The organism is Spirosoma koreense, from assembly GCF_054777875.1.
Map to the genome: position 1 here is coordinate 1 of NZ_BAAHAC010000011.1, position 57,671 is coordinate 57,671.

Below are 57,671 nucleotides of genomic sequence, written 5' to 3' on the forward strand. Positions count from 1 at the left end.
CCGGCTGGCAAAATGGAGGAGTTCTTTGTCAGGATGGCGGGGTTGGCCAAAGAGCCCTCTACGGAAGAAATCGCTCAACTATTTGCCGACCATGACATGCAGGTTGTGGGCCCTCCGCTGAAGGTGGATTGATGTAGGATGTTGATTGCTGCTGAGCTACGTTCAAGTGGCTAATCGACTTTTGCAACAGCCACTTCCTTCATGTAAAGGGAACAAAACTAGAATTCAGGTGAGCCCTGTATGATAAGCTATCTTGAAATCGTCTTACTGCACCGAGAGCATATCATGGAAGCCTCATCTTAACGATTCACCTAAGGCAGTAGAAAGTATTGCATACCTTAACGTTGGAACCGGCCTGGCCATCCTCAGACAGCTCTCTGTGCGTTATGTACATTCTCAAAAAAGGCTCATACTTGGGACAAGGGCGTGTCTATAATTTGGGGCGTTTCTTGAGGCATGAATTGAAAAGCATAGACTGCCCGACTAGTAGATAAAATCGACCGATTGACACCTAACTCCTTTAAGGTGGCTTAAACTCTTAAAGACGACTGTTCGACCAACGTAATGATTTCTATCTTTTCGGATTGGGTCATGTGGTGGTATCGATTAGTCGTCGGCTTTAAGCCGTGGTGGCGGACCACCTTTTTTTAGTACCCTGTTTTCCAGACTTAACTCGGCCACTAGTTGTTTGTGGGCCTCATTTTCGAATTTGAGCGACTGTACTTCCGGGGCAGTGGCTTCGCGAGTGGTATCGCCGGCCAATCGATTTTTCCCCGCTTCCAAGAATTCTTTACTGCTTCGGCAGCCGATCCAGCGGTAATAGATATTGGTGCCTGCCGCTGAATGTCTTTGATAATGGATCGAACTAGCTTAGGCTCGGAGGCAGATGGAGGTGTTTGGTTCGTTTTAGGCCGATTAGGCAGAGCTTTTTGGTTGAATTAGACATTACTAAGGTGATTTAGGTGAAATAAGCTATCTCTTCCCATCCCCACCCTATTTATCCACTTTTACTTGACGACGTATACTTCGGCACAAAACGTGTTTGCAAGCGGCATCGATTTATTTCGATAAATAACTACAAACTAATTCAGGCATACCGCTAAACGTACACGCTAAGGTACGTACTAAACATTCTATATACTTGATAATCAAAGTACTATTTACATTCAAGAGAATAGTATCTACGTTTGAGTCCTGAAAGTAACAAAGGGTGATCAAGACACAACTATCTTAAAATTAAGCGATTAGGTAGTGCTACTACTTATACTATAAAGCTCAATTTAAAGACATACTTCTTTTTCAATCCTATTTTAATTTACTTATATTACATATTTAGTTACATGACCATTCCGTATTCATTTCAGTTGACCCAAGAAAGTTACCCTGAAAAAGGCTGTTCGTTTACCAATTCCTTACCGCTACTGACTTGGTGTGCGCTTGCTCACAGCTTACTCCCATTGCTTATTTCTATAATGCTGATTGCCTGTAGGGCTGACTTAATCCCAAATGGCTCCTGTATGCTCAGGAGTCACTTCTATGTATAAGGTTCTTTCAGCGCGTATTCCGCACGATCATTCACCAGCCAATCACCAGGCCAGCCCATTGGTCAAATCCGGCAGTTCGCTGCTTTTAACGAAGTGGATTAGCCCAGGGTAAGCCCGGGAAGCGCCGACTGCGGTCGGATACAATTTTTCCGAGAACAACATTAAATCAACGATAATTATGTACCATCAAGTCCCCCAGAAGCCGATTCGCCGAGCCTACAGAACACCCCGGTTAATCTCCTTAGGCTCAGTTAGACAATTAACCTTAAAGATCGGCTCGGTCAGCGACGGCTCGTCGCTGCATGTGGGTTAAACCGTTTTTCAAAATACGACCGGAATGAGTCAGCCTACTCTACGCCAGTAGACCTAGATGGCAGACGGCTGTATTACCTCCAAATCGATGGAAACCAAGAAGAAACGCAATCGGGTGCAGACTTACCAGCGGATACTCCTCGCCCTGCAGACGGTCATGGCCCGCCATGGCTGGCACGAAGTCACCGTTCATATGGTGGCTCAGGAAGCCCAGCTCAGTAAAGTGCTCATCTATCGCTATTTCGGCAGTCTGGACGGACTGCTGCAGGCTTACGCCCAACAGGGATCTGTGTTTGCCCCACTCCCCCTAAACCAGTTTCCGCTTTCCCCGCTCGGGCCCGAGCGGGGAAAGGCCATGGCCTGGACAGCGCAGACCAGACACTTATTCCGGCAGTTGCGAACCAGTAAGGCAAAGCGGGAATTGCTCAAGCTCAGTTTGAGGGGTAATGATGACTTCGCCAAACAAGTGGCTCAATCCCAGGATAGCCAGCTCCAGGAGTTTGTCCGGCATTTGCCAGGGCTGGCCGAGCTGGCGGGTGAAGACCCACCAGCGGTATTGAGTATCGTTCTGGGTGGGTTATCCTATCTGACTCTGCTGGCTCATCTAGATCGTCCGATGCTGGGCATTGAGCTGCGCAGCGAAGCAGGCTGGGGCCGGGTGGAAGCCGCCGTCCAGACCCTCTACCAATCGCTGGACACTTCGCCTACCCATCGGGTACAACACCGGCCGTCTGAGTTGGTCTTCCGGGAGTAATCGGTTGCCTTGCTTTCTACCTGGCTATCCGTTCCGTGCCCTGGGCCTGTACCGTTTTGTAGAATCTGACTGGCTATAACCAGAGTCAGCTCAACCCAGTCGTTGGTAACCGAGACTTAGGCTACCAGCCCTTAATAGTGTACCTTTTTTAACAACTCATCTTTTTCAACCGCTTACCTAACGCTTACTTCTTACGATGAAACAACTTTTCCTGTTGACCTATGCTTTTCTTTGGATGGTCCTGGGGGCTACGTTGAGCTGGGCTCAGTGCCCGGCCACCGAGTCCTACGTCACCTCTACCACCGTGGCCAGTTGCCCGTCCAACGGCGTCATCCAACTGACTAATCCAGCCGACGTCCCTGTCAACGGCGGGCAGGGCGTAGCCGGGGCCATCTACACCATCACTGCCGGCCCCGCCAGTGGCGGTTATCAGACCACCGGCCAGAGTGCCAACCGCTTCGAAGGCTTACCACCGGGTACCTATTCGGTGACCATTTCTAAACCCGGTTGCACCAATGTGGTCAAGTCTACTATTGTGATCGCTTCGACCTACACCCCCATCAGTTTAACCGCAACGGTGACCGATCAATGCACCGGAGGACAGCCAGGGGGTACCATCACGGCCAGTTCCACGGGCGGAACGGCGCCCATCGAGTACGCCTTCATCCAGGCTCCCTCGGCCAATGTCGACGAAGCGCTGCTTACGTATGGCCCTGCCTCGACAACGACTACGACCAGTTTCGGTACCTTTCAAGTCCGGGCCCGCGATGCCTGTGGCGTGTTTACCACCCAGACCGTCAACATACAACCCAACACCGTCAAGGCCTATTTTAACCCGACCGGTTCGGCTAAGGACTGCGACACCTATGCCATCAGTGGTAGCCTCAACCCCGTTGCGGGAGGAGCCAGTCTGACCCCCAATCCAGCCAATCCCTATACCATCGAGTTGTTCGATGTGGCCACCACCAATCCCTGTGGCATTCCGTCCGGTGCAGCTCCGTTCCAGACCATCACGGCCAGTTCCCCGGCCGACCTGCGCTTCGATCTGGACAAAACGCATGGCTTGCTGGCTATTCGCACCACCAGCCCCTGTGGCGAAGTCGAGGTGCGGTGCTATAACCTGAGCAGTACTTTCGGCCCTACCCTAAGCCGGATAGTGTCCCCTTCCTGTGAGATCACGAACGGGACCAATGGGGTGGACATGCTGCTGCAGCCAGGCCGCTTTACGGCCCCGCTGCAGGTGACCATTACCAGTCAGGGGCCGGGTAACCCGGTGCTGACTACCGATCAGTTACCCAATAACAATGCCAAGTTATATGCGCTGCCGTACGTGGCCGAAGGCTACGCCGTCTCGGTCGAAGATGCCTGTGGCCAGGTGCGCTCGTTTACCCTGGCCACGCCCCCCACGGGAGCTTCTCCGGTGGGCGTGAGTGTGAGCACCAGCCTGGGCTGCGCCGATGCGCTGGGGTCGAAACGAACCACTATCACCCTCTCGGGCGGGGCCACCGGGCTACTGGAAGCCGGATCCAGCGTTGTGCTCACGGCAGGCCCAGAGGGGTCCATCGCACCGGCCCGTCCAGCCGACGGCTCCAGTAATTCAGGCACCGCCTATTACTGGAATAACCTAGCGCCGGGCGTGTATACGGGCCAGCTTGAACCCAAAGACAACACCTGCGGCCCTACCAGCTTTACCTTTACAGTCCCCCAGAACTCCCCTACTTCGCCAGGTTTAAACTACAGCCTGACGGGTTCGGTCGCTACGCTTTGCAGTGGCAACGCCAGTCTGTCAACCTCCTTCAACTACAATGGGGGCACCCCGGTTACCTATCAACTGCGTAATGCAGCCAATCAACTCATTGCCACCAACACCACCGGCTTTTTTACCGAGCTGGCTCCCGATGTCTATACCGTGACGGCCTCGGCCTCAACGGGCTGCGGGGTGAGTTTGAGCCAGACGCAGTCGTTCACCCTACCGGTAAGCGATACCACGCCCCGCATCACCAAGAAAGTCGGCATTGTCTGCGAATCGGGAGGAACCCCCGCTTCCAGCGGTCAGGCCTTCTTCGCCTTCAGTGGGCTAGCTCCCTACCGGCTGGAGGTGAGCCCGGCGGGCGGAGCCAACTGGTCGACCATCGCTACAGGCATCAGCTCGAACACGTTTGCCGTGAGTAACCTGGCCGCCAACGGCACCTACGATTTTCGGTTGAGTGATAACTGCGGTAAGTCTACGGTAACCACCGTCTCGATCAAGTCGCTGGAGGCCCAGCAGGTGGAGAACCGGGACGAACCCTGCGCGGGCCAGCCCTATACGCTGAGTGCCCCGGAGTATCCGGGTGCCAGCTACCGCTGGACCAAAGACGGTAGCCTGATTTCAACCGATCGCCAGGTGGTGTTTAATCCCTTTCAGGCCAGTGACAATGGGGTCTACGAAGTGACCATCACCCTGGGGGGCGGCTGCGTAGTCCGTACCGCGCGCGTGACCCTGAACAGTAGCAATTGTGGGCAGGAGCTGCCCGTGCACCTGGTTTCGTTTCAGGCTAAGGTGCTGGCCGGTCAGTCGGTGCAGCTCGACTGGGTAACGGCCTGGGAGAAAGACAATGCTTTCTTTCAGGTGCAACGGAGTAAAGATCTGGCCGGCTTCGAAACCATCGGTCAGGTAGCCGCCGGGGAAGGCAAAAGCCAGGGCACCACTTACCAGTACGTCGACCACCAGCCGTATGGGGGTACGAGTTACTATCGGCTGGTGCAGGTAGATCAGGGGGGCATGTTGACGACCTACCCAGCGGTGGCAGTTGTGCTGCGCACAGAAACCTACGGTGTCTATCCTAACCCGGTGATCGACGCCCGTTTCACGCTGAGTCTGGATGAACCCGAATCAGCCCGGATTCAGCTATACAGCGGGGATGGCCGTCGGTTGGCCGTCGAGCGACGGGTGCTTAGTACCTCTCAGGTAGAATTAACGGTAAGCCAGAAGCTGGCCGTCGGCACCTACTTGCTGGTGGTAGAAGAGCGCGCTCAGAAGCGGACCTACCATCTGATCGTTCAGAAATAAATCCGCGATGGGGGCCTGCGGGCTTGCTTAATGAAACCTCAGCCTGCACCGGATCATAAGGTCAATCCTATGCGTCCGGTGCAGGCTGAGGTTCTAATTGTTTACCTACGAATGGTCTTTAGGCAGATTCGCCTTGGCTATGAGGAGCTATTTTCCGTTGAACGCCAACTCCGGCAACAGGACAATGCCTGACTCATCTGCTGAACTGAACACACTGTTTCCTGCCGGAATCGATGGGAAGCATTCGTCAGGAAACGGTTATCGCACTCAGCTTCTGTTTAGTTAAGCGTCAGTATGGATCATGCCTTTTATCGGGGATGGGCGAGTAGGACACTTTCTTTAGGTTCTGGCAACAGAATGCTTTCTTCGTTAATCAAGGCTTTCAGCGGTTCATTGGCCAGCGTATCCAATAGTCGATAGCGCAGCTGAAAGGTCTTTACCCGATTCGCCGGCCGAATCCACTTCATAATCTTGCAGTGGCAGTTCGCATTTTCAGGTGTGTTGGTAACTTCTTCGAGCGAACCGCCTTTTCCCTGCTTTATAAATACATTCCGAATACCGATCATCTCATTGGCATCCCCCGTGTCGAAACTCCAGGTTGTGGCAATACTCGTGAGATACCCTTTACGTTTATCGAGCCGCAGCAAGGCATGAATGGGCGACTCTACGTTTCCCGTAGTATTCTTCACTCGTGAATAAATCGATACCAACCCTGGCGATTCAAATTGCATATACCCCACATGGTCGATATTCGCTCCGTGTCGGTAGTAGATAAAATAGCCATCTTTGTAGGTGATTTCCACCAGGTTATTGGCTACCTGATGATACCGGTTAGGATCGTTGACCCGCGCCTGAGGTGCCCCCGTATAATACAGCCAGATACCCGACAAACTGTCGATTTCGGCCTGAGTTGGTCGATAGGGAAGAATGTTTAGATCGTGCCGTAGGGTTGCCCACTGGTTTCGTTCCGTCACCCAACGGGCACTAACGAAGACCAGTAAGGCGATACAAAAGAGTAAACCAACCAGCCAGGCCACCGTCTTTTTCCCGCCTGAAACCCGTAGTCGACGAGCCAGCAGTTCGTTTTCCTGTCGACACGCTGCCAGTTGCTCTTGAAGCGCCTTCTGCTCGTCTAGTCGTACTCTAACCGACGCATCTACGCCCTCGATGAGGTTATCATCCAGTGGATTCTGCTCGAACCCTTTGCGGCCCACGCCGTACAAATAAATATAGCAGGCATCAAGCAGAAACGGACGTGGATTCGCGACGAGTCCGTTATACGCATCTTTAACCTGAACGCCCGTAATGTCATACTTCCGGTGCGGATACTCTACCTGCCTGGGGTTCGGATCGGGGGGATAAAGAACATGGTTGAGCCGATGCGCCGTATTGGGCAGCTCCTGACTTATGGCACTAAGCCGTTTGGCGATGTCCTCGTAATTTTTGGGATTCGTATTCCGTATGACTGGCTGGCCCGTTTCCAGTTGATACGAGTCAATCACTTTCCCAAGCAAGTAGCTGATCTCCTCTTTACCCGTTTTGATTTTCATTCAACACGTAAGCGCCTATTTTTTAGACGTTTATAAAAATAAATTAAGGCCTGATAAATTTCCATAAAAATACGATTCATTTCGTAAGCTCAGCAGATACTTATAAGCCGGCCTGGCAGGAAGATTAATAGGTAGTCAGGCCTATATTTGTCGACCTCACCGTTTTATCCAAACTAATATGGATAAATCAACAGGAAATTATCCTCGCTATTCATTTCACCATTTCATAAGCTGGCCGCTTTGCATAGGCATGCATACGTTGAAACAACCTCGAACCCTGTTCTTACAACTCGTATTTCTCGCCTGTCTTCTGCTGACGATCCCCGTGTATGCGGCCCGGGTCGATTCGCTGGACATTCCCAGCGCGGTCATGAAGAAAACGATGCGGGCGGTTGTCGTTTTGCCCAATTCGTACCAGTCAGGCGAGAAAAGTAAAACGACGTATCCGGTGCTTTATCTACTCCACGGTGGTTACGGCCATTTCAATGACTGGATTACCAAAACGCCCGACAAATCGCTGCTGCACCGGCTCGCCGACCAATACAACCTCCTGATCGTGTTACCGGAAGGAGAAGTTTTCAGTTATTACCTGGACAGTCCCGTTGTAAAAGATAGCCAGTTTGAGACCTATCTGACCAAAGAAGTTACTGACAAAATTGACAACACCTACCGGACCATTCGGACGGGCAAAGGACGGGTGATCACGGGTCTTTCTATGGGTGGGTATGGCGCATTATACCTGGCTACGCGCCATCCTGAGCTTTATTGTGCGGCTGGCAGTATGAGCGGGGCCCTGAATGTGGACATGAATGCCTGGAAACTACCCGCCGATGCCGCTAAGAACATTCGGACCGAGTTTGAAAAGATTTTAGGACCTTTCACTCAGTCTCCGGATGGCTGGGCCGCTTACTCGGTCGTAGGCATGGCCGATAAAATGAAAACCAATGGACTAAAACTGGTATTTGATTGTGGCGTCGATGACTTTCTGATTGAGCCCAACCGGGAATTGCACCGTCGGCTGGTATTCAATAATACGCCACACGATTATAGCGAACGGCCGGGTGGGCATAGCTGGGAATACTGGCAAAATTCACTGCCGTATCAGGTGCTGTTTTTTAGTAAGGTTTTGACCGAAAATGGCGTCATGATCCGCTAAAGCAGTCCGCTTCTTTGGGCTTCCAATGCTTATAAACCAAATTACCAACCTATCATCTCTATGAAAATCAAACCAATTTTCTTTTCCCTGTTTGTTCTCGCGGTGCCCCTGTTGTCTGTTGGGCAACCCAAAGATCCAATTGTTGCCGGCAAAGGTATCGCCACGGTTTCGACCGCATCCGGTAACGTTCGGGGCTACATCCACAATGGTACGTTTACCTTCAAAGGAATTCCTTACGCTAAGGCCGAGCGGTTTATGGCCCCCTCGAAACCCGATTCGTGGACGGGAGTCCGATCTTCGATGACGTACGGACCCGTTTGCCCGATGGACCCAACCACGAGCACCTATGACGAGGTTGAATTTCCGTTTCAGCACAATTGGGGCTATACCAACGAAAACTGCCTAAGCCTGAACGTCTGGACGCCCGAAATCAGCAAAGCCAAAAAGCGCCCCGTTATGGTCTGGTTGCACGGTGGCGGGTTTACGGCCGGTTCGTCGGTAGAGTTACCGTCGTACGATGGGGAAAACCTGACCAAAAAGGGCGACGTAGTGGTGGTGACGCTAAATCATCGGCTGAATATCCTGGGTTTCCTGGATTTGTCGGGCTACGGCGAGAAATACAAAAATTCGGCGAATGCGGGGCTTATGGATCTAATCTCGGCCTTGCAGTGGGTGAAACAGAACATTGATCAGTTTGGTGGTGATCCGGGCAACGTAACCATTTTTGGCCAGTCGGGCGGGGGTGGTAAAGTAACCAGTCTGATGAATGCGCCTTCGGCAAAAGGCTTGTTCCAGAAGGCCATCGTACAAAGTGGTAGCTACATCACCAGTTTTGCGGAAAGCGATGTGATGAAGAAAGTCAGTGCGGCCCTGCTCGAAGAGCTGAAGCTGCAACCTAACCAGGTCGATTCCCTCCAGAAAATATCTTACGAGCGGTTGAATGCGGCCGGCAAAAAGGCGCTGCGGAAAGTGTCGGATGCGATGAAAGCCGAAGGAAAGCCCGCTTTTGGATTAGGTTGGGGACCGGTTCATGACGGTAACGTGCTGCCCTACCAACCGACCGAACCGGCGGCCATCGCCCTGGCTAAAGATATTCCGCTGCTGGTGGGTTCGACAAAAAATGAGTTCACACCCTTCAATCCGGCTACCCGCAACATGTCGATGGAAGATGCCAAAGCCAGCTTACAAAAAAAGTATGGCGATAAAACCGATGCTTACCTGGCTGCCGTGAAAAAAGCCTATCCAGAAACCGTAAAACCATCCGACTACATCGATATCGACTTCAATTTCCGGCCACTCACCGTTCGGCAGGCGAATGCGAAAGCGATTCCGGGAGCGGCTCCGGTCTATATGTACCTGTTCACCTGGCAGTCGCCGGTAATGGATGGCATGTATAAAGCCATGCACTGCATGGAAATTCCGTTCGTGTTCGACAACATCAGCCGCTGTGAAGAAATGACCGGCGGTGGTAAAGAAGCCCATACCCTGGCCGATCAGATGAGTCGGGCGTGGATTGCCTTCGCCCGAACCGGCAACCCGAACCACAAAGGCCTACCCACCTGGCCGCAATACTCCGCCGAAAACGGGGCCACCATGATTTTCGATACGATGAATCAGGTGAAAAGCAACCCCGATAAGGAGCTGTTGCAGATTGCGGCCAGCAAACAGATGTAAACGAGTTCAGACAGGCTTAACCGGATAAGATAGAAAATCTGATAACCTTTTGGAGAAACGTTGCAAATGAGTTTTTGTCATTCTGACGCAGGAAGAATCTTACTATTTCCACATTGGAGAGTGAGGATAGTTTAAGATTCTTCCTGCGTCAGAATGACAAAAACAGCTTTAGAATAGAAGCTTGAGCAGGTTTATAAAATCCTGTCTGTAACTAATTTTTATTCGCTATGGCCTTTCGTCGACGCAGTTGTTTGTTCGTTTTTTTGAGCGTTGTCCTGTTGCTTTCGGGCTTTGCGGTACAGGCCAGAATTGTGAAACTCGTCGTCACAAAAACCGAACCTTACGCAGGAGGACAAACATTTGGCCGGGCCGGCACGTACGAACGGGTGTATGGACAGGCGTATGGCGAAGTCGATCCCAACCTGGTCTCGAATAAAATCATTCAGGATCTGCAGCTGGCTCCCCGCAATAAGCGGGGCATGGTCGAATACGTCTCGGAGTTTATTCTGCTGCGGCCCACCGAACTGGCTAAGAGCAATGGGTTGCTGTTTCTTAGCCTGCCTAACCGCGGGAACGTATTTCCGGCGGATACGGCGCTGCTCAAACGTGGCTACGTATACCTCTGGAGTGCCTGGCAGGGCGATGTTTTGGCGGGCAATTCCCGGCTGACGATCAAGGTACCGGTTGCAACGGAGAACGGCCGCGAAATCACAGGGAAGGTGCGCGCGGAATTTCAGGTTTTTACCCCTGCGAAAACGCAACTGTTGAGCAGTGGGCCCTTCAGTGGCGCAACGCATCACAGCTACGAAACCGTCAGCCTGGACAACACCGGGCTCCAGCTTACCAAACGCGTTCACGAAGCCGACCCGCCCACTCCCATTCCGACCAGTGAATGGGCTTTTTCGGATTGCAGTACAAGCCCTTTTCCCGGTACGCCCAGCACAACCCACCTTTCGATTAAAGACGGCTTCGATCCAAACTACATTTATGAGTTGGTATACACGGCCAAAAATCCGCTGGTCATGGGCCTGGGGTTTGCCGCCATCCGGGATATCGCGTCGTTTCTGCGAAACACTATCACCGACGAAGCCAGTAACCGAAATCCATTACTATCCACAAATACCCAAACGATTCCCATTCGGGCGGCTATTCTACAGGGCGTATCGCAGTGCAGTAATTTCTGCCGGACGTTCCTGCAACTGGGCTTCAACCAGGATGAAAGCGGCAAGCGGGTATTCGACGGTATCAACGCGCACATTGCCACCCGGCGTAATTCGCTGAACGTGCGCTTCGGCAGACCGGGCGGAGGTGGCCTTCAACGCGAAGATCATTTGTTTCCCAGTAACGAGGCTCCGTTTACCTGGCAGATCACGAAAGACCCTGTTTCGGGCATTACCGGGGGTATTCTGGAAGCCTGCTCGCCGATGGGTAACTGCCCGAAAATTATGCAAACCCTTAGCTCGTCGGAATACCGGCAGATACGGGCGTCGTTACCTACCACCGATCCGGCGGGTAAAAAAGACCTGACTATTCCCGACAATGTGCGTATTTACTTCATCGCCGGAACCCAGCATTCCCCCAATGGTGCGCAGGACCCGCTGAGTGGCTTTCGGATGAACGACAACCCTACCCAACCGACGCTACGGGCCTTACTGATTGCGCTGGAACAGTGGGTGATGGCGGATAAACTACCGCCCGCCAGCGCTTACCCAACTATAAAGACCAGAACGCTCGTGCTGCCCGACGCGCAGCATGTTGGTTGGCCGTCGATTCCGGGTGTGGTGTACAACGGCCGGTTCAACAACGTCCCATTGCTCGATTTTGGCCCACAGTACAACAGCCATTCCATCACGGGTATTGTGACTAACGAGCCACCGAAAGTAATTAAGGAGAATGCTTACGCCGTTTTAGTGCCGAAAGTCGATCAGGATGGCAATGAAGTAGCGGGAATCCGAAATACAACCCTGCGGGTCCCCCTCGGCACGTATACAGGCTGGGCATTACGGCGAGCCGGTTATGGCGAAGGGGATTTAGCCTCGCTCAATGGCATGTTCATTCCGTTCAAAAAAACGAAGGCCGAACGGTTGGCCGCCGGTGACCCGCGCCTGTCGCTGGAGGAGCGCTACGGAACGCACAACGCCTACGTAACGGCTGTCCGTAAAGCGGCCGACGAGTTGGTCAAAGAAGGCTTTCTGTCGCCAGAAGATGCGCAGAATGAGGTGAGTCGGGCCGAGAAAAGTAATGTATTGAACTAGAAATCTTTAGCTATACGATGCTCTCTCTTTTTGGATTTGCCACCATTGGCCTGTTTCTGGCGCTTATCATTAGCAAACGGCTATCGGTCGTTACGGCGCTGGTCGTAGTACCTTTGGTCATGGGCCTGTTGGCCGGATTCGGCCCAAAGGAGCTGGGTGAGATGATTCTGGCTGGGATCAAACAGGTAGCGCCAACGGGTATTCTGCTCATGTTTGCGGTCCTCTATTTTGCGACCATGCTCGATGCGGGTCTGTTCGATCCGATCATTGCCGGCATTATCCGGTATGTCAAAGGCGACCCACTCAAGGTAATTGTCGGAACGGCTATCCTGACCATGATTGTTCACCTGGATGGCGACGGTACGGCTACCTTCATGATTGTGATGTCGGCCTTTTTACCTATTTACAAACGGCTAAAAATCAACCCGCTGATCTTGTCGGGCATTGTCGCGCTAAGCGTCGGTCCCCTGCACCTGGTTCCCTGGTCGGGCACGTCGGCGCGGGCGATTTCTACCCTGAAGACCGATGCCACGCAGTTGTTTAACCCCAATATACCAGCCATCGTCGCTGGCATCAGCTGGGTACTTTTTGTGGCTTACTGGTTTGGCAAGAAAGAACGAAAGCGATTAGGGATTACCGATCTGGCTTATGCGCATCACGAGAACCTGACCGAACAGCAGCAGCAACTACGACGACCTAAGTTATTCTGGATCAACGCTCTCCTAACGATTGCGCTCATCATAACGCTGATGAAGGGATGGGTTCCAACGCCCGCCTTATTCGTGGTAGCCGGTGCGGTTGCACTGCTGATAAACTACCCCAGGCTTCCCGACCAGCAACAGGTACTCCGAAGCCACGGGAACAATATCTTCATGGTATCGAGTATGATCTTTGCGGCAGGAGTTTTTTCGGGCATCCTGACCGGTTCGAAAATGATCGACGCGATGGCAACCTCCCTGGTCTCGCTTATCCCCCAGCAACATGCAGCCTGGCTACCCACCCTAACGGCTATTACCAGCATGCCCGCCAGTTTGTTGTTTACACCGGACGCCTATTATTTTGGGGTTGTCCCCATTTTGAGTCAGACCGCCACGCAGTTCGGTATCGATCCGCTTGAAATTGGCCGGGCTGCGTTGCTGGGGCAGATGACGGTGGGTTTTCCGGTCAGCCCGCTTACCGCTTCGACGTTTCTGCTGGTTGGCTTAGCCGAAGTCGATTTGGGCGATCATCAGAAATTTATTTTGAAATGGGCTTTCGGCACCACATTGGTAATGACACTGGCCGCGCTGCTCACCGGATCCATTCACGTATGAACGACGAGGGGTTATGAAAGAAACGATTCGTATTGGCTGTGGAGCCGGTTTTTCCGGAGATCGACTGGAGCCGGCGGTTATCCTGACGCAACAGGGGCAATTAGACTATCTGGTCCTGGAATGCCTGGCCGAACGCACGATTGCCCTGGCTCAGAAGCGGAAGCAGCAAAATCCGGCCCTGGGGTACGACCCGCTGCTGGAACGTCGTATCGAAGGTTTATTACCCCATTTGCTGGCCAATAACGTTCGTCTGATCACCAACATGGGTGCAGCGAACCCACTGGCGGCTGCGCAGGTTATCGTCGGCATCGCCCGGCGGCTTGACCTGTCCGTAACCGTCGCCGTCGTAACGGGTGACGATGTGTTTACGCAGCTTACGGGTCATGAACTCTCGCTGGAAACGAGTAAACCCGTACGGGAAGCCGGGCCCCTGATTTCGGCCAACGCGTACCTGGGTGCCGATGCGATCCTGCCCGCATTGGCAACCGGTGCTCACATCATCATCACGGGTCGCGTAGCCGACCCGTCGCTGTTTGTCGCTCCGCTGGTCTATGAGTTTGGCTGGTCACCGGATGATGCCGATCGAATTGGCCAGGCTACGGTCGTAGGGCATTTGCTGGAATGTGCGGGCCAGCTGACGGGTGGTTATTTTGCTGATCCGGGCAAAAAGGACGTGCCGGAGATGGCCCAGCTTGGCCATCCCTTCGCCGATGTATCGGCGGATGGAACGGCGGTGTTTGGTAAAGTGGCCGATACGGGCGGAGCGTTGAGCGTAGCGACGGCCAAAGAACAGCTGCTGTACGAAGTCATGGACCCGAGCCGCTACCTGACTCCCGACGTAGTAGCCGATTTCACCAACGTACATCTGGAAGAAACCGGGCCTAACCAGGTGAAAGCAACGGGTGGACGAGGGCAATCTCGCCCCGACACACTGAAGGTGAGCGTAGGTTATCAGGCTGGGTTTGTTGGCGAAGGTGAAATTTCCTATGCGGGATCGAATGCGGTGGGCCGCGCGAAACTGGCCGGAGCGATAATTCAGGAAAGACTACAGGATCGCTTCATGGACCTTCGCATTGATTACATGGGCAGTACGTCGGTTCACCGGACCCGCTTCGGCGACCATCCAGACCCGTACGAAATCCGGCTACGGGTTGCCGGAAAAGCGGCAACCGTTGAGCAGGCGGCTTTGGTGGGGGAAGAGGTCGAAGCGCTTTATACCAATGGACCAGCGGGTGGCGGGGGTGCCCGAAAATATGTTCATGAAGTGGTCGGCATTTTGTCGACACTCCTGGATCGTCGTCAAATCAACTCACAAGTTACGCTCGTTCAATCATGACCATCAAGCTATATGACATCGCTCATAGCCGGGCGGGGGATAAAGGCAATACGCTAACGCTATCGCTTATCCCCTACGATGTCGAAAACTATCCCCTACTCTGCGCTCAGGTTACGGCGGAGGCTGTCAGGCAGCACCTGAACGATATCGTGGCGGGCGAGATTACGCGGTACGAATTGCCCAACCTGCCCGCGCTTCTGTTCGTTTGCCAGCAGGCGCTGATGGGTGGGGTAACCACCTCGCTTGCTATAGACACCCACGGGAAAAGTTTGAGCTATGCGCTGCTGGAAATGTGGATAGAAGGCTAGACAGTTAGGCAAGAGCAGCATCCGTATGCCCGTAGATTGTCATGGCTGATCCGTAAAAAGAGGTGCGTAAAATCAAAGTAGAAGCCCCGGATTGTGTTCATCTTGCGGGCGGTTGGAGATGACAGCTCGGCCGGCTACAAACCAACTCATTGATTTTGCCGGCAGTCAGCCGATCCAGCAGGGCATAGTAGTAACTGTGGTTTCGTTACACCATCCGCTTTGCCTCACCGATGGAATCCACAAAACGGATGCGCCCCATTTTGTTGCTCTCATAGATAAAATCCCGCAGACTTTTACTCGTAACGGTCGAGTAATCACCCACAATCGTGAGTTTCATATCGTAAGTAGAGAATTTCTGAAGAATTTCTCCTGCCAGCCCCGTGCGTAGTTCGAAGAAATCAGGAGCCAGGTTGTGGCGATCGATAATGATCGTAGTAGCTCCCTGATAGGCGCAGTTCGCCAGAAAGTCCAGCGCATCCTGAGCATCATTTATAATGACGTCGTTCGATACCAACTGGGCAACAATTGTCCCGTTTAAGTGTTGCAATTCCACGTTCATAGGTCGTATATGCTTGCGGGCCTCCCTTCGGCGATTTACCAGGCCACGATAGACAAATTTATTTACGCTGATCGTTACCGGAAAACTGTCGGCCAACGGTCATTTTCGACCTGATGTATACCCGTGCAACCATAGCCCTGGCATCTGCTTGACCGACTGTCAACCTTAAACCCTGCCTAACCAGACGCAACGGGCTTTAAGGCGATTTCCGGCGGCTTATAACGAGTAGTTGACGAACGCCCGACTCACTTTGCCCTCCACCGTGAAAAACATGTTTTCGACCGATCGTTTTCCGGTGGCGGTATTCAGGTAATAGATGGTTAGGCTCTGAACCCCTACCAGCAAATCGATGAGCTGGAAATGCAGGTCAGGAATACGACTGATCCCCAATTGCCAATACGTGCGCACTGCGGGTTTCCCTTCAATGAGCCCCTTCGATTCGGGTATGAGACGGGCGGCCATTGGCGTTTCGATCACAAAATCGTCTGAGTAATGACTCAGGATCTGCTCGAGGTCGTGGCTATTCCAGGCATCGATCCATGCCTGAGTAAAGGTTTTTGCAAACTCTTCGGTGATCATGGCTTCTTACTTTTATCAATTAACGACTGATTCCGCAAGTTTCGTAAAGGTTGGAAGCCGCTCGATACAGACCCGTCAGCAGCCGTTCAGAGCAACCCTCCGGTGTCGTATCGTCGTTCAGACTTCTGACCAAATCAGGTCTCTTTCCCGGATACGAGATCCGAATAACGCGTAAGCCGGCATCACGGGTTCACAAATAACGGTAAGAAACCAGGTTCATCGCCAGGAGCCCAACCCATCGGCCACGCCACAAATGACCGGATTCTGCTGGTCGGGTTTTCAGGAAGCCGGTTCGTGTAGAACCCCTGGTGCGCCCGGTGGTAGTTGCCCACACCGACAGGGACAATCTCCACCCGGATATGACTGAGGTCGAAGCGGTAAGGAATTACGTCTGTTGCCATTTCGTTCGGGAAGATTTCGTCAGCCGACCTGTTGCATCGGGCACGAAAATTCAATTTATGACCTGTCTTCCCCAACATTAGATTGACAGTGATGAGCGACAGGCGGGACTTTTCCGCATCGATTCGGGTTTAAAATTCTTTTTCGCCAACCTCATTGGTTGGAAGTCGGGCCGGCTTGTTGCGCTGACGGAACGAGTAACTCAGGTTGAGCAGCAAAATATCCCGCTCCTGGATGTAGTTGGTGGTTGTATAGAAATCCACTCCCCGCGTCGTGATCCGTTGTTCGTTGCTGGCCAGCCTGCCCAAGCCAATATTTTGCCACTGGAACATGACCGAGAGCCGATTTTGGGCAAAGCTTTTCCGGACGGATACATTCGGCAGAAAAAAGCGGGAATCTTCGCCCTGTGCCGTGATCCGTTGCGAGAGGTAGTTCAGATTAGCCTGCAGCAGCCAGGTCGGCGCAGGTTGCAGGGTAGTATTGGCATTGATCGAGTAAGCCCAGGCCTGGTTGTTAAACACCACCGTCTGTTGAAACAACTGACCGGCAATCGTCGACCGATAGACGGTACCACCGACATAAAGCTTCCAGCGTTTGGTAAGAGTCAGGTCTGAGGTTAGTTCCAGCCCCAGGCGTCGGGCCCGCCCGGCATTCGTCTAGAGCCGGTTCAGGATCGTGTCGGCATACACGCTGTTGACCCGATTGACGACGTTCTGTACGTTCTGATAATACAGGGTTGCCTGCCAGGAGCTTCGTGCGCGGGTACGCGTCACGGCCAGTTCACCCAGTACCACAAATTCGGGCAGCAGGGCGGGATCACCCTGTTCGAGCGTTTCCGAGTGTTCGCGTTCAGGCAGCGGGTTGAGAGCCAGATTGCTCGTACGCTGCACCCGATGGCTGTAGCCCAGCCGTACTTGCCAGTCGTCTTTCGGCCGGTACACCAGGTTTAGGGAGGGAAACAGGTTATTCAGGGTCAATGGGTAGGTTTTCCCCGACGGACGGATGTCCACTTCCCGACGGGCCGACTCGAAACGAAGGCCCGCCGTATACTCCCACGCTTTGGCTTTATGGCTGTATTGGCTGTACACACTGTGAATCTGATTGCCGATCCGGGCCTGTCCCGTAAACGCATCGATGACCAGTAGGGGTGCGCCCCGCCCATCCTGGTTCAGGTATCGATACGCGCCATCGTCGTACTGAAGCCGGTACTGATACCCCGCTTCGAGCCGGCCACCCGCCAGGGGCCAGGTCGCGTCGGCATTGGCCCGAACGTTGGAAATCGGTCGATCCGTCGTGGTAAACGTATACTGCAGTGTATCGCGGACGTCGGTCCGGCGAACGTTCAGGTTGCGCGTAAACCCGTCCAGATAATCGTATTCGTAGAGCACACTGGTGCTCAGGGTCGCTTTGTTCCCGAACGTATGCGTGTAGTCGAGGTTAGCCGTAAAAAACTGTCCCCGCTTCCGGACCAGGTTGGCGTTGAAATAGGTCAGCTGACCGATGAGCGTTCCCGTCTGTCGATCGGTGGTGCGGTTGTCGTAGATCAGGTCGGCCGTTCGGTCTTCGGTGCGATAGCCATAGTATAAACCCGCCGACCAGACGTCGGCTTTGCTGGGTGTATAGCTCACGGCCAGTCGGTTGGTCGATGTGTAGCGATTAAAACTCCGTTCACCCACACTCGGAAAGCGAGTGAAGCGGTTGCCCAGAAGGGTGTATACGTCGCCCTCGCGTCGACCGGCCACATCGTTCCGCAGATAAGCGGTGCTAAAGGTCCAGTCCCAGCGGGCGGTCCGGTAGCTGAGCGATGCATCGGCACTATAACGAACCGGATGATGAGCATTGTCAAACGCATTCAGACTGGGTAGCCCACCCTGCCCATTGACCACCGTAGACAATCCGCGATCGGCCCCCGATTTAGTAGTGATGGCTATGATGCCTGCCTTGCCATCTGGATCGTAACGAGCCGCGGGGGTCGTGATCACTTCAACGGACTCAATGGTATTGGCCGGAATCTGATTCAGTAACGTACCCAGATTCGCCTGCACGGGCTTGCCATTCAGCAGAACCAAAAAACCGTTGGCCCCGCGTTGAGTGACCTCCCCCTCGGCGTTGATGCTGATTCCGGGAAGATTTCTTAGCAAATCATTGGCCGTTCCGCCCACCGCAGCTCCGAATTGAGCAGCCCGGTAGGTTTGTCGGTCGGCTTTTACGATTAAATCGGACCGCTGCCCCGTAACCACCACCTCGTTCAGTTGGTTTTTGGTGGGCTCAAGCAGCAAAGAGCCCAGGTTGAGTACTTCTCCCCGGCTGACCGTAACGGAGATAAGTTGAGGTTTGTAGCCAATGAAAAACGTTTTCAGCTGGTATTGGCCCGCCATGACCTGCGTGAGGTGAAAGACGCCCAGCGAGTCGGTAAGCGTCCCCGTTATCGCTACGGAATCGGCCGGGCGGTAAAGCGCCACGCTCGCATACGGAATAGACTTGCTGGTCGAAGCATCCACCAGAAGGCCCCGGAGCTCGGTCTGCCCGAAAATGAAAGGACTGTGTCCGGAAAGCACGAGCAGAAAAAGAAGACGTCGTATCATTTCTATCTAAATACCTATAGAATAAATAGGCTGAAAAGGCAGATGCACCGAAGTGTAGAATCGGTGCGCAAAGGTATTTCAGAAGAATCAGACTCTAATGGTCAGGTTTGGGCTGAATTTGGTAGTTTTGAAACAATACTCTTCCTAACAGCACCTTATCCGAGGCCATGATTAAAACGGAGTCGCTTGCCTTCCCGGTAAAGAATAAACTGGAAAACGAGCAACTGATCAAAGTATCCCGCTTCAAAGAAGTCATCAAGCGCACTAACCCACACAAACATGAGGGTTAGTGCGAACTGATTGTTTTATCGGAAGGAGCCGGTTTTCACTGGGTCGACACGAAACTCATGCCAATTGCCCCGCCGATGGCCTTTTTTCTTTCACCCGGGCAACTTCATAGCTGGCAGTTGACGGCCGTTCCCAAAGGGTTTGTGGTTATGTTCAGGACCGATTTTATCGATCCCCGACACGGGGCCGACTTGTATCCCCTGGTCCAGCAGCTCGAACAAAAAAGAGAAGTGGCCTTGCCGGAACCAGCGCCATTCATTGAGCTTCTCGCTGCCATCGAGAACGAATACAAGCATTCATCGTCGCGGCACCGCCCGGTGATTCTTCGCGCCATGACCCAAATTCTACTGGCCCGCCTGCTGGACACCGATCAGCTGGATTCCGTACCGGCCAGAACCGGCGACCTGACCTTTCGGCGATTTATCGATCTGCTGCGTCAGCCGGGCCACTTAGCCCATCGGGTCTTCTACTATGCCGAAAAACTAGGGGTGTCTCCCCAGTATCTAAATACCATCTGTCGGCGGGCACGGGGCAAATCCGCCAGCGAACTCATTACCGAACAGATCGTGCTGGAAGGCAAGCGTTATCTGCTGCACACCGATCTGAGCGTTACGGAAGTGGCTGAACATCTGGGGTTTACCGATCCATCGCATTTCGTCAAATATTTCAAAAAAATAACGGAGCATACGCCCGCTTCGTTTAGAAAAGTGCATGGGTTCTAACGAGCAAGGTACGGCATGAATGGCTACTGGCAGCAGCCTCTGGCCGACATCCGGGCCGAATGCTATTTTTTTAAAACTTCATTCCCGTTTACCGGTTTTCTGAGAGATAGTTCGCAAAAAAACGAAACAACTATGAAGACGGTTAGATGGTATTCGCCCGGGGGCGAAGAAGATCAGGGAGGTAACAGTGCCAGCGACAGAGAGTCGATTCTTCGTCAGGAAGGCCCACACGAACCAGGAGATACGCCTTTGGATGATCAGGAAGAGTTGCCCGGCGGATTTATTCATGGGCACGTCGATCAGGGCGAAGGCGACGAATAAACCGTTACCGGTTACGCCTTGGCATTGCCTTTGGCAATCGTAGACAGAAGCAGGTTTTTAAACGGAATAAGCCCTCTTAGGTCAGGGCTTATTTTTTTAGCTGTACGTCCTGCTAACCGGGAGGACACATCGCAGACCGGGCAAGTTTATCGGCCAATTCTGACCAGAAGTTTAGCAGATACGTTCGCATGATACCGATACAGACGCTGGCAGCAACCATCGATCAGATTATCAGGGCTGGCCACTCCCCCGCCGACACGTTGAACCAGGTGGTGCAGTGCGTCGGTACGGCCCTTGATGCCGACCGTTGTTTCCTGTATGTGCGGCAGCCCGACCGGGGCCGGGGGCGCACCGCTTTCTGCTGGCGGAAAAACGAGACTGTACCCGACAAAAATACGATACAGCCCACCTGGCAGGCCGATACCGACGCGCTGCCCGCTGAAGACCCACTGATCCGGGCCGGTTTAGCCATAAAGCCGTCGGTCTATGTGGATGATGTAGAAACGGCCGGTCCCGATGTGCTCAACCGGGCGTTTGAGCGGAAAACGTTTGGTCATCGCGCGCTGATCCATGCGCATATTCAGAGCCACCATCAACTGTGGGGGATTCTGCAACCCTGTATGTTCGGCCGCCCCCGCCACTGGACCGAAGAAGAAAAGGCGCAGATCGAAACCATCCTGCCGAGTTTGCAGCCGGTCATTGCAGCTTATGTAGCGACCGACTAATAAGTATTGCCTCTGGCCTTTCCGGCTCAAGACAAACCAAACCGTACAAACCTAGCCTACTACGCTTCAATTAGCGCTGTTTGACAGGAATGACTTCCCGACTATAAGCGGCTTCCCAGTGCGAATCCACCTCGTACAGAATGCCCACTTGGTAGGAAGCTTTCGGGAGCATGTCTAAAAATATCGTAGCCACTTCACCCGGTGGCACTGGATCGCCATTCTGTAAAAAATAGGCCAGTTTATAGCGACTCTGATCGACGGGCCAAACGAACGTATGTTGCCGTGACCGCAGCAGTAAATAAGCCTGTTTCCAGTTTTGGGTGGGGTTCCTTGTCAGGGTTAACTGCTCATGCTTACGCTCGCCCTGTTTGAAAGTGCTATCTTTTTCGATCAGTTTCAGGGGATTGTCGGTATACTCCTGGGTTGAAACCAGGGCTGATTCGAACTGAGGCTCAGGCAGCCTATAAACGCCTTCTTTAATTGCCTCTCCCAGTATCTGACTATAAAATTTGTCGTACGTACGCTGACCGGCAGGCATGGTTATCAGCAATTGATTTTCTCGCCAGTTATGCAGATCGCTGTTCAACGACTTATGCACATTGGTCACTTCGTCCAGATTGACCCAATAAGACCATCCATTAAAAAACAAACTTAAAACTAAAACACTACGGCCGACACGTAGCTGGTAGTCAGGCTTTAAAAGGAGCAGTAGGATTAAATAACCCACTACCACCAGCATCGTTGTAAACCAAATAAACCTGGGCACCAATAAACCATAATGCCAGCCATCACTTCTGGCAAAAGCAATACCAATAATAGTCAGGAGCAGATACACATAGCAGCCTGTCAGAAAAAGTGAAACTCTACCATCAGAGGGCTTTGTCCATCGGCGAATTCTTCGCTGAAAAAATTTAAATACAGGCTTCGACCGCAGAAAAAATGTGGGTAGCTGAATGACACCAATGCACACTACTATGGCCAGAAATAAGCTTATCAGTATACCCAGTAAACTCAGTTCAGGTAGTGACTGCGTAAAGAGAAGCCCCATCGACCCATTTATTAAAAAAAATCCACCTATTATTCGCAGGAAATGTATCGTATTTATACGTGCAGGTGTGGACTGAATAACGTGAGTAAGATGGTAAAAGACGAAATAAGAAATGGCTGAAAAAAGCACCCAATAAGCTAAACGTTTATACTGACTACTGATCAGGAGTATTACAAAACCCGCCATAAGAACTGCCACGCCATTGCCATTTGAGAAAAGGGCAATCAGGGCAGCTGGATAACTAAGAAAACTACGGGTAAAGGCGGGATGAGCTAAAAAATAAAAGGCTACGAACGCGAAGAACAGGGCAGGTATATGCTGAAGCGCACAGATAGCCCAGGTAGTCGTGTTTTCGTAATATTGTGGTTGTAGAATCAATAGAGCAATAGGCAAAAGTTTCCAGCCCGCCAGGCCCGCTTTACGAGCGGCATAGTAAAGCAAACCTATGGTTAAAATTAAGGTTGTATTGCCTACGAAAAAGAGGGTTCTAAAATTTAATTCTCCCTCGATCAGATAATCAAAAATAGCCGCCATTCTACCGAAGACAATCATATGCTCCGTATGCGGACCGTGCGGGGAAAATATTGCATAAATTACCTGATTGAGTCCAAAATTTTTTCCTTTTAAAGCTAGTATATCGATGACGAAAGTATAGTCATCTAGAAATGGTATATTTAGGGCAAAGCGATATACGATCCACCCATGAATGCAAATAAGAATGGCGAGCGCCAAATACCATATAGTCGAGTTTTTATTCTGATGATTATTTACCGGATGCTGTACCCTACTTAGTGAAATTTCCTGCCCGTTTTTTACCATGTTACGCCTGAACTATTTTCCTGAGCGATTGTCACAAACAAAATTATTTTGATGAATTTTTGTAAGTCGCTCTAAAATGCTGGCCTGTAGCGCCGTTAAAATTATCAACTGGCTGTTTATGGCATTGTTAGAAAATAACACAAAAAAGGAGTTTTAATAAGCAGATATAGTTTTACCCACGAGCTAGTGTCGATCTAACTGAATTCAGCTCAGTAGCCGGAGTCGAGGTGTATAAATCAGGAGCATGAAGAAGGCCGGATCTGTCTGTAATCCAGCCTGTAACCCAGGGCCATCAGCGAAAAGGCGAGCCAATGGTAGCCTTATTCGATATTCGCCTATAACGCTCAGATAGCCACCCGCATCGGTGAGCCCATGTCGGTTCGTGTTCGGGTAAAAATGTGAGAAAAAAGACTTTTCAAACCGTTTAGATACCGAATTCAACCCGCACACCGCGGTATACCAACTTTTCTACATACCCAATAATGCCGCTAACGAAGTGGTTCAACTACCTGTTTCTGATCCTGCTGGGTGGCTCACTGCCCTTTATTGCTTATAAAATCAATGCAGCTTACGAAGCGGATGCCTACAGCCAGCAACACAGCCCTCTCATAAACATGCCGGTGGTGGGTAGGCAGAAAGGATGGGGTACGGTGCGGTTCCCGAATAAAATTTATGTTCAGCTTCACGGAAAGCACTATGTTTTACCGTGTTCAAACCAATATTTCCAAAAGACCGCTACCCAGGATAGTCTTTTCGTCTACTACGATGGGCACCGGGATCGGGCTGTTTTAGCCGAAGGAACAGTCACTGCTCCCTCCGGGCTGCTGGCCTTACTCGGGTCGTGTGGGCTGATTATGATTAGTGCTACGGTTATTCATTTACGCCGGCAATTACGAAAGCGAAATCAACTGCTGTAACCGTATGACGCTGTGATTTTTGTGGTAAAGCCTCATTTTATCCGTTCAAAGGTGAATCCAGGTCCATCGACGGCCACGCCCGCATCCAGAAACAGCCGATTTCTGGCGATTTGTAAAGCCGGGTTCCGCACATACCAATTAGCAGCTCTGGGCTGCGCATTCGTGATAAGTTGCAGGTTGTAAGCCGTTTTCATTATCTCGAAATCGACGAGACCAGTTTGCTTACCATCCTGAATCACAACAATTTGGTTATTATCCACGATGAGCTGAACATTCGGTACTGTCGGATTGAGGATCATGCTGGATACAGCCGTCATGTTCCATTTCCCATTGAACCATTCCCTGGCCTGATCGAGATCATTGGTAGGCGATACGGTGTTCTGACAACTCATAGGCACGAGCAGCAGGAAAAAGATCAGATTAGTTAAACCAGGTTTCATGTCAGGGACGATTAACGTTCGGCTTATGGATTCAAAACCAGCCGGCATAGTTGGCAAAGACCGGCAATACCAGCCCCCGATGAGGCAGGTTGCAGCCAGTAGCACAATCAGGATGCCTAGAACCAGTAGATAGCCCGGTTTTCGTTCCCGTATGTCGAGAAAATAGGGAGATTCGGTGTGGAACGTAGTGTCAACCGTAGGCCACTCGAGTTCGTAGTTTCCGACTTTGGCCCAGAATGTAAATAGCTGGATGCGCCCCTCGCTACCACTGTTTACCCGCACGCGCGAGAAGATCGGCTCTACCCTGATCGTTTGACCAGTATGCTGGTCGGTGATGACTGGCACCGGCATCTTCACGGGCACCCGCTGTAACCTACTTCCCGATTGCCAGATGGCATAATCACCCGTATGCGAAACGACAAACAGTCCGCTTTTCTGGGTCATGGGCAGCTTGAGCAGAACGGGGCCACCTACCGACCGCTGGATTTGTTCAATGCCCCGGATAAGCAGAAAGACCCCGGCCGCCATCAGACTCAAGGCTATAAACCAGACTATTACCATTGTAACGGGTTGAAACGTCCTTTTTCACTGACCACTTGACGTGACATGTTTCCGGCCGGAACCGATCCTCCTATCCTCTACCGATTTATCAGAACCGGATGGCTGGGGTTTTCGAAGAAGAAACCTGTTTCCTGCGCTGGTAATAACGTCGGGCTTTTTGGTTGGTGCCGCAGGTTTGCATGTCACACCACTTCCGGCGATGGTTCTTGGTTTCGTCCAGAAAAAACCAGGCGCAGGCCCCACACTGCTTGATCAGGCGCTGGTCTTTGGTGGTCAGCAGGTCATAGGCCGATAAACTAAAGACCCAGACTACCTGCCGGAGTTCCTGCTGGGGACATTCCCAGTTTAGTGTCAGCCGGTCGCCCTGTCGTGAGAATCCTCTCTGAGCGAGTGCTTCCCCGATATGGCTATTGAAGGAAACCAGAACCTGTTCGGTAGCCTGTTGCAACTGCCCGTTTGCCAGAGATGCGAATACAGCCAGCATGGACTGCCGCACCTCGCGCGCTTTCAGCAAAACGAACTCTGCCTGCTCCGGATTACGTTCGGCTACTTGCGTCAACGCAATGAGGGTATCCGTATTCAGCAGCGATAACCGATGGCAGAGTACCAGCAGATCGGCATAGCTATGGAGCCGCTCTACTGGCACGTCATCGTTGAGGGCCGTGTTCACAAAATCTAGACAGGCGATTCCACCTGCCAGATCCATTTCGGCAATCGTACTAACCTTTCCCATGCGCCAAACGTAAACAATTTTATCACCAGTAAAACAACTTTAGCCGGTTATAGTTTTTTCAGTACGATTCATACGGTTCAAACGCGTTTTAAAGGTTATATTATGCACAAAGCCACCGCCCCCCGATACTGGCTGATACCCGCTTTTTTTGCCGTTTATTTCGTCTGGGGAACGACTTACCTGGCCAACCTATACGCCCTGAAAGCAATTCCGCCGTTTACCATATCGGCCCTCCGGTATCTGATTGCGGGCTTGCTACTGGCCGGGCTCGCCTATTACAAAGAGCAGGCTTTTCCGAGCCGGGAAGAAGTCCGGGACCTGGCCATCAGTGGCATATTGATGCTGGTCGGGGGCTCGGGCCTGGTCGTCGTGGCCGAGCAGTATATTACGTCCGGCTCCGCAGCCGTCATCGTAGCGACGGAGCCGCTCTGGTTTGTTCTGCTGGACCGGCCACGCTGGAAGCTGTATTTTAGCGACAAAAAGATGATTGCCGGTCTGCTAACTGGCTTTGCTGGCATCGTCCTGTTTGCCCAGTTTGCCCCAGCCTACGCCCCTCATGCAGACTCATCGACCGATCAGTTGGTCGGCATGGCGCTCGTTCTGGCGGGTGCAGTTCTGTGGGTGAGCGGTGCCCTGTTTGCGGCCCGGCGGATCAGGCCCGGCCGCTACACGCTTTGGCATACTACGGTTCAGCTTCTAGCGGCCGGGCTTTTCGCGACACTGACGGCGTTGGTTTATGGCGAGTGGAACGGCTTCGTGCCGCAAGCGGTGCCACTGCCCGCCTGGGGTGGACTGGCCTTTCTGATCGTTTTCGGGTCGCTGGTCGCTTATCTTGCTTTTGGCTGGCTGGTTACCGTTCAGCCACCGGCCATCGTCAGCACCCATACGTATATCAATCCTCTCATTGCCGTACTGATTGGCTGGATGGTGGCTGGTGAGCAAATTTCCGGGCTCCAGTTCATGGGGCTAGCCGTCGTGCTGACGGGTGTAGGACTGACCCAGTTGAGCAAATTGCAGACTGAGGGCTGAAGCTGTGAGCAGCCTCCGGGCAATGGCCCCTGCTGAGCTTACACCTGTTCCAGCGTAAAAGGCAGTTTACGGATGCGTTGACCGGTAAGATCGAAAATGGCATTGCATAGTGCCGGTGCAAAGGCGGGTAGTCCGGGCTCACCTACCCCACCGGGCGGCTCATTATTCTCCATGATATGCACCTCGATCGGGGGAATTTCGTCGATACGTGGCATGGCGTAGGTATTGAAATTAGTTTCAACCGCTTTTCCATCCTCAAAATGCGTGGCGTGGTTGACTGCTGCCCCCAGGGCCATAACGATGCTGCCTTCTACCTGGGCGCGAATCGTATCGGGGCTCACGTACCAGCCGCAGTCTATCAGGGCATACACCTTGTCGATCTTGATTTTTTTGTCCGATCGACTGGACACCTTCACGACCTGCCCGACCAGGCTGCTGTTACATTCGGTGATCGCTACGCCCCAACCGTCGTTTTTCCGGCGGGTTTGCCAGTGGCTGATATCGGCCAGTTTATCGACCAGCAGCTGATACCGATCAGACGACAGGTGCGCTTTTCTGAACTCAAGCGGGTCCTGCAACGCCAGGTGCGCCAATTCGTCGATAAAACTTTCGCAGGCAAAAGCTTCCACATTGGCGACGGGGGCCCGCCACCACATGGTCGGGATGGGTGAGCGGGTAGCGATGCTGCCGAAACTGTAGTGTGGGATCGACATATAGTAATCACTGGGCATACTAGCGGCCCTACCCTTGTTCTCCGTTACCGGTTCGGGATTGGCATCTTGGTCCTCACCGGGTCCCATCGGCTGTCCTGCCGAAATCAGTTGAAAAGCGGCAATCTTTTTCTGCGCGTCTACGCCCCCCCGGCACCGATACATAGCCCCGCCCCGAAACGGTCCTCCGCTCATGTCATCTTCCCGCGTCCACATCACCTGCACCGGAGCTTTCATTTCTTTCGAAAGCAGGGCAGCTTCCATCGGATAATCCTGGAAGGCTTTCCGGCCGAAACCACCGCCCAGAAACGTCATATTCACCGTGACCTTATCTGGCGGGATGTTCAGTCGTTCGCTCAGGTCGGCCTGGATGGAGTTGGCTTCCTGGATGGGGCCCCAAATGATCGCGCGGTCGGCCCTGACGTCGGCCGTGCAGTTGAGTGGTTCCATGCAGCTGTGCGACTGATAAGGCAGTTCATAATACGCTTCGAGGCTGACCGAAGCTTTTTTTAGAGCCGACTCAAACGCTTCTGACGGAATTGGGTTGTCGAGGTCCTGCCGCATACGCACGACCAGTTGCTCGGAACTCAGGTGTTCAAAGCCTGAATCATCCCATTCTACCTTCAGCTTTTTCCGCCCCTTCATAGCCGCCCACCGCGAATCGGCCACGACCGCTACGCCCTCATACAGTTGCCCAAAAACGGCCCGCTGCACCTTAAGGACGTTCTTTACACCCGGGACGGATCGAGTCGCCGAGTCATCGACGTGTTTTACTTTTCCTCTGAACCGCGGGTTACGCTCCACGACCGCATACAGCATGCCCGGCAGTTTTTTATCCAGCCCGAATTCGGCGGACCCGTTCACTTTGGCGGGGATATCTTTTCGAGACAGGGATTTACCAATCAGTTTGTAGTCTTTACGAGGTTTCAGCTTAACCTGCTGGGGTGGTTTTAGCTGAGCCGCTTCGTTGATCAGCGCGCCGTAGCCCAGTTTTTTTCCGGTGCTCCGGTGCAGCACCTGCCCGTTTTCCGCGTAGCAGTCGGCAGCCGGCACACCCCACTGGTTGGCGGCTGCTTCGATCAGCATTTCCCGGGCCGAAGCGCCCATGCGCAACAACTGCTGATACCAACCGCGGATCGAGAAGCTTCCCTCCTGCGGTTGGGGACCATATTTTTTCGGATTGGCGGGCGCAAACCGAACCCGCACCTGGTCGAGATTTACTTCCAGTTCCTCGGCAATGATCTGCGGAATTGCCTGCCAGGTCCCCTGCCCCATTTCTGACCGATGCGTGAAGAGAGTTACTTTTCCGGAAGGAGCGATAGTTATCCAGTTCATCAGTTCGGTTTCCGGCGCTTCGACCGCCGTCAGCGGCACCAGGTCGCCGATGGCTTTTCCGGGGACAGGCCAGTAACAGCCGATCGAAAAAAAGATGCCCGACAGGCCCGCCTGCCGCAGAAAGGTTCTCCTGGACAAATCCCGCTTATTCCCCATCGCTACCAAACGATTAGTTACCTTTGTGTAAAAATAAACAGACTGACTGCGAATCTGAACGTTCTGACGGATACGTACAAGAAAGATTTGCTGAACGGTTTATTCGGCTGTTTCAAGGTAATGCACTCCGAACGTTCACACTGATTGTCAGGATCGTCGGCCAGCCTATGCAACGACGTGTACGGATCAACCCTTATCTTTTTCATGAAGATTCTTTTAGTTGAAGACGAAGAGCGGTTGGCTTCTTTTATCCGCAAAGGTCTGGTGGCCGAAGGTTACGAAGTCGAAGTGGCTTACGACGGTCGCATTGGCCTGGCGCTGTTTCATAACGGGGCGTTCGATCTTATCCTGCTGGATGTCAACCTGCCCCAGATCAACGGGATCGACCTGTGTCGGACGATCCGGTCAGAAAATGAGTCCATACCGGTGCTGATGCTCACGGCGCTGGATAGTCTGGCCGACAAGTCGGATGGCTTCAACGCCGGGGCCGACGACTACCTGGCCAAGCCGTTCGAGTTTCAGGAACTGCTCCTGCGAATCAGGGCATTGACACGCCGGAACAGCCCCGGCCAGCGGCATATTCTGCGGCTGGCCGACCTGGAAGTAAACCTGGATAACCAGACCGTGACCCGGGCGGGCGAGCGCATCGACCTTACCACCCGCGAATACGCCCTGATGGAATACCTGATGCTCAACAAAGGCAAAATCATTTCGCGGGTGGAGCTGAGCGAACGGGTCTGGGGACTTAATTTCGATAGTAACACCAACGTGATCGATGTGTATATCAGCTACGTACGAAAAAAGATCGACAAGAATTTTACCCCTAAACTACTGCATACCATTGTCGGAACGGGTTATGTTCTCCGGGAAGGGTAAGTATGTATGAAGTATGGTGTAGGATGTAGGATGTAGGAGCGATTAGAAGAATGTACCATACATCCTACACCATACATCCTACTTCATACACCCTAACTCATACCTCTTATAGTTTACCTAACCATGCTCATTCGCAACCGCCTGACGATCATCTTTACGTTGCTGGCTATGGCCATCCAGGTCACGCTGTCGCTGCTGGTATGGTATTTCTATTCACTGTATCGGCAGGAGGAATTTTATAGCCGGCTGGAAGGAAAAGCCCGTGTGGCCGGCCGCTTGCTGATTTCGCGTCGGCACCTGCATGACGATTTCTTCAAAAATATGGTGCGTACGGACCTGCTCACCATCGTGGATGAGCAGATCAGCATCTTCGACATCCGACATAAGCTGGTCTTTACCAACCGAACCTTAAAAGAATCGGATTATTACAAAGAAAAGATTCCGTTGCTGGCTACCCGCCCGCTGTTTGAGTTTAAGAGTGGGCATCTCGAATCCATCGTGATTCCCTACCGCGACCGGGGCCAACTGTTTTACATCTTTGCCTCCGGCTACGACCGTATTGGCCTGGCCAAACTCAGCGCCCTGCAACAGATCATCCTGCTGGTTAATATCCTGGGGTTTGCGCTGATCGTACTGGCCGGCTGGTATTTTTCCGGGCGGGTGCTGAAGCCTATTTCCCGGATTGTAGATGAGGTAGAGCAGATTACCGCCACTCATCTGCACAAGCGGGTGAACGAAGGCAACCGGCAGGATGAAATCGCTCAGTTGGCCATGACCTTCAACCAGATGCTTTTCCGGCTGGAGGATGCGTTTGTTTCCCAGCGCAGCTTTGTCTCCCACGCATCCCACGAACTGCGCACCCCACTCACCAATACCCTGGGCACGCTCGAAACCTCGCTCCGGTACGACCAGAATCCGGCCGACTGGCGCGACAGCATGGAAGTCGCCGTCGAAGAACTAAAAAAAGTGATTGCGCTGACCAATGGGCTACTGGGTCTGGCTAAAGTGACCGACGGAACCGTGGCGCTGAGTGCTGTTCAGGTGGACGACTGCCTGCTGACCGCCATTGGGCAGGTGCAGACCAAATACCCGGACCGCAATTTCCCGCTTCAGTTCAGAACCAGCGCCGATGAATCGTTCATGGTAAAAGGCAACGCAGCCCTGCTGACCACGGCTTTTCTGAACGTGCTGGACAATGCCTGCAAATATTCGGGCGAAGCGGTATCCGTTCAGTTACAGTTAACGGACGGCCAAATCATCGTGACCGTTACGGACCAGGGCCGCGGCATCTCGGAAGCCGATGCCACTTATATCCTGGACCCGCTTTACCGGGGTAAAAATGTAGAGGGTGTACCCGGCTACGGCATTGGCCTGGCCGTCACGCAGAAAATCATCGATCTGCACCAGGGAACCCTCCAGATCGACTCCCAGGTCAATCAGGGCACTACAGTCACCATCCGGTTACCGAGTCAGGCCAGTTAAGTAGACAGTGGTTAACTAGCTACCAGCCACTAGAGTAGCCTACGGATTATAGGGTTTACCGACGACTAACTTATCGCCCGAAAAGTCTACTTCGAATAAGTGAGGAATTCGTACCGTACGGGTATTGATGCTTTTGTGGCTGTGTACGGACAGTAGCCATTTGCCGTCCAGCGTCTGAAACAGCATGCCGTGGCCATAATTGGGCGGGGTGATGGGCTCCTGCTCCTGAATCCAGGGGCCATCCAGCGTACCGCTTTTCGAATAGGCAACCCCCTGCGTGTAGACATCGTAGATCCAGCTGGTCCAGATCATGCCCAGCCGGCCGGTGCCGGTCCGGAACAGATACGGCCCGTCCGTCACTTTGTTGGGCCCAATCCTGTCTCCTGCTTTTTCCCGACTCCAGGGGCTTTCGCTGGCCCGGAACAGCAGTTTTCCTTCGCCGACCGACCCGCTCAGATCAGGCTTGAGTTCGATTTTCTCGATGGTTCCGTTCAGGTTTTGCAACCACTCATAGCAATATACCATATACGGTTTCCCGTCTTTGTCTACCCAGAAAGTGCCATCCAGCGTTGGTTTGTCGGCAGGCAGATAGGTAGCGTCTTTCATGGGAACATACGGTCCGTCGGGAGTATCGCTGACCAGTATATGACTGGCGCGCCGTTCGATGGTCCGCCCTTCCACCGTGTCGATTTTCACCTTCCGGTTGGTAAAAGTGGCAAAATAGTAGTACTTGTCTTTGTACTTGTGTAATTCGGCCGCCCAGATCATCGGGTTCCTGCCCATCCAGGAGTCGGGGTCGGTTTTGGCGACCCGATAAGGGCCGGTCCATTTTTTGAGGTCTTTACCCTTCCACAACAAGCCGCCTGTGCCGGTCATGTAATAGGTCGCTGTTTTTTTGTCGGCCAGAATAGCCGGGTCGCTCAGCCGAATCGAATCCAGCGGTACGTCCTGCCGGAGTACTGGCTCGCGGATCTGCGAAAAAACCGGAGCCACTTGCAGCATACCCAGCGCGGCCAGCAAAAAAGCTTTGTTGTTCATGAGGTACGATTGCCGATATCGGCGATTAGGTCTGGAAAAGCGTGTCGTTCGTTGCTTGAGCAGATAAGCAAACGAGGGGCATCAATCTCCCCTTCTCTGCGATAAAAATCCCTTAAAATGTCTTCTTCGACGGCTCGCCCACCGGCTACTACAAGACAACTGTTATCGAACTGACCACATCAGGCAACTAAGCCTCATTATTTGAAAATCCTATCTTGCTACCTCGATTTGACCCCGCTGCGTCAGATCGCGCGGCTAAATTTTCATTTAAATTTAGCTGAGTACCTGAGTGAAACTCACCCTAATTTTCTGTGCTTGTCGGCCTTTTTCAACTCATAGGGAACGGCTTGGATTAATTAGTTTTTTGGCTCTTCGTCATATTAAATAGTACTTTTTGAATACATACGTACTTCTTAAAAGAAATTTTAATTTTGATAAATCCCGCAATTACCTCATTTAAGCCAACTTTTACGCCTATAAACCGATGTATTGCCTAAGTTACTCGTGTAAGGATTTAAACTTTTCTAATATTTTCTAATTTCCTTTTCACACGGTTTTAATGTCCCGGTGCTTGATTTGTGTCAAAGCAATATGAACACAAGCATGCAACGCCGGAGTTTTCCCTCGATTTTGCTTTATGGCTTTGGGTTGGCGCTGGCTCTTTCACTGGCCTTCAATGGGTTTTTGCTGTATGAACAAAGCCGCCATCTGAGCCTTTACGAAGTCGAACTAAACAACTCGATTCATCCGGTTGAGCAGGCGGTATGGCAGCAGCAACTTTCGGAATGCCAGCGGGCAAACCTGCAGAAAGACAGCCTGATCCGCCGGCTGGAGCCGGTTCCCAACGCTCCGCCAGCCCAACTGGGCGCCATTCAACGGGCCACTTTAAAGTAAAATAGGTTCGATTTTTTCCGGGTAAACCCACCGCTTAAACAGTATCAAAACAGGTTCGTGTAAATCACAAAAGAGAATGAAGAGAATCCTCATGTTTGTAAGCTTTTGTACTGCTTTGGTGAGCATGACAAGCTGTTCCCATCAAGAAGAAGAGAAGGAAGAAGAGGTTAAATATTCGGTTACCAGTCCACTCCAGAAAGATACGACCATCACCAATCAGTATGTCTGTCAAATTCGCTCGATCCAGCACATCGAATTAAGAGCGCTGGAGAAAGGCTATTTGCAGAAAATCTTTGTGGACGAAGGGCAGCACGTCAAAAAAGGGCAGCTTATGTTCCAGATTCTGCCCATTCAGTACCAGGCCGAATTGCAGAAAGCCGAAGCCGAAGCCAATTTCGTTGGGGTTGAGTACAAAAACACCAAATCGCTGGCCGACAGCAACATCGTCTCGAAAAACGAACTGGCCCTGGCCAAAGCGAAGCTCGACAAAGCCAATGCGGAAGTATCGCTGGCTAAAGTTCACCTGGGCTTCACTGAAGTACGCGCGCCGTTCGACGGAATCATGGACCATTTTCAGGTACGGCTGGGTAGCCTCGTCGACGAAGGCGATCTGCTGACGACCCTCTCGGACAACGGCCAGATGTGGGTGTATTTCAACGTACCGGAAGCCGAATACCTGAACTACAAAACCAATGCTCAGGCCGAAAACCTGAACCACGTCAACCTGCTCATGGCCAACAACCAAGTGTTCAATCACCCGGGTGTGGTTCAAACCATCGAGGCTGACTTCAATAACGAAACCGGGAACATTGCGTTCCGGGCTACCTTCCCCAACCCGAACGGCCTTTTACGGCACGGCGAAACCGGGAATATCCAGATGACCCTGCCGCTCAAGCATGCGCTGATCATTCCGCAGAAAGCTACCTTCGAGGTGCTGGAAAAGAAGTACGTGTACGTGCTGGATAAAGACAATAAGGTTCGCTCGCGGGAGGTCACGTTAGCCGCCGAACTACCGCACATTTTCGTCATTAAATCGGGATTGAGTAAAGATGATAAGATCCTGCTGGAAGGACTACGCCAGGTGCGCGAAAATCAAAAAATTCAGTACAAGTACACAGAGCCTGCCGCCGTCATTTCCAATCTAAGTCTGTACGCCGAGTAAATCAATGGATAATGCATAGTGGACAATGCATAATGAAAAACCTACTCATTATCAGCCGATTATCCATTTTACATTATTCATTATTCATTATCCATTACTCATCTACTCAAACCAGAAAATATGTTTAGTAAATTCATACGCAGGCCTGTATTCGCTATCGTGATCTCGGTCATGATCGTTTTCATCGGCGTACTGGCTATCAAGCAATTACCTATTTCTCAGTTCCCCGACATTGCCCCTACGACCGTCAATATCTTTATTGCCTATCCGGGTTCCAGTGCCGACGTATTGGTGAAATCCACGCTGATCACGCTGGAACAGGCCATCAACGGGGTGCAGGATATGCGCTACATCGCTACCGACGCCACCAGCGCCGGGGAGGCAACCCTTCGGATCATTTTTGAACCCGGCACCGACCCGAACGATGCCGTCATCAGGGTCAAGACCAGGGTAGACCAGGTGATGCCGCTGCTCCCTGAACTGGTGCAACGGGAAGGGGTTATCATCACCCCGATCCAGCCCAGTATGCTGATGTACGTCAACCTCTATTCGAAAGAAAAGAGCATCGACGAAAAATTCCTGTTCAACTACGCGACCGTCAAAATGATCCCGGAGATCCAGCGGACGCGGGGTATAGCCAGGGCCCAAATATTGGGTAGCCGCCGGTATGCCATGCGTGTCTGGCTGAATCCTGACCGTATGCGGGCTTATAACATTTCTGTAGAAGAAGTGATGAAGGCCCTGGGGGAACAAAGTATCATTGGTCGCCCCGGCCGGATCGGGCAAAGCTCGGGTATTGCGGCTCAGTCGCTGGAATACGTGCTTACCTACAAAGGGCGGTATAGCGAACCGAAAGAGTACGAGAGTATTATTATCCGGGCTAATCCGGAAGGGGAAAGCATTCACCTGCGGGATATCGCCCGGGTCGAGCTGGGAAGCGAATTCTTCGATATTTATTCCAACCTGGACGGGCATGCGTCGGCCGCTATCGTGTTGCGGCAAAACTACGGCAGTAACGCCAGCGACGTGATCGAAGAGGTGAAGAAAAAACTGGAGGTGATGAAAACCTCGTTCCCGCCGGGCATGGATTACCAGATCAGCTATGACGTATCGAAGTTCCTGGATGCGTCAATCGAGCAGGTAATCGATACCTTACGGGATGCGTTCATCCTGGTAGCGCTGGTTGTGTTCATCTTCCTGGGCGACTGGCGGTCTACGCTCATTCCGATTCTGGCCGTACCGGTATCGTTGATCGGAGCGTTTTTCGTGATTCAGGCGTTTGGGCTATCCATCAACCTGATTACACTCTTTGCACTGGTACTGGCCATCGGTATCGTGGTCGATGACGCCATTGTAGTGGTAGAGGCCGTGCACGCCAAGATGGAAGAAGAGCCGCACCTGACGCCGTTCGGTGCCGTTCGGAAAGTGCTGGGCGAAATCAGTGGTGCCATCATCGCCATTACCCTCGTCATGGTATCGGTGTTCCTGCCGATTTCCTTCATGTCGGGGCCGGTCGGTACGTTCTACCGGCAGTTCTCCATCACCATGGCCAGTTCCATTGTCATTTCGGCGCTGATCGCGCTGACGCTGACACCGGTGTTGTGCGCCATGCTGTTGAAAAATCACCATGGTCATGGCCATCCGCAAAAGAAAAACCTGCTGACCCGGGGGATCGACAGTTTCAACCGGGGCTTCGAGAAACTGACCGGGCGGTATGTGGGCCTGTTGCGATTGATCGTTAGCCGCCGGCTCCTTACGTTCCTCATTCTGGGAGGTTTCTGTCTGGGAATTGCCTACGAGAATAAGATCCTGCCGGCAGGCTTTATTCCGAACGAAGACCAGAGCACCATTTACGGGATCATCCAGACCCCTCCGGGCTCGACCCTGGAAAAAACGAACGAAGTATCCCGCCGGCTGCAGAAAATTTGCGAAGAGGTGCCGGGTATCGAATCGGTATCTTCTCTGGCGGGTTACGAGATCATGACTGAAGGGCGGGGTTCTAACGCGGGTACGTGTCTGATCAACCTGAAGTCCTGGTCGGAACGGGATAAGAACGTGAAGGAAATTATGGAAGAGCTGGAGGAGAAATCCAAAGGGCTCGGTGCCACGGTCGAGTTCTTCGAACCACCGGCCATTCCTGGCTTTGGTACGTCGGGCGGTTTTTCGATGCGTCTGCTGGACAAAAACACCGATACAGATTATCATGAGTTCGATAAAATTCAGAAAGAATTCATGGATAACCTGGCCAAACGCAAAGAGCTGACGGCGTTGTTCTCCTTCTTTGCCGCCAACTATCCGCAGTACGAACTGGAGATCGACAATAACCTGGCTATGCAGAAAGGCGTGTCGATCGGCAAAGCGATGGACAACCTGAACATCATGATCGGTAGTACGTACGAACAAGGGTTCATCAAGTTCAACCAGTTCTTCAAAGTATACGTGCAGGCCGATCCGAGCTTCCGGCGACTTCCTTCCGATCTGCTGAAGCTGTTTGTGAAAAACGATGCGGGCGAAATGGTACCGTATTCGTCCTTCATGACGCTGAAAAAAGGACAGGGTCCCAACGAGATTACCCGGTTCAACCTGTACAACTCAGCGGCTATTCAGGGGCAGCCGGCCAAGGGCTTCACCACGGCCGATGCTATCCAGGCCATCCGGGAAGTTGCCGCCAAGACGCTGCCTAAAGGGTACGACATCGCATTCGAAGGGCTTTCTTACGACGAGTCGATTCGGGGCAACGAAACCCTGTACGTGTTCCTGATCGTGGTAGCCTTCGTGTACCTGGTGCTGGCCGCTCAGTACGAAAGCTTCATCATTCCGCTGGCGGTTGTATTCTCGCTGCCGGTTGGGGTATTCGGTTCGTTTCTGCTGCTGAAGCTGATGGGACTGGAGAACAACATCTACGCCCAGATCGGGCTGATCATGCTGGTGGGTCTGTTGGGTAAAAACGCCGTACTGATCGTGGAATTTGCCGTGCAGAAGCGCCAGCAGGGCGAAACGATACTGAACGCGGCCATCGAAGGAGCGAAGGTCCGTTTCCGGCCTATCCTGATGACCTCCTTCGCGTTCGTCGCCGGGCTGATTCCGCTCATTATTGCCACGGGTGCCGGGGCTATCGGTAACCGGACCATCGGTGCTTCGGCCCTGGGAGGAATGTTGTTCGGAACCATTTTCGGGGTCGTCATTATCCCCGGATTATACTACATATTTGGTAGTCTGGCCGATGGCAGAAAGATGATCAGAGACGAAGAAGATGATCCGCTGACCGAAAACCTGGTTCATTCCGTAGACCATTTCCCACAACCTGAAGCAAGTGAAGTCAATGATTAAGAAACGAATCGTGAATGGGGCGGGAATCACTCTCCTTGCCCTGTTCAGTGCGGCCTGTAGTGTCCCACGCCTGGTTCAGAAAACCGAGAACAAATCCGTGCCGGCGAGTTATTACGACTCGCAGGATACCACCAATACCGGCAAGACGAGCTGGCGACAATTCTTCACCGACCCCAACCTGGTTGCCCTGATCGACACGGCTTTGTTCAACAACCAGGAACTCAATATTACGTTGCAGGAAATTCAGATTTCCAACAACGAGGTATTGGCCCGGGCCGGGGCCTACCGACCCTTTGTCACCCTGGGCGGGGGAGCCGGTATCGACAAGGTATCCCGGTATACGAGTCAGGGGGCTGCCGACGCAGCGACGGAAATCCGGCCGGGCGTCGAAACCCCCGAGGTGTTACCGAATCTGTATTTTGGGGCCACCGCCAGTTGGGAGGTCGATATCTGGCGCAAACTGCGAAACTCCAAAAAATCGGCCGTATCCAGTTATCTGGCGTCCATCGAAGGGAAAAACTTCCAGGTCACGAATCTGGTGGCCGAGATCGCCAATTCGTATTACGAGCTGATGGGCTATGACAATCAGTTGGAGATCATCCAGCGGAACATCGTCATCCTGAACAACGCGCTGAATATCACCCGGCAGGAAAAGGAAGCCGCCAAGGTAACCGAGCTGGCGGTGCGCCGGTTCGAAGCCGAGGTATACAAAACCCAGAGTCTCCAGTACGAAATTCAACAGAAGATCGTCGAAACGGAAAACCGGATCAACTTCCTGGTGGGGCGGTTCCCACAACGTGTGCAGCGGAGTTCGCAGGGCTTCAACGACCTGAATCCGGTTACTATTTCGGCGGGGGTTCCGTCGCAGCTGTTGGCGAACCGGCCCGATATCAAACAGGCCGAATGGAGTCTGGAAGCGGCCAAACTGGACGTTACGGTAGCCCGGGCCAACTTCTACCCGTCGCTGAATCTGAGCGGCTTTCTGGGTATCATGGCTTACAATCCGTTGTATCTGGTGTATACGCCCGAATCGCTGGTGGCTTCGCTACTGGGCGATTTAGTAGGCCCCATTGTCAACAAAAATGCCATCACCGCTACCTATAAAAGTGCCAATGCCAAGCAGATACAGGCCGTTTATAATTACGAAAAAACGGTGCTGAACGCTTACATCGAAGTGGTCAACCAACTGTCGAACATCAATAACCTGAGCCAGAAGTACACCATGAAAAATAACCAGGTGCAGGCGCTGACGCAGTCGACCAATATCTCGCTGAGGTTGTTCACGTCGGCCCGCGCCGACTACATGGAGGTCCTGCTGACCCAGCGCGATGTACTGGAAGCCCGTATGGAACTCATCGAAACCCGAATGCAGCAGTTAAACGCCCAGATCAATGCCTACCGCGCATTGGGTGGCGGCTGGAAATAAGCTCAGCCGACTGATTTATAAGCAGTAAAAAACCGCAGGGGGCAACGTGTGATACGTTGCCCCCTGCGGTTTTTACCTGTTCGGACCTCCAGACTACGGCCTGATTCTGCCTGAACCGGCTACTGGATGGCGGGCAGTACGTGCTGACCGAAGTCGTCGATAAATCGTTCCTGTTCGAGGTTGACATTATGCAGCGCCAGTTGGCTGAAGCCCATGTCGATGTACTGCTGCAACCAGGCCGCGTGCCGGGCCGGATCGGACGAGATATGCACCATTTTGTCTACTTCCTGCACGTCGACCAGGTCGCCAGCCATGTCGAACTGCTCGGGCATTCGAAGCTCGGTAAGCATGGCATTCGGAAAAATATTCGAACGCCACTGATCGTAAGCACCTTGATGGGCCGCTTCATCCGTTGCCGCATAAGACAACTGCACTTTCAGGTACATCGGCTTACCCGCCCCGCCCCCGCGCCGAAATGCATCGACCACTTCCTGCAACTGCGCTTTTGGCTGTGAAATGGTCAGCAGGCCATCCGCCCAGCTTCCGACCCATTCGGCGGTCTTACTCGTCACGGCCGCGCCGAACAGCAGGGGCGGTATGGCCGGCCGACTGTAGAGCCTGGCTTCTTCGACCGTCACCAGCCCCTGGTGCGTCACCGTTTCACCTTTCCAGAGCGCCCGGATAATCTCGACGCATTCGGCCAGGCGGGCGTTACGATCGGCTTTGGCGGGCCACTTTCCGCCCGTAATGTGTTCATTGAGAAACTGCCCCGTTCCGACGGCCATCCAGAACCGCTCCGGAAACATCTCCGCCAGAGTAGCAGCCGCCTGAGCAATGATGGCCGGGTGATAGCGCTGGCCGGGCGCATTCACTACGCCGTAGCTAAGGGAAGTCGCCTGAAGGGCGGCCCCCAGCCAAGACCATGCAAAGCCGCTCTCGCCCTGGCGGTTGCTCCAGGGATGAAAATGATCGGAGGATGATGCCGCCGTAAACCCCGCCTGCTGAGCCCGCTGGACGTAGGTCAGTAAGGTACTCGGTTTAAATTGCTCGTGAGACGCGTGATAACCTATTTTTAGCATAATGCCGTTCGTTGAGAATGAGTTGATGTGTGGATCAGTATCGGTTATAGATCTCTGTCCACTCCCGAAGCTGCTCTTCCGTGGCTGGTGTAAGCTGGTCGGGCAGTAGCCGCCAGGTCCAGTTACTGGCCGCTGAAGCGGGGTTGTTCAGGCGGGCCGTTTCGTCTAAACCCAACACGTCCTGAATGGGTAGAATGGCCACGCGCGCGACTGATGCGTAGGCCATCCGAATCAGGATCAGGTGGATGTTCTCTTCCGTCACTGTCAGACCCAGGTACCGTTCCAGATGATGAATTTGCTTCTTGTCGTTACTTTGCCGGAACCAGCCCCGCGTGGTGTTATTGTCGTGCGTACCGGTATAGGCAATGACGTTCGGCTTGTGGTTGTGTATATTATTGACCGATGTGGGCATGTCGTCGCCAAAGGCAAACTGCAGCACCGCCATACCCGGCAGGTTAAACGCATCCCGCAGATCGTAGACCGGCTGATCGATCTTACCCAGGTCTTCGGCAACGAATGGCAGATCGCCCAGCTCGTTTTGCACCACTCTGAACAGGTCGGCGCCGGGGCCGGGTTGCCAGCTGCCGTACACGGCCGTCGGTTCGTCGGCGGGTACTTCCCAAAAATCGGCAAACGCCCGAAAATGATCCAGCCGAAGCAGGTCGTAGCGCTCCATATTCTTACGCAACCGTTCGATCCACCAGGCATAGCCTTCGTTTTTATGAACCTCCCAGCGGTAAACGGGCATGCCCCACAGTTGTCCATCGGCACTGAACGCATCGGGGGGCACACCGGCTATGCTGGTCATCTTGCCCCCTTCAACACTGAACAGATCAGGGTGTGCCCATACATCCACCGAATCGTAACTGACATAAAACGGCAGGTCGCCAAACAGCCGGATTCCGAGGCTATTGCAATAGGTTTTCAGCCCATCCCACTGCCGGGCGAAAACAAACTGAAGCCATTGGATCTTCGACAGGGCCTCAGCCTGTTTTTCCCTGAACACGCGCAGGGCTTCGGCCTCACGAAGCCGGTATTTCTTTGGCCAGCTATGCCAGGGCTTGTTTTCATGCGCCTGCTTCAGAGCCGTATACAGAGCGAAGTCATCCAGCCAGTTGGCTTCACGTTCACAAAAATGCTCGAATTCCTGTCGTAATGCCGTCGGACAGGTCAGCCGAAAGTGCTGATACGCCTTCTCGAACAGCGCTTCTTTAGCCTGGCTGACCTTCTGATAATCGACATGGCTCGCCGAAGGCATGCGGGCTGCCTCCAGGTCGGCTTCGGTCAGCAGGCCTTCCTGAGCCAGCAGTTCCGGGCTCAGCAGCAGCGGACTACCGGCCATGCTGGCCGAGGTGCTATAGGGTGAATACCCCGCCAACGAGTCGACCGGATTGAGTGGCAACACCTGCCAGTAGGTTTGCCGGCTACGACTCAGGAAATCGGCAAAAGTCCGGGCTTCGGGGCCGAAATCGCCGACGCCGAACGGAGACGGCAGCGAAGTGATGGACAGTAGAATCCCGGCGCTCCGCTCGTTGGGTTTCTGCTCCAGCCGGACAACCGCCAGGGGCAGAAAGGTGAACAGATCGGATACGAAAAGCCCGTCCTCTGCCCTGCCAACGACGTCGATGAACCGGTGCTGCCACTGCGTGGGAGCGCCGTCGGGCAAGACCAGCCGGGTATTTCCCCAATCGAGCGATACCGGATCGGTCTGTTGGTCGCGGCACAACTGCGCAATGCCCAGCGGAACCGCCACGACGTACCAGTCCCGCTCGTAGCGTCGGGCAAACGCCAGCACGTGCTGTTTGTAGCGCCCCTCAACCTGGATGGGTACGTAATGCCCGTTGGCAAAAAGGTCGGCCTGCTGTTTTCGTTCGTTGAGGAGCGTATGCACCAGCCACAGTTTAATGCGGGCGTCGTAGCGGCTTTCCCATAACTCGGCCCATTGATCGATGGTCTCCCGGCTGGTCAGTTCATCCAGCCATTGCTGCCGCTGCTCAAAATCGACGGGTCGGCGGTTGTCGGGATCGACCAGGCTCAAATCCCACCCTTCACAACCCTGGTACACGTCGGGCAGACCGGGGCAGGTAAACTTCAGCACCACCTGCGCCAGCGAATTGATGATACCGAGGTCGGTTACCTGACGACAGAAGGGCTCGAATCGTTTCCAGAACGGTTTTTTCTGATCCAGCAGCTGTCGGGCAAACGCTTTGGTGGCTTCCTCATAGGCTTCGTTCGGCTCGGTGTAGGTCGAGTTGCGCTTGGCTTCGCGCAGCGCTTTCTGTAAATACTCGTCTACCCGCTCAGCGAAGCTTTTCTCATCCTGACCGGGTGACGAGGCACTCCGCTTCGCGTCTTCGGCCGACTCGACCGTAGGCATGGGATAAGCGCCTACCAAAGTCTGGTAGATGAAATATTCGTCGTTGGCATCGGGCGTGTCCACGCCCGACGGGTCCTGTTCTTTCAGATCGCGGGCAAGTTCCTGCCAGACTTCGACTTCGGCAAACCACTCATCGGCCAGGTCCGTCAGTACATTGAGTCGGCTACGGACATCTTCCCCCCGCTTGGTGTCGTGGGTCGAGGTAGCGTTCAAAGCCAGCGGCCAGTGCTCCTGCCGCTCGATCATCTGCTGGTGAAAGTCGTCGGTCTTCAGGCCGAAAAATTCCGGAGAGTCACCTACTTCGTCGTGCCCGATGAAGCGGGTATAGGTATACATAAGCGTATCTTCGACGCCTTTGGCCATCAACGGTCCGGTAAACTGCATACAGCGCTGGTAGAAACGTAGCGCCCGGTTATTATAGTCGTCATCGCCAGCCTGTGGTCGGGTCAGTAGTACGTCTTCCAGCAGGTCGGCGCCGGGCTTCAGGCTTGCTTTACGGGCACGCACCCGCTCCAGAATGGCCTGCACAGCGGTTGCTTCGGCTTCCTGCAAGGGCATACAATTGCCATAATAGCGGTAGACCGGGCACAGCACCAGAAACGCATGGATAGCGCTTTTCAGGGCCTCATCGGGCAAAGCCGCCAGTTGGTCTTCCTGAGCCAGGTTCAGGTCCTGAAACAACCGGCACAGGTTATCCAGCTCACCCCGCATGTGTTCGTCGAGGATATACGCTTTTTTGTCGAGCAATTCCCGCAGCACCACCTGCCGTTCGCCCAGCAGTTTGGTGTAGAACTGGGTAAATTTCTGCTTGCTGCCCGTTCGGGTAAACAGGTTGTTGACCAGCGCCAGAAACTGGTAGCCGGTTTCGCCCTGGATAGGCCAGTCAGTGGGCAGGCGCTCGCCTGCTTCCAGGATTTTTTCGACCACGATGTAGGCATCGTCGCCCGCCAGTTCCCGGAGCTGTTCGAGGTAACGGCTCGGATCGTGCAGGCCATCGATATGATCGACGCGCAGGCCCTGAAATACCCCCGCTTTCAGCAGATTCTTCGTATGCTCGTGTACGTGATCGAAGACAACCGGGTGCTGGATGTTCAGGCAAATCAGCCCGTTGACGGTAAAGAACCGGCGGTAGTTGATCCGGTAATCGGTTTCGCCGTAAAAGCACAAGTCGTACACCTGCTCATCGACTACTTGCCGAAGCAGCTCCGCGTTGGCATTTACGGCTTTCAGGCAAGCCTGAACATACGCTTTGTGCCCGCTGTTGTCGAACAACTCCGCCAGCCTGAGCTGCCATTCCCGGCTACGCAGGCTATACACGCCCGCATCGGTTAGTTGCTCCAGGTCGGGCAACTGGTCCAGCAGGTGCTGAATGGCCTCGTCGGGTTTGCCTTTCGTAGCCTGCAGCACCCTGGCATACGAGCCCATCTGAATCGGATAGGCCGTATCGAAATAGCGCAGTACCAGCCGCTTATCCTGCCAGGCAACTGCCAGTTCGCCTTTCCGAAACACGTCCTCCAGCGGGTCGCCCAGAAACGGCACCATCAGCCGGCCACTATGGACCGGGTTGCTCCAGTCGATGTCAAAAAAGTCGTTGTAGATCGATCGCTGCCCTTTTTCGAGCACGTCCATCAGCCAGCTGTTGGCCGGATCGAATGCCATATGGTTGGGCACGATGTCCTGTATCCACCCAATTCCCCGCTCAGCCAGTTGCCGATGAATCTGGGTCAGTTGAGCCTGGGTGCCGATTTCGGGGTTGATCCGTTGCGGATTGACTACGTCGTAGCCGTGCTGGCTGCCGGCAACAGCCTCGAAAATAGGGGAAGCATAAACCGTTTTGATACCGAGCTGATCGAGATACGGAATGATACGCTCGAAGTGACTGAACGTGAAGTCTTTATGAAATTGAATGCGGTACGTAGCAATCGGGTTAGTCATGATAAACGGAGTAAATAAGCAGCGATTCTGGGGGTAAAACCAGTGAATGGACAGCGGATATGACGTCGGCCGAGGCTCCCGGCCCCAGCCACTGGGTGTCGGCCGAGTCGAACAGTTTCTGCCAGCGCCCACCCCCGCCGGGTAAGGCAATGGTCTGGGCCTGGCTGGCAAAGTTCAGCAGGCAGACGACGGGTTGCTCCTCGTGCCAGCGCTGAACGACCAACGTCTGCTGCTCTTCGTGGGTCTGCACTTTCAGGTTCTGGCGGTTGAGATGACACAGGGCCGGATGCTGTCGGCGCAGGGCTATCAGCGTCTGGTAATAGCGAAGCAGCGTTTGATGGGGTTCCTGCTCCAGCAATTCCCACTGAAGCATCGAACGCGCAAAAGTATCTTCAGAGACCGGATCCGGAACGTCGGCACCGTCGGAGCCGTGGGAAAATTCCTCCTGCCGGCCTTCGCGCACAGCCTCCACCAGCTCGGGTTCGGTATGGCTCACAAAATACAGGAAGGGCGCTGTTTCCCCCCATTCTTCGCCCATAAACAGCAGGGGAATATACGGACTGATCAGCACCGCGCCCGCCATCAGTTTCTGGTGCTCGAAACTGTAAAGCTGGCTGGACCGCTCACCCAGTTTGCGGTTGCCGACCTGGTCGTGGTTTTGCGAGAAAACAATGAACTGATGCCCCGGATTGCGCTCGGCCTTCCGGCCAAAGAGTTTATGACGGACCGTCGAGAACTGACCGTCGTAGACATAAGCATCCTGGTAGGCTTTGGCCAGGTGCCCGATGCCGTCGAAATCGGCATAGTATCCAACCGGCTTTTCGCCCACGGCTACCCGCAGCGAATGGTGAAACTCATCCATCCACTGGGCATCCATCCCATAGCCATGTTCAGACAGGGGATTGATGTAGCGGGGATCGTTCAAGTCGCATTCCACCAGCAGGTAATGCCGTCGGCCGGTCATTTCCATCAATTGATCGACCTGCTCGCGCAGTTCGGCCAGGATATGCACGGGGCTCAAGTCCTTGATGGCGTGGACGGCATCGAGCCGCAGGGCATCGATGTGATAATCCCGTAACCACATCAGCGCATTTTGCAGGATAAACTGCCGGACGCCGTCGCACCAGGCATCGTCGACATTGATGGCGTCGCCCCAGGGCGTACAGTATTTGCTGGTCAGGTAAGGACCAAATTCTTTCAGGTAGTTTCCTTCGGGGCCCAGGTGGTTGTACACCACATCGAGCACGACGGCTATGCCTTTCTGATGACAGGCGTCGACCAGGTGTTGCAGGCCGTCGGGACCTCCGTAGGCGTTTTCGGCGGCATAGGGAAACACGCCATCATAGCCCCAGTTGCGGCCGTCCGGGAACTGGCTGATGGGCATAATTTCGATGGCATTAACGCCCAGGGCTTTCAGGTGCTCCAGCTTTTCTTCGATGGCTACGAATGTACCTTCGGTCGTAAACGTGCCGGTATGCAGCTCATAAATCAGATACGCTTCCAGGTCGGGGTTACGCCAGGACTGATCATGCCAGCGGAAGCGGGCGGTGTCTATGGCCTGCGACGGACCATCGATGCCCTGAGGTTGAAACAGCGAAGCGGGGTCAGGTCGCTCATGCTCATCGTCGATCAGAAAGGTGTACAGGTCGCCCGGCCGGATCCGATCCGTTGTCAGTCGCCAGTATCCCAGGTCTTCCGGTTTCAGCGGAAGCGCTTTGGCCTGCCCATCGATCTTAATGGCTACGTGTTCGAGCAAGGGCCCCCACAATACCACACTGGCTTCGCCAGCTTTCGAAAATGTGACGCCAAGCGTGCGTCGTTTATAAGAAAAGAGGTCGTTCATACGATAAACTATTAAGCAGGGCGATCCCCTACAGCGAAACACCGCAGACACGACCGACCAACCGGCCCATCGCTCATGAACTTGTAAACGCGGTTACTTTTCTAACTGTTTACAGAAACCAGGAGTCTGTCATATGAAATCGGAAGTGAGCAAACGGCGCTTCCTGGACAGGGGGCCGTTTCCCTACCGTAGCGCCCCTCCCCCAGCTACTCGGTTATCGGCGACATATACTGCCGTCGTAACCAATGACTAAGCCCGTCCAGGCCCGGAAACAGGACCCGTTCGTTGATATTGGCCTGATCGAGTTTATCCCGAATTTCCCACTTCAGCTCTTTAGCTACGTGAATTTTCCGATATACGTCGGGGTGATGTGCCAGCCAGTCTTTCAGGCTGACGGTTGGGTTGGAGATGACCGAAAATAAAGCATACTGGTTGACGATCCGGTCGTCGATCGAGGGAGGTTCGAAAAATAACGCAAACGGATCAGCCGTCAACGCATCGAACTCGCGCAGCGACGCAATGCTGCTCAGCATCTCGACGGTGAACACATCGGCCCCTTCTGCCTTCAGCGTGTTGCCCAGACTATCGGGTAGTTGCTGGTGTACTTTTTTGTAGTCCAGACACCAGATGATGCCATCGCGGTTGTAATAGTGCGCATGAGCGGTTACAAAATGGAGGGCAACATAAGGCGAAAAGGTCCAGTCCATCAGCCGCGTCGGTAAGCCGTGGTGTTGCGCCAGTGAAAGCCAGTACCAGAACGAATCCCGCTCGACAACATTCCGGAGCGCGTATTTTTTAAAATTCCGCAGTAAATGGCCTTCAATCTGGGCGCAGTCTTTACCCATACGCATCAGAGACGTATCCAGCGAAAACGAGCTGTCGGGCAGCCCCCGAAACGCCAGGGAAGGCCGAAAGCGTTGCAGGGTGGCCATCCAGGCATGTTCGTATAAACAATCCATCAACTGATTCCAGGTTGTAGCACGCATCTCATTCATATACCTCTTTCCAGTCAACTCCAACGGATCTTCTTTTTCGATGAACCGAGCTCCTGCACCGATCCCGTACAGCAGCGTAGTCGATTTAGCTAGTCAAACCGTTTTTGCCCGCTTTGCTTATCCGAAACCGGGGCTCAATAAGGCAACGGTCCCCGCGTTCTTTCGGCTCTGTTCCTGAACGCCGGCGACCGCTACTACCCAGGTTACCCGAGGCCACCCCGGCTTTTCGGCATGCGCCTGGCCTGACCTTTCCGTGGCCGACTTACCCGGACAAGGTTCTAAACCTATCCGTTTCGGTAGGGTATGTTTCCAGATCAGCAGCAACATTTCATCCTGCTCCTGCGTATGAATACGTAGTTTTGGAATATATAAGGGATAAAGGCTAATGAACAACAGACCGTGGATCATGAACAGGAGGAGTCGCAGGCTTCGGCTCCAGCGCCATCGGGTTTTTGTACTTGCCTTATCCATTATTCATTTTACCTTATTCATTCCCCCTACCCTGGCTCATCCCATGCCCAATTCGGCTGTACTGCTGAACGTGCATGCCGACCGGATCGATGCGGAGGTGCAGATTCCACTGGTTGAGTTGCAATCCGCGTTTGGGCACGCAGTCAACGATTCATCCAGCGGCCTGATTGCCCGGCTGGGCCCGCAGTTACGGGCATATTTGATCCGGCACATTCGCCCGCAGAGTCTCGACGGAAAAGCCTGGGCAGTAACCATCGGGCCGCTCACGGTGCAGGAAACCCAGAACCCAATCAACGGCATATACCGCGAGCTGACGGCTCAGATTCAGCTGTTTCCTCCGCCCGGCGCCGATGTCCGGCGGTTTGTGTTCTACTACGATGTGGTGCTGCACCAGGTCGTGACCCACAAGATTCTGGTATCGGTTCGGCAGGACTGGGCGCGGGGGCTGGTTGCCGACGAGTCGCCGGTGCAGGTAGGGATCATCGAACTGGATATTGTCAACAACCGCATTCTGCCGCTGGTGGTCAATCTGGAAGGCGGCAGCGTCTGGACGGGCTTTCGGGCCATGGTTAGCCTGGGTATGCGACACATCGCCGACGGCACCGACCACCTGCTGTTTCTGCTGGTGCTGTTGTTGCCCGCGCCTTTGCTAGCCATCCAGGGCCGGTGGGGCCGGTTTGGTGGGGTTCGCTATAGCCTCCGGCGGCTGTTGCTGATCGTCACAGCGTTTACGGTCGGTCACTCACTGACTCTACTGCTGGGAGCGCTGGGCTGGGTACGACTTCCGGGCCAGCCCGTCGAAATCCTGATTGCGGTTTCGATTCTGGTTTCCGCTATTCACGCGGTGCGACCGCTATTTCCGGGTCGGGAAACCTGGGTGGCTGCGGGCTTCGGCCTGGTACATGGGCTGGCGTTTGCCAGTACGCTGGCGAACCTGCGGTTGGACGCCGGTCCGATGGCGCTGAGTATTCTGGGCTTTAACCTCGGCATCGAACTCATGCAGTTGTTTGTCATTATCCTGACGATTCCGTGGCTGATGCTGCTGAGCCGCACTTCTGCCTACCGGATGGTCCGGTCGATCGGGGCTGGTCTTGCCGCCATTGCCGCCATCGGCTGGGTCGTCGAACGCATCACCGGACAAAGCAATATCCTGTCGACAAGTGTGGAGCAGATAGCCGGTTATGCCCCCTACGCCCTGGTGCTACTGGCCTTGTTGGCGCTGTTCTTCTCGCGCCAATGGAAACGGGTCAATGGCTGAGGAGCGCCCGACGGATCCGACGCTTCCTTCGGTACGGAACCCACATCCTGGCGTTCTTTTTGGCCTGGACGTGCGTTATGCGGCCAGGGTTTCCGATTTTTGTGGGATGAAACAGGTCCTCGTGCTCCTCCTTTTTATATCCAGTAGCCTCCACGCACAGGTGCTTCGAAAACGTACCGTCAAACTGATGGGGAGCCGGTTCGATATCACGATCGTTGCCCGCGACTCGCTTTCCGCCGAGCATAATATCGACACGGTCATTGCCGAAGTGACGCGGATCGAAAACCTGATCTCGGACTGGAAACCGGATTCCCAAATTTCGCGGGTCAATCAGAACGCCGGTATCCATCCGGTTCGCGTCGACCCGGAGGTATTTGCCCTCACGGAGCGGGCTCTCCATTTCTCCCGGATCACCAACGGCGCGTTCGACATCAGTTTTGCCGCTATGGACCGGATCTGGAAATTCGACGGCTCCATGACGGAAATGCCCAGTCCGGAGGCCATTAAGAAATCGGTGGAGAAAGTTGGGTATCAATACATCGTACTAGACCGGACGCACTCGACCATTTTCCTGAAACGGAAAGGCATGAAGATCGGCTTTGGTGCGCTGGGGGAAGGTTACGCGGCCGACCGCTGCCGTGAGCTGATGGGATCGAAAGGAATCGAAGCGGGAATTGTCAACGGATCGGGGGATATGCGTACCTGGGGCAAACAACCCGATGGCAGCGACTGGACGATCGGCCTGACGAACCCGCTCCGGCGAGACACGATCTTCGCGGTCGTACCGTTGCGGCAGGGCGCCGTTGTGACGTCCGGGAGTTACGAAAAATTCGTCGAGTTCAATGGAAGGCGGTATGCTCACATCATCAACCCCAAAACTGGCTATCCGGCAACGGGCCTGAGCAGCGTGACGGTCTTTGGCCCAAGTGCCGAAACGGCCAATGGGTTCAGCACCTCGCTCATGGTACTGGGCAAAGAAGCAGGTTTACGACTGATCAGCAAATACCCGGCCTACCGCTACATCCTGATCACCGATGATGGTCAGATTCTCGCGTCTCAACAACTGGGTATTCAAAAGAGTCATCTGTAGTGCCAACCGGCGCAATCGGCGCTGCAGATGACTCAGTAACAGTCCATTAGAATCTGGCTGTGCGACTGATAGACACTAACGCTTTGGCCCAGTTTGGTCTGGCAGATGGTTTCGAGCAGCGCGAGAACATCTTTTTGCATAGCCAGTGAGCCGCAGATCATCACCACTCCTTTCATCATCAGCGTGTTGGCTACAAAATCGGCATCCCGGGCGATCAGGTCGCTGACGTACTGTTTATTGCCCTCGCGCGACAAAGCCAGGTGCCATTGGGTCAGTTGCTGCATCGACAGTGCTTCGTCCAGGAACGCCCGATAGCTGGCAGCCGACGTCGTATGACGAAACCCGCTGTACAGGTGGCAGGGAGTTTTGGATTTGTTCTGGCTGATCATACCCAGAAACGGAGCAACACCGGTGCCGTTGGCAATCATGACCACAGCCGGAGCTTCTTGGGGGAAATGAAAGTGCCCGTTCCGGACAATCCGGGCCTGGATCGTTTCACCGGTTGTCAGGCCGTGTAAAAAACTGGATCCCAGCCCATTGGGGTGTAACCTGACACTCAACTGCATCTCTTTGTCGAGCATCCCAATCGAATACAATCGTTCCCGATGGTCGTTGGCGGGATAAATGGCCAGCAAATCACCGGACGTAACGCTCAGTCGACGACGCGGCCGCAACCGCAGTAAAAAAGTACCGTCTGGCTGAGCCGTTCCAGTGTTGCTGGCCACGGTCAGGGTTTCAAGCGGAATTTCGTTGGCCGTCAGCAATTCCGACGAGATGGTAAGGGGTATATTGGCCTGCTGTGACCAGGCTTCGGCCCATAAGCCAAACTCCTCCGGCGATTTGTCATTGACCGTATGGACATCGACCAGGGGCACCGCCCAGGACTGGCGGGCCAGCAACTGATTCACCTCGAAGGCAAACTTACAGAAATCGGGATACGCGTGCGAGCCAAAGCCAAGCACGGAATAGCGCACCGACTGCGGCTGTGGATATTTTTCGATCAGCGATTCAAACCGGCGGGCGTTGGTCGGTGCATCGCCAAGCCCGTAGGTAGCCGTCAGGGCAATCAGGTGTTCGGCTTGCGGAAAAACGGTGTAGCTATTGAACTCGGCCAGAAATGCTTTTTGGCCCTGGCCGAGCAGTTGCTGGTGAATCATCCGGGCAAAGCGGAAGGTGCTACCGTTCTCCGACCCGACCAGAATCACAAACCGGCTCTCGTCGGCCCGGAACGTATTGGTTACGCGGTTGGCCCGCCGTTTCCAGGTGATGGCAAAACCGGAGTAAATGAAAAAGAGAATATTGCCGGCTGCCACGGCCAGGATAATGGCCCAGACGCTGCTGGTTCGGCCGGTGTGCAGATCGAGACTCAGGTTGGTGAGTAATACCGCCGTGGGGTAGCGAACTTCGCTGAGAATATCGCCGGTAATCTGATTCACCGCGATCTCCCGGTCGGTAAGCTTCAGGGTGTAATAATCCTCAGGGTCTTCCGAAAATGGAAACTCGATGCTTTCCACGTCCGACAGCCGCGTTTGGCTGAATACAGTAAAGTCGGCCAGATTCCGCCGGGGTTTCGACCGAATCGCGTCCAGGTCGATTTTGGCGGATACTTTTTCGGTTTTGATCAGCCCGAAGCGGGCCAGCGACAGATACGTTCCTGAGAGGGCGAGGATGACGATCGGAATCAGCGACAACCGGCCCAGCACGACATGATAATACTGGGCAAAATTATCGCGGACGATTCGGGTAAAAAACCGTTTCAGACCCCGTTGGCGCTGGATCAACAGCATGGTGCCCGACAGGGTAATCAGCAGCAGCAGAAAAGCGGTCAGCCCCATGAAAAACCGGCCCATTTCGTGCAGAAACAGCGAACGGTGCAGATCGGTTACCCATTGAAAAAACTCACTTTTTTTCCCGGGAACACCCAGTGGCTTCCCCGTCTGCGGATCGACGTAAACCGTCAGGGTATTCCCGGCGGCATCGCTCCCGCTGAGCTGCACAAACTGGTTCGCATCGACGGTCAGCTCGCTGATTTCCGCGTACGTTTTTTTCAGAACCGGCAGCGTCTGGGCCAGGGTGAGCTGGTCGATAGCCTCGACCCGGTACGGCTGGCTTTTTCCGGCTACGGGCTCGAAGGCCAGGATAATCCCCGTTACCGACGCCAGGGCAAGCAACAGAAACGAAGATACAGCCAGGGCTAAGTGACTGTATCTCCACACAGAAATGGTCATACTCGATGCGGGCCGATCTTAATTGGGGCTGAAGCGAACGTAGCGGATGTAGCCCGTTCCTTCACTCTTGGCGGAAAGGCCTTCGGTGGTGAGCGGAATCTCCAGGTCTTTGGCGTGATCCTCCTTATCCTCCACGGCACTTTCGAAGCGCAGTTTGTAATCTTTGTTGAGCTTCGTATTGTCGATGTCCAGCACGATCACGCTACGATCTCCGCCCGCTACCGACGCCCCGCTGATGGCACTGATATTGGGCGTTTTTTTACCCAGCGCCTTATACCACTCCTTGACGTCGGGGTACCATTTTTTGTCGGAGCCCAGCACATACAGGGTTTTTTCGTAGGCTCCTTTTCCATTCACCAGCGACACGGCGATATACGCCTTTTCGCCCATGTAATTGGTCATCTGGATCATGCATTTGTATTTGGCAGTACCCGTTTGGGCCAACGAAGCTACTGGCCGGGCCACAGTCAGCACCAGGGCCAGCAGGCCGATCTTAGACAGACAGGACATAAAATCTTATTTCAGGAAAGAGAGAGACACATTGTTTTTAGACAGCGATTCATTTTCGCTGGCCAGGTCGAAAGCGGTTTCTTTAAACTCGGTGGAGATGTCTTTTTTTGCACCGATGGAGAGCAGGTATTTCAGCATGGCGTCGTCTTTCGATACCATGGCGGCTTTGTGCAGAGCCGTAATTCCTTCCTTGTTTTTGGCGTTCACGTCGATGCCCAGCGGCTCCAGCCGTTTCACCAGGGCCAGATCGTTTTTGGCTACGGCCAAATGATAGAGGGTGTTGCCGTTTTTCTGGGTCGCTCTGAGATCGAGTCCTTTCTCCTGAAGCAGTTTCAGCTTCGCATCGAAGTCGGCCGTTCTGGGAGTGGTTTCCGGCCGGGGTGCATTGCCACTCTCGGGTCGGCCGGCTCCTTCCTGACGAGGCCCGTTGTTTGGGTTGAAGCCCGCCATGCCACCCGGTCCGTTCATGTTCGACTGGATCAGGTAAGCGGCCAGGTTATCGCCATTCTTATCAATTACCTGCACGTCGGCTCCTTTGCTCAACAGGTAGCCAACTACTTCGGCAGAGTTGCCTTTTACCGCCTGGGCCAGGGCTGTACCCCCTTTCTGGTTGGTCTGATTGATGTTTTTTACCTTTGGCAACAGCATCTCCAGCACGGCCAGATCCCGGTTGGCAGCGGCCGCATTCATGAATACGGTGTTCCCTTCTTCGTCGGCCTGATTGACATCGACGCCCTTATCCAGAAAATACTGAATGATTTCATTTTGCCGGGGCCGACGAACGATGGCGTGCAGAACGTTTTCGCCGTTCTTGCCGGTTACGGTCGGTTTGATGTTGAGGCTTTCCAGGTACTGAAATACCTCCAGGCTGTTTCCTCCCCGACGACCTCCCTGGCTGGCCATAAGCATCGCACTTTCATGGACAGGCACGCCACGGCTTTGCAGCGCTTTCATCGTGCCGATGTTGCCACCCCGGGCGGCATAACTAAACGCATTATTACCAGCCGCATCCGTACTTTTCAGATCCAGTCCTTTAGCCAAAAAGTAGTCCGTCAGTTTCAGGTCTTTGTCGTTCGCAACGGCCAGCAGCAGCGCATTGGCTCCGTCGTGGTTGAGGTCTTTTTTGAGGTTGGCTCCTGCCCGAATGCACAGGTCATACACCTGCGTATTGGCCTGGCCACCGGCTGCGGCAAAATTCAGGGGCGTCATGCCGTGGCTGTCTTCTGCATTCGCTTTTGCGCCTTTGGCGATCAGCGCTTCCATAATCTCGACATTGCCCCGGTTGGCCGCCCAGTGCAGATAGGTCCGGCTATCGTGGGTGATTTTGCTTACATCGTTACCCGGTTGCGCCAGCAGGTAATTGATCGACTCAGTGGGGGCACCGGCGTTGATGGCCATCACGACGGGATCAAAACTCATCGGATTGAACTGCGAAGGACTGTTTCCTTTCTCGACTTCCGCTTTGACCTGGTTCACACCGGGCTGGCTTTGCCAGAAGGATTGCTCCAGCAGGACATTTTTCTGGGCCTGAGCGGAGAGCGACAGACAGGCAAAAAGGGCAATGACTAGTTTTTTCATCGGAACATACTTATAAAAATTCCTGTGCGTGTTTTAGGTGTATACAGTAGACCTGTTGTCATGCGGGTGGCACCCCGCGATTTTTAATTGCACTCGTGGGTGGCCACTCGTATGACAAGGGCCTGCAAAGGTAAATAAGAATTAGTCTAAATAGTAATCCTAAGACTAGTATTCGTTGGAATCAGGAATAAAAACACACCAGAGATGACCTGTACAAATCCATTTGGCCAAGTTTTTACAAAAATGCCCTACACAAAACGTCCCGAAAGCTCACAGCTTTCGGGACGTTTTGTGTAGGGCACGGCGACAATTGTCAACGCCGGTCAATCGATGCGTATCTGACCGGTCAGGCCAGGGTTTTCCGGGCTTCGCGGTCGGGATCGTTGACCAATGCCGGTGAATCATCCAGAATCATGGTTTCCCCGTGCTGACTGGTATAGGGCTTCCAGGCAGGCAACCCACCCCCGTTTGGGTTACCGGTTTTCACGAAATTGATAAATGAGCCCGCCATCTTCTCCGACAGCGCCCGGGGCCGCTTGCCTCCGCCCGTATGCGTCAGCATCAGGTCGGTGTTATAGAACCAGAAGCAAATATCGTCGCAGTGGAAAGCCCGCATCCGTCCGTCGAACAGCGGAGGCTGCCAGCCAAACCAGGCCACGTAGACGGGTGCTTTCTGCTGCACCTTGGCATCGGCGGTGGCCACGACATTCCTGCGGTTCGAAACGATCAGCGCCCAGATCTCGATGGGGCGGGCCTTCGGAAAATTCTTCGCGTAAGCATCGACGATATCACCCGATTTATCGCCAAAGCGGGACTTAATTTTTTCTTTTACTTCGGCCAGAGAAATAGTTTCCAGAGATGCATCGGTCCGGTCGGGGTTCTGCTCGTGAAACGTCGAGCAGATTATCAGCGGAATAGTGGCCGAAAAATGAGCGGGATCGCTGAAAAACGGTTTATCGTTCAGGACGGTACCGTCGGCCACGGGCGCATACCCACTCCGCTGGATGTTGAGTCGTTTGGCTTCGTCGGCCATTTTCTCGACGGCTCGGTTGGCAATGTCGATGTAGTCCCGCCACGGTATCTGCTGCAGTTTACTGAGTTCGCCGGGCTTCAGACCCGCTTCTTCCATTACTTTCAGTCCCAGCTTTTCGGCATATTCCTTATTGGCACCGTTCAGCGAGCTTCCACTCAGCGCCACCGCCTTATGAAACAGGCCTTTGGCCGAAGGCATGTTCATCAGGGTCGTCACTTTGGCGCCCCCTCCCGACTGCCCGATGATGGTTACGTTGGTGGGATCTCCGCCAAAATTGGCGATGTTCTTTTTAACCCATTCGAGGGCGGCCACCATATCCAGATTCCCGACGTTACCCGATTCGGCAGGCCCACCGGCCGCTTTCAGGTCGGTATAGCCCAGGGAGCCGAGCCGGTGATTGATCGAGCAGAAAACAAGGTTGCCCAGACGAGCCAGGTTTTCGCCATGGTAGCCATCCTGTTCGATGGCATTGCCATTGACAAAACCACCGCCATGGAGCCACACGACCACGGGTCGTTTCTGGCCGTCAAGAGCCGGTGTCCATACGTTCAGTTTCAGGCAGTCTTCCGACACATCGTCGTAGTTCCAGTGGTCGACGAAGGACGCATATGGATTGGCGTACCGTTTCTCCATGATCTGCGGAGCGGAGTTTCCCCACCAGAGCGCCGGCCGGATGTCGGTCCAGGGCGTGGGCTTTTGCGGAGGCATAAACCGGTTCTTACCCGACGTATCGGCCCCGTAGGGTACGCCCAGAAACTGATGAATACCCCGCAGGATGAACCCTCTGACTTTGCCGTATTCGGTGCTGGCAATGGCTACGTTGTCGCCCACAAATAAAACCTGATCGTCACCTGCTGGCCTGACCACTTTAGGGGGGCGCGTCCCGGCGGAAGCGGTAGTTGGGTGTGCTACGCCTAAACTGGCCACACCGACTCCTAATGACTGCAAAAAATTACGTCTCGACGCTTTCATGATGGCTGTTTAGTAAGGGGAAAACCGGTACCCTCTGCACTCCGGGGAACGGTCTGTTTCAGCCAGTAAAGGCATGGCGAACGAATTTTTACTAGTTCGCTCCTCAACAAAGTCTGGCTCGAACGAAACAGACGGGCCAACCTGTAATTATCTTACTGTCAGCATCGTGTCTATACCTCACCGTTCCCTACTGCGGTGATCATATTCGGCCGGTTACCGACCAGGTAATTGAGTATCGACGGGCACTCGCTTCCCCGACGTAGCCGGAACGATCGATTCTGGCAGCCCTTGAAAAAGCCGCATCCTGGCGGCTCATGTGCGTCGGCTAGCTGCCATCCGGACATGAGCCGCCAGGATGCGGCTCTACATGCGTGAATTCGTCTTCAAAAATCCGTTTGCCAGCTACAGGTCGTGTCCCTGTAGCAAGCGGCCAATTGCCCGCACAAGCAATATAGCCAGCAGGATGACAATGCACCCGCCCAGATTGAGGCTGTGCAGACCCAGGCGCCCCAGAGCCCACACGAGTACCAAAACCACTGATATCAGCAATAGTACCCTTTCCATGTTTTTGTGTGTATAAACAAACGAGATTTTGACTGCCGTAAGGCGGGTGGAAGCCCATACTTATTTACCAAAATGGCAGGTTTCTACCCGCCTTACGGTTAGTCACACCAGCATTCTCAATTCATGCCCGCCTGTTTCGGTGGGCTACATCCATCAGCAATTGCGTCACCGCCTTGTCGAGGCCAGTATACACCAGTGCATACTGTCGTTCCCCCGCCAAAAGGTCACTTCTGATGAGTCCGTTTTCCTGAAGATAGTCCAGATGTTGCGTCAGCGGGCGTTCGTCCAGCTGCAGGCGTTGCTGCAACATACGGATCGACGCGGGTCTGGTCAACCCCATGATGATGCGT

Annotated in this window: 40 protein-coding genes and 1 pseudogene (1 of these 41 running past the window's edge); 21 read left to right on the plus strand and 20 right to left on the minus strand. The window is 53.7% G+C overall.

The genetic code is table 11. The features are described 5' to 3' along the window. Nucleotides 1–1,944 precede the first annotated feature (1,944 nt). Entirely contained in the window at nt 1,945–2,610 is a 666-nt protein-coding gene (locus ACYVC2_RS11600; RefSeq protein WP_461102590.1) for a TetR/AcrR family transcriptional regulator, read from the plus strand. Nucleotides 2,611–2,806: 196 nt separating this feature from the next. Then, nucleotides 2,807–5,662, plus strand: coding sequence for a T9SS type A sorting domain-containing protein (locus tag ACYVC2_RS11605; protein ID WP_461102591.1), 2,856 nt, complete (start codon nt 2,807–2,809; stop codon nt 5,660–5,662). A 308-nt stretch (nt 5,663–5,970) separates the two neighbouring features. Here ACYVC2_RS11605 and ACYVC2_RS11610 read toward each other — a convergent pair whose 3' ends face one another. Continuing rightward, nucleotides 5,971–7,212, minus strand: coding sequence for a hypothetical protein (locus tag ACYVC2_RS11610; protein ID WP_461102592.1), 1,242 nt, complete (start codon nt 7,210–7,212; stop codon nt 5,971–5,973). 250 nt (nt 7,213–7,462) lie between these two features. Between ACYVC2_RS11610 and ACYVC2_RS11615 the strand changes: the two genes are divergently transcribed. From ACYVC2_RS11615 to ACYVC2_RS11640, 6 genes are all read left to right on the plus strand, one after another. Then, nucleotides 7,463–8,368, plus strand: coding sequence for an alpha/beta hydrolase (locus ACYVC2_RS11615; RefSeq protein ID WP_461102593.1), 906 nt, complete (start codon nt 7,463–7,465; stop codon nt 8,366–8,368). Between the two features lie 60 nt (nt 8,369–8,428). Next, nucleotides 8,429–10,042: a carboxylesterase/lipase family protein gene (locus ACYVC2_RS11620; RefSeq protein ID WP_461102594.1), complete on the plus strand. Its 1,614-nt coding sequence runs from the start codon at nt 8,429–8,431 to the stop codon at nt 10,040–10,042. Between the two features lie 227 nt (nt 10,043–10,269). After that, the gene (locus tag ACYVC2_RS11625; protein ID WP_461102595.1) at nt 10,270–12,297 is read left to right on the plus strand and encodes an alpha/beta hydrolase domain-containing protein; all 2,028 of its coding nucleotides are present in this window, start codon (nt 10,270–10,272) and stop codon (nt 12,295–12,297) included. 17 nt (nt 12,298–12,314) lie between these two features. Continuing rightward, on the plus strand, nt 12,315–13,610 hold the full coding sequence (locus ACYVC2_RS11630) for a CitMHS family transporter (RefSeq protein WP_461102596.1): 1,296 nt from the start codon (nt 12,315–12,317) through the stop codon (nt 13,608–13,610). A gap of 13 nt (nt 13,611–13,623) precedes the next feature. Next, nucleotides 13,624–14,946, plus strand: a complete 1,323-nt coding sequence (locus tag ACYVC2_RS11635) for an acyclic terpene utilization AtuA family protein (protein WP_461102597.1) — start codon at nt 13,624–13,626, stop codon at nt 14,944–14,946. Next, nucleotides 14,943–15,254, plus strand: a complete 312-nt coding sequence (locus ACYVC2_RS11640) for an AtuA-related protein (protein WP_461102598.1) — start codon at nt 14,943–14,945, stop codon at nt 15,252–15,254. The genes ACYVC2_RS11635 and ACYVC2_RS11640 overlap by 4 nt, the downstream gene beginning before the upstream one ends. Before the next feature lie 205 nt (nt 15,255–15,459). Here the strand turns inward: ACYVC2_RS11640 and ACYVC2_RS11645 are convergent, their stop codons facing one another. From ACYVC2_RS11645 to ACYVC2_RS11660, 4 genes and pseudogenes are all read right to left on the minus strand, one after another. After that, nucleotides 15,460–15,813, minus strand: a complete 354-nt coding sequence (locus tag ACYVC2_RS11645) for a DUF4180 domain-containing protein (RefSeq protein WP_461102599.1) — start codon at nt 15,811–15,813, stop codon at nt 15,460–15,462. A 216-nt stretch (nt 15,814–16,029) separates the two neighbouring features. Then, entirely contained in the window at nt 16,030–16,392 is a 363-nt protein-coding gene (locus ACYVC2_RS11650; protein ID WP_461102600.1) for a nuclear transport factor 2 family protein, read from the minus strand. Between the two features lie 182 nt (nt 16,393–16,574). After that, nucleotides 16,575–16,793, minus strand: coding sequence for a hypothetical protein (locus ACYVC2_RS11655; protein ID WP_461102601.1), 219 nt, complete (start codon nt 16,791–16,793; stop codon nt 16,575–16,577). Between the two features lie 129 nt (nt 16,794–16,922). Continuing rightward, nucleotides 16,923–19,376, minus strand: a pseudogene (locus ACYVC2_RS11660) (TonB-dependent receptor). Between the two features lie 347 nt (nt 19,377–19,723). Here ACYVC2_RS11660 and ACYVC2_RS11665 point away from each other — a divergent pair. The 3 genes from ACYVC2_RS11665 (at nt 19,724) to ACYVC2_RS11675 (ending at nt 21,432) form a co-directional block, all read left to right on the plus strand. Beyond that, entirely contained in the window at nt 19,724–20,386 is a 663-nt protein-coding gene (locus ACYVC2_RS11665; RefSeq protein WP_461102602.1) for a helix-turn-helix domain-containing protein, read from the plus strand. A 132-nt stretch (nt 20,387–20,518) separates the two neighbouring features. Beyond that, the gene (locus ACYVC2_RS11670; protein ID WP_461102603.1) at nt 20,519–20,707 is read left to right on the plus strand and encodes a hypothetical protein; all 189 of its coding nucleotides are present in this window, start codon (nt 20,519–20,521) and stop codon (nt 20,705–20,707) included. Nucleotides 20,708–20,895: 188 nt separating this feature from the next. After that, nucleotides 20,896–21,432, plus strand: a complete 537-nt coding sequence (locus ACYVC2_RS11675; protein ID WP_461102604.1) for a GAF domain-containing protein — start codon at nt 20,896–20,898, stop codon at nt 21,430–21,432. A 70-nt stretch (nt 21,433–21,502) separates the two neighbouring features. Here the strand turns inward: ACYVC2_RS11675 and ACYVC2_RS11680 are convergent, their stop codons facing one another. Continuing rightward, a complete protein-coding gene (locus tag ACYVC2_RS11680; protein ID WP_461102605.1) occupies nt 21,503–23,299 on the minus strand; it encodes a hypothetical protein in 1,797 nt (598 codons plus the stop codon). 482 nt (nt 23,300–23,781) lie between these two features. On the opposite strand from ACYVC2_RS11680, the gene ACYVC2_RS11685 reads away from it, so the two are divergent. Continuing rightward, nucleotides 23,782–24,216, plus strand: coding sequence for a hypothetical protein (locus ACYVC2_RS11685; protein WP_461102606.1), 435 nt, complete (start codon nt 23,782–23,784; stop codon nt 24,214–24,216). A gap of 32 nt (nt 24,217–24,248) precedes the next feature. Here the strand turns inward: ACYVC2_RS11685 and ACYVC2_RS11690 are convergent, their stop codons facing one another. After that, nucleotides 24,249–25,217, minus strand: coding sequence for a hypothetical protein (locus ACYVC2_RS11690; RefSeq protein WP_461102607.1), 969 nt, complete (start codon nt 25,215–25,217; stop codon nt 24,249–24,251). A gap of 88 nt (nt 25,218–25,305) precedes the next feature. Then, nucleotides 25,306–25,950: a CGNR zinc finger domain-containing protein gene (locus tag ACYVC2_RS11695; protein ID WP_461102608.1), complete on the minus strand. Its 645-nt coding sequence runs from the start codon at nt 25,948–25,950 to the stop codon at nt 25,306–25,308. Nucleotides 25,951–26,052: 102 nt separating this feature from the next. On the opposite strand from ACYVC2_RS11695, the gene ACYVC2_RS11700 reads away from it, so the two are divergent. Beyond that, on the plus strand, nt 26,053–26,979 hold the full coding sequence (locus ACYVC2_RS11700) for an EamA family transporter (RefSeq protein WP_461102609.1): 927 nt from the start codon (nt 26,053–26,055) through the stop codon (nt 26,977–26,979). A gap of 38 nt (nt 26,980–27,017) precedes the next feature. Here ACYVC2_RS11700 and ACYVC2_RS11705 read toward each other — a convergent pair whose 3' ends face one another. Continuing rightward, nucleotides 27,018–29,162, minus strand: coding sequence for a xanthine dehydrogenase family protein molybdopterin-binding subunit (locus ACYVC2_RS11705; protein WP_461102610.1), 2,145 nt, complete (start codon nt 29,160–29,162; stop codon nt 27,018–27,020). A gap of 222 nt (nt 29,163–29,384) precedes the next feature. Here ACYVC2_RS11705 and ACYVC2_RS11710 point away from each other — a divergent pair, with 222 nt between their 5' ends. Both ACYVC2_RS11710 and ACYVC2_RS11715 read left to right on the plus strand, forming a co-directional pair. Beyond that, complete coding sequence (locus ACYVC2_RS11710; RefSeq protein WP_461102611.1) at nt 29,385–30,056, plus strand: response regulator transcription factor; 672 nt, start codon at nt 29,385–29,387, stop codon at nt 30,054–30,056. A gap of 123 nt (nt 30,057–30,179) precedes the next feature. Further along, nucleotides 30,180–31,538, plus strand: coding sequence for a sensor histidine kinase (locus ACYVC2_RS11715; protein WP_461102612.1), 1,359 nt, complete (start codon nt 30,180–30,182; stop codon nt 31,536–31,538). A gap of 39 nt (nt 31,539–31,577) precedes the next feature. Here ACYVC2_RS11715 and ACYVC2_RS11720 read toward each other — a convergent pair whose 3' ends face one another. After that, complete coding sequence (locus ACYVC2_RS11720; RefSeq protein WP_461102613.1) at nt 31,578–32,576, minus strand: glycoside hydrolase family 43 protein; 999 nt, start codon at nt 32,574–32,576, stop codon at nt 31,578–31,580. 591 nt (nt 32,577–33,167) lie between these two features. Here ACYVC2_RS11720 and ACYVC2_RS11725 point away from each other — a divergent pair. From ACYVC2_RS11725 to ACYVC2_RS11740, 4 genes are all read left to right on the plus strand, one after another. After that, complete coding sequence (locus ACYVC2_RS11725) at nt 33,168–33,470, plus strand: hypothetical protein (protein ID WP_461102614.1); 303 nt, start codon at nt 33,168–33,170, stop codon at nt 33,468–33,470. Nucleotides 33,471–33,546: 76 nt separating this feature from the next. Beyond that, nucleotides 33,547–34,632, plus strand: a complete 1,086-nt coding sequence (locus ACYVC2_RS11730; RefSeq protein ID WP_461102615.1) for an efflux RND transporter periplasmic adaptor subunit — start codon at nt 33,547–33,549, stop codon at nt 34,630–34,632. A gap of 120 nt (nt 34,633–34,752) precedes the next feature. Next, nucleotides 34,753–37,962 carry an efflux RND transporter permease subunit gene (locus ACYVC2_RS11735; protein WP_461102616.1) on the plus strand — a complete coding sequence of 1,070 codons (3,210 nt, stop codon included), beginning with the start codon at nt 34,753–34,755 and terminating at the stop codon, nt 37,960–37,962. Beyond that, on the plus strand, nt 37,955–39,388 hold the full coding sequence (locus tag ACYVC2_RS11740; RefSeq protein ID WP_461102617.1) for a TolC family protein: 1,434 nt from the start codon (nt 37,955–37,957) through the stop codon (nt 39,386–39,388). Before ACYVC2_RS11735 ends, ACYVC2_RS11740 begins: the two co-directional genes overlap by 8 nt. Before the next feature lie 119 nt (nt 39,389–39,507). On the opposite strand, the gene ACYVC2_RS11745 is transcribed toward ACYVC2_RS11740, so the two are convergent. From ACYVC2_RS11745 to ACYVC2_RS11760, 4 genes are all read right to left on the minus strand, one after another. Continuing rightward, the gene (locus ACYVC2_RS11745; protein WP_461102618.1) at nt 39,508–40,467 is read right to left on the minus strand and encodes a TIGR03885 family FMN-dependent LLM class oxidoreductase; all 960 of its coding nucleotides are present in this window, start codon (nt 40,465–40,467) and stop codon (nt 39,508–39,510) included. Between the two features lie 34 nt (nt 40,468–40,501). Then, nucleotides 40,502–44,779: a malto-oligosyltrehalose synthase gene (treY, locus tag ACYVC2_RS11750; RefSeq protein WP_461102619.1), complete on the minus strand. Its 4,278-nt coding sequence runs from the start codon at nt 44,777–44,779 to the stop codon at nt 40,502–40,504. Next, the gene (treZ, locus tag ACYVC2_RS11755) at nt 44,772–46,622 is read right to left on the minus strand and encodes a malto-oligosyltrehalose trehalohydrolase (RefSeq protein WP_461102620.1); all 1,851 of its coding nucleotides are present in this window, start codon (nt 46,620–46,622) and stop codon (nt 44,772–44,774) included. Before treZ ends, treY begins: the two co-directional genes overlap by 8 nt. Nucleotides 46,623–46,828: 206 nt before the next feature. Further along, a complete protein-coding gene (locus ACYVC2_RS11760) occupies nt 46,829–47,608 on the minus strand; it encodes an FRG domain-containing protein (protein ID WP_461102621.1) in 780 nt (259 codons plus the stop codon). Between the two features lie 415 nt (nt 47,609–48,023). Here ACYVC2_RS11760 and ACYVC2_RS11765 point away from each other — a divergent pair, with 415 nt between their 5' ends. Together ACYVC2_RS11765 and ACYVC2_RS11770 are read left to right on the plus strand one after the other, a co-directional pair. After that, the gene (locus tag ACYVC2_RS11765; RefSeq protein WP_461102622.1) at nt 48,024–49,346 is read left to right on the plus strand and encodes a HupE/UreJ family protein; all 1,323 of its coding nucleotides are present in this window, start codon (nt 48,024–48,026) and stop codon (nt 49,344–49,346) included. 106 nt (nt 49,347–49,452) lie between these two features. Beyond that, complete coding sequence (locus ACYVC2_RS11770; protein WP_461102623.1) at nt 49,453–50,436, plus strand: FAD:protein FMN transferase; 984 nt, start codon at nt 49,453–49,455, stop codon at nt 50,434–50,436. 32 nt (nt 50,437–50,468) lie between these two features. On the opposite strand, the gene ACYVC2_RS11775 is transcribed toward ACYVC2_RS11770, so the two are convergent. The 6 genes from ACYVC2_RS11775 to ACYVC2_RS11800 all read right to left on the minus strand — a co-directional run. Then, nucleotides 50,469–52,664 (minus strand): PepSY domain-containing protein, encoded by a 2,196-nt coding sequence (locus tag ACYVC2_RS11775; RefSeq protein WP_461102624.1) that lies wholly within the window; start codon nt 52,662–52,664, stop codon nt 50,469–50,471. 18 nt (nt 52,665–52,682) lie between these two features. Continuing rightward, nucleotides 52,683–53,174 (minus strand): DUF2271 domain-containing protein, encoded by a 492-nt coding sequence (locus ACYVC2_RS11780; protein ID WP_461102625.1) that lies wholly within the window; start codon nt 53,172–53,174, stop codon nt 52,683–52,685. A gap of 6 nt (nt 53,175–53,180) precedes the next feature. Next, complete coding sequence (locus ACYVC2_RS11785; protein WP_461102626.1) at nt 53,181–54,752, minus strand: ankyrin repeat domain-containing protein; 1,572 nt, start codon at nt 54,750–54,752, stop codon at nt 53,181–53,183. A gap of 346 nt (nt 54,753–55,098) precedes the next feature. Beyond that, the gene (locus tag ACYVC2_RS11790) at nt 55,099–56,757 is read right to left on the minus strand and encodes a carboxylesterase/lipase family protein (RefSeq protein WP_461102627.1); all 1,659 of its coding nucleotides are present in this window, start codon (nt 56,755–56,757) and stop codon (nt 55,099–55,101) included. Between the two features lie 402 nt (nt 56,758–57,159). Next, nucleotides 57,160–57,321 (minus strand): lmo0937 family membrane protein, encoded by a 162-nt coding sequence (locus ACYVC2_RS11795; protein ID WP_461102628.1) that lies wholly within the window; start codon nt 57,319–57,321, stop codon nt 57,160–57,162. 121 nt (nt 57,322–57,442) lie between these two features. Continuing rightward, on the minus strand, nt 57,443–57,671 hold the 3' portion of the coding sequence (locus ACYVC2_RS11800) for a hypothetical protein (protein WP_461102629.1). 65 nt of this gene lie beyond the right edge of the window; only the last 229 of its 294 coding nucleotides appear in the window; its start codon lies off the right edge, out of view; the stop codon is at nt 57,443–57,445.

Bases quoted from the DNA above. Each gene is read 5' to 3' on its own strand.
- ACYVC2_RS11715 (WP_461102612.1), top strand. From the start codon at position 30,180: ATGCTCATTCGCAACCGCCTGACGATCATCTTTACGTTGCTGGCTATG.
- ACYVC2_RS11760 (WP_461102621.1), bottom strand. From the start codon at position 47,608: ATGCGTGCTACAACCTGGAATCAGTTGATGGATTGTTTATACGAACAT.
- ACYVC2_RS11780 (WP_461102625.1), bottom strand. From the start codon at position 53,174: ATGTCCTGTCTGTCTAAGATCGGCCTGCTGGCCCTGGTGCTGACTGTG.
- ACYVC2_RS11670 (WP_461102603.1), top strand. From the start codon at position 20,519: ATGAAGACGGTTAGATGGTATTCGCCCGGGGGCGAAGAAGATCAGGGA.
- ACYVC2_RS11645 (WP_461102599.1), bottom strand. From the start codon at position 15,813: ATGAACGTGGAATTGCAACACTTAAACGGGACAATTGTTGCCCAGTTG.
- ACYVC2_RS11655 (WP_461102601.1), bottom strand. From the start codon at position 16,793: ATGGCAACAGACGTAATTCCTTACCGCTTCGACCTCAGTCATATCCGG.
- ACYVC2_RS11700 (WP_461102609.1), top strand. From the start codon at position 26,053: ATGCACAAAGCCACCGCCCCCCGATACTGGCTGATACCCGCTTTTTTT.
- ACYVC2_RS11665 (WP_461102602.1), top strand. From the start codon at position 19,724: ATGCCAATTGCCCCGCCGATGGCCTTTTTTCTTTCACCCGGGCAACTT.
- ACYVC2_RS11685 (WP_461102606.1), top strand. From the start codon at position 23,782: ATGCCGCTAACGAAGTGGTTCAACTACCTGTTTCTGATCCTGCTGGGT.
- ACYVC2_RS11720 (WP_461102613.1), bottom strand. From the start codon at position 32,576: ATGAACAACAAAGCTTTTTTGCTGGCCGCGCTGGGTATGCTGCAAGTG.
- ACYVC2_RS11785 (WP_461102626.1), bottom strand. From the start codon at position 54,752: ATGAAAAAACTAGTCATTGCCCTTTTTGCCTGTCTGTCGCTCTCCGCT.
- ACYVC2_RS11795 (WP_461102628.1), bottom strand. From the start codon at position 57,321: ATGGAAAGGGTACTATTGCTGATATCAGTGGTTTTGGTACTCGTGTGG.
- ACYVC2_RS11625 (WP_461102595.1), top strand. From the start codon at position 10,270: ATGGCCTTTCGTCGACGCAGTTGTTTGTTCGTTTTTTTGAGCGTTGTC.
- ACYVC2_RS11710 (WP_461102611.1), top strand. From the start codon at position 29,385: ATGAAGATTCTTTTAGTTGAAGACGAAGAGCGGTTGGCTTCTTTTATC.
- ACYVC2_RS11695 (WP_461102608.1), bottom strand. From the start codon at position 25,950: ATGGGAAAGGTTAGTACGATTGCCGAAATGGATCTGGCAGGTGGAATC.
- ACYVC2_RS11790 (WP_461102627.1), bottom strand. From the start codon at position 56,757: ATGAAAGCGTCGAGACGTAATTTTTTGCAGTCATTAGGAGTCGGTGTG.
- ACYVC2_RS11635 (WP_461102597.1), top strand. From the start codon at position 13,624: ATGAAAGAAACGATTCGTATTGGCTGTGGAGCCGGTTTTTCCGGAGAT.
- ACYVC2_RS11650 (WP_461102600.1), bottom strand. From the start codon at position 16,392: ATGATCACCGAAGAGTTTGCAAAAACCTTTACTCAGGCATGGATCGAT.
- ACYVC2_RS11690 (WP_461102607.1), bottom strand. From the start codon at position 25,217: ATGGTAATAGTCTGGTTTATAGCCTTGAGTCTGATGGCGGCCGGGGTC.
- ACYVC2_RS11630 (WP_461102596.1), top strand. From the start codon at position 12,315: ATGCTCTCTCTTTTTGGATTTGCCACCATTGGCCTGTTTCTGGCGCTT.
- ACYVC2_RS11770 (WP_461102623.1), top strand. From the start codon at position 49,453: ATGAAACAGGTCCTCGTGCTCCTCCTTTTTATATCCAGTAGCCTCCAC.
- treY (WP_461102619.1), bottom strand. From the start codon at position 44,779: ATGACTAACCCGATTGCTACGTACCGCATTCAATTTCATAAAGACTTC.
- ACYVC2_RS11725 (WP_461102614.1), top strand. From the start codon at position 33,168: ATGAACACAAGCATGCAACGCCGGAGTTTTCCCTCGATTTTGCTTTAT.
- ACYVC2_RS11615 (WP_461102593.1), top strand. From the start codon at position 7,463: ATGCATACGTTGAAACAACCTCGAACCCTGTTCTTACAACTCGTATTT.
- ACYVC2_RS11605 (WP_461102591.1), top strand. From the start codon at position 2,807: ATGAAACAACTTTTCCTGTTGACCTATGCTTTTCTTTGGATGGTCCTG.
- ACYVC2_RS11675 (WP_461102604.1), top strand. From the start codon at position 20,896: ATGATACCGATACAGACGCTGGCAGCAACCATCGATCAGATTATCAGG.
- ACYVC2_RS11640 (WP_461102598.1), top strand. From the start codon at position 14,943: ATGACCATCAAGCTATATGACATCGCTCATAGCCGGGCGGGGGATAAA.
- ACYVC2_RS11740 (WP_461102617.1), top strand. From the start codon at position 37,955: ATGATTAAGAAACGAATCGTGAATGGGGCGGGAATCACTCTCCTTGCC.
- ACYVC2_RS11600 (WP_461102590.1), top strand. From the start codon at position 1,945: ATGGAAACCAAGAAGAAACGCAATCGGGTGCAGACTTACCAGCGGATA.
- ACYVC2_RS11745 (WP_461102618.1), bottom strand. From the start codon at position 40,467: ATGCTAAAAATAGGTTATCACGCGTCTCACGAGCAATTTAAACCGAGT.
- ACYVC2_RS11735 (WP_461102616.1), top strand. From the start codon at position 34,753: ATGTTTAGTAAATTCATACGCAGGCCTGTATTCGCTATCGTGATCTCG.
- ACYVC2_RS11620 (WP_461102594.1), top strand. From the start codon at position 8,429: ATGAAAATCAAACCAATTTTCTTTTCCCTGTTTGTTCTCGCGGTGCCC.
- ACYVC2_RS11730 (WP_461102615.1), top strand. From the start codon at position 33,547: ATGAAGAGAATCCTCATGTTTGTAAGCTTTTGTACTGCTTTGGTGAGC.
- ACYVC2_RS11680 (WP_461102605.1), bottom strand. From the start codon at position 23,299: ATGGTAAAAAACGGGCAGGAAATTTCACTAAGTAGGGTACAGCATCCG.
- ACYVC2_RS11610 (WP_461102592.1), bottom strand. From the start codon at position 7,212: ATGAAAATCAAAACGGGTAAAGAGGAGATCAGCTACTTGCTTGGGAAA.
- ACYVC2_RS11765 (WP_461102622.1), top strand. From the start codon at position 48,024: ATGAACAGGAGGAGTCGCAGGCTTCGGCTCCAGCGCCATCGGGTTTTT.
- ACYVC2_RS11775 (WP_461102624.1), bottom strand. From the start codon at position 52,664: ATGACCATTTCTGTGTGGAGATACAGTCACTTAGCCCTGGCTGTATCT.
- treZ (WP_461102620.1), bottom strand. From the start codon at position 46,622: ATGAACGACCTCTTTTCTTATAAACGACGCACGCTTGGCGTCACATTT.